This is a genomic window from Desulfoluna sp. CYM3A, from assembly GCF_056829965.1.
The window spans coordinates 6,068,836-6,126,506 of record NZ_CP186556.1 but is presented as its reverse complement, the minus strand read 5'-3'; the positions used below and the strand labels follow the sequence as shown (position 1 = coordinate 6,126,506).

47 protein-coding genes and 1 riboswitch (1 of these 48 running past the window's edge) are annotated in these 57,671 nt (G+C 60.5%); of the genes, 22 read left to right on the top strand and 25 right to left on the bottom strand.

The genetic code is table 11. The features are described from left to right. The first annotated feature begins 265 nt into the window (after positions 1 to 265). Together ACOYW1_RS30770 and ACOYW1_RS30765 are read left to right on the top strand one after the other, a co-directional pair. A complete protein-coding gene (locus tag ACOYW1_RS30770; protein WP_482420965.1) occupies positions 266 to 1,261 on the top strand; it encodes an ABC transporter substrate-binding protein in 996 nt (331 codons plus the stop codon). A 353-nt stretch (positions 1,262 to 1,614) separates the two neighbouring features. Beyond that, positions 1,615 to 1,695, top strand: a riboswitch (cyclic di-GMP riboswitch). Positions 1,696 to 1,904: 209 nt separating this feature from the next. After that, the gene (locus ACOYW1_RS30765) at positions 1,905 to 2,978 is read left to right on the top strand and encodes an HAD family hydrolase (RefSeq protein WP_482420964.1); all 1,074 of its coding nucleotides are present in this window, start codon (positions 1,905 to 1,907) and stop codon (positions 2,976 to 2,978) included. A gap of 265 nt (positions 2,979 to 3,243) precedes the next feature. Here the strand turns inward: ACOYW1_RS30765 and ACOYW1_RS30760 are convergent, their stop codons facing one another. From ACOYW1_RS30760 to ACOYW1_RS30715, 10 genes are all read right to left on the bottom strand, one after another. After that, the gene (locus tag ACOYW1_RS30760) at positions 3,244 to 5,463 is read right to left on the bottom strand and encodes a methyl-accepting chemotaxis protein (protein ID WP_482420963.1); all 2,220 of its coding nucleotides are present in this window, start codon (positions 5,461 to 5,463) and stop codon (positions 3,244 to 3,246) included. Positions 5,464 to 5,557: 94 nt separating this feature from the next. Then, positions 5,558 to 5,923 carry a response regulator transcription factor gene (locus tag ACOYW1_RS30755; protein WP_482414539.1) on the bottom strand — a complete coding sequence of 122 codons (366 nt, stop codon included), beginning with the start codon at positions 5,921 to 5,923 and terminating at the stop codon, positions 5,558 to 5,560. A 95-nt stretch (positions 5,924 to 6,018) separates the two neighbouring features. Then, entirely contained in the window at positions 6,019 to 6,174 is a 156-nt protein-coding gene (locus tag ACOYW1_RS30750) for a hypothetical protein (protein ID WP_180137367.1), read from the bottom strand. An 83-nt stretch (positions 6,175 to 6,257) separates the two neighbouring features. Beyond that, positions 6,258 to 7,544, bottom strand: coding sequence for a M16 family metallopeptidase (locus ACOYW1_RS30745; protein WP_482420962.1), 1,287 nt, complete (start codon positions 7,542 to 7,544; stop codon positions 6,258 to 6,260). Continuing rightward, positions 7,522 to 8,049, bottom strand: a complete 528-nt coding sequence (locus ACOYW1_RS30740) for a chemotaxis protein CheW (protein WP_482420961.1) — start codon at positions 8,047 to 8,049, stop codon at positions 7,522 to 7,524. The genes ACOYW1_RS30745 and ACOYW1_RS30740 overlap by 23 nt, the downstream gene beginning before the upstream one ends. 47 nt (positions 8,050 to 8,096) lie before the next feature. After that, a complete protein-coding gene (locus ACOYW1_RS30735; RefSeq protein ID WP_482420960.1) occupies positions 8,097 to 9,707 on the bottom strand; it encodes a chemotaxis protein CheW in 1,611 nt (536 codons plus the stop codon). Positions 9,708 to 9,747: 40 nt separating this feature from the next. Next, complete coding sequence (locus ACOYW1_RS30730; RefSeq protein ID WP_482420959.1) at positions 9,748 to 12,828, bottom strand: hybrid sensor histidine kinase/response regulator; 3,081 nt, start codon at positions 12,826 to 12,828, stop codon at positions 9,748 to 9,750. 73 nt (positions 12,829 to 12,901) lie between these two features. Beyond that, the gene (locus ACOYW1_RS30725) at positions 12,902 to 13,510 is read right to left on the bottom strand and encodes a chemotaxis protein CheW (RefSeq protein WP_482420958.1); all 609 of its coding nucleotides are present in this window, start codon (positions 13,508 to 13,510) and stop codon (positions 12,902 to 12,904) included. A gap of 47 nt (positions 13,511 to 13,557) precedes the next feature. Next, the gene (locus tag ACOYW1_RS30720; protein WP_482414533.1) at positions 13,558 to 14,898 is read right to left on the bottom strand and encodes a response regulator; all 1,341 of its coding nucleotides are present in this window, start codon (positions 14,896 to 14,898) and stop codon (positions 13,558 to 13,560) included. 669 nt (positions 14,899 to 15,567) lie between these two features. After that, positions 15,568 to 16,296 carry an amino acid ABC transporter ATP-binding protein gene (locus ACOYW1_RS30715; RefSeq protein ID WP_180137374.1) on the bottom strand — a complete coding sequence of 243 codons (729 nt, stop codon included), beginning with the start codon at positions 16,294 to 16,296 and terminating at the stop codon, positions 15,568 to 15,570. A 405-nt stretch (positions 16,297 to 16,701) separates the two neighbouring features. Here ACOYW1_RS30715 and ACOYW1_RS30710 point away from each other — a divergent pair, with 405 nt between their 5' ends. From ACOYW1_RS30710 to ACOYW1_RS30695, 4 genes are all read left to right on the top strand, one after another. After that, entirely contained in the window at positions 16,702 to 18,678 is a 1,977-nt protein-coding gene (locus ACOYW1_RS30710) for a c-type heme family protein (RefSeq protein ID WP_482420957.1), read from the top strand. Further along, positions 18,665 to 20,284 carry a sigma-54-dependent transcriptional regulator gene (locus ACOYW1_RS30705; protein WP_482420956.1) on the top strand — a complete coding sequence of 540 codons (1,620 nt, stop codon included), beginning with the start codon at positions 18,665 to 18,667 and terminating at the stop codon, positions 20,282 to 20,284. Before ACOYW1_RS30710 ends, ACOYW1_RS30705 begins: the two co-directional genes overlap by 14 nt. 316 nt (positions 20,285 to 20,600) lie before the next feature. After that, on the top strand, positions 20,601 to 22,265 hold the full coding sequence (locus ACOYW1_RS30700; RefSeq protein WP_482420955.1) for a YeiH family protein: 1,665 nt from the start codon (positions 20,601 to 20,603) through the stop codon (positions 22,263 to 22,265). 18 nt (positions 22,266 to 22,283) lie between these two features. Continuing rightward, a complete protein-coding gene (locus ACOYW1_RS30695; protein ID WP_180137378.1) occupies positions 22,284 to 22,523 on the top strand; it encodes a hypothetical protein in 240 nt (79 codons plus the stop codon). A gap of 239 nt (positions 22,524 to 22,762) precedes the next feature. On the opposite strand, the gene ACOYW1_RS30690 is transcribed toward ACOYW1_RS30695, so the two are convergent. From ACOYW1_RS30690 to ACOYW1_RS30660, 7 genes are all read right to left on the bottom strand, one after another. Next, the gene (locus ACOYW1_RS30690; RefSeq protein WP_482420954.1) at positions 22,763 to 23,140 is read right to left on the bottom strand and encodes a MarR family winged helix-turn-helix transcriptional regulator; all 378 of its coding nucleotides are present in this window, start codon (positions 23,138 to 23,140) and stop codon (positions 22,763 to 22,765) included. A gap of 619 nt (positions 23,141 to 23,759) precedes the next feature. Beyond that, a complete protein-coding gene (locus ACOYW1_RS30685) occupies positions 23,760 to 24,392 on the bottom strand; it encodes a corrinoid protein (RefSeq protein WP_482414528.1) in 633 nt (210 codons plus the stop codon). A 90-nt stretch (positions 24,393 to 24,482) separates the two neighbouring features. Next, entirely contained in the window at positions 24,483 to 25,910 is a 1,428-nt protein-coding gene (locus ACOYW1_RS30680) for a trimethylamine methyltransferase family protein (RefSeq protein ID WP_482420953.1), read from the bottom strand. Between the two features lie 160 nt (positions 25,911 to 26,070). Next, a complete protein-coding gene (locus ACOYW1_RS30675) occupies positions 26,071 to 27,645 on the bottom strand; it encodes a BCCT family transporter (protein WP_482414526.1) in 1,575 nt (524 codons plus the stop codon). A 1,411-nt stretch (positions 27,646 to 29,056) separates the two neighbouring features. Further along, the gene (locus ACOYW1_RS30670) at positions 29,057 to 30,448 is read right to left on the bottom strand and encodes a sigma-54-dependent transcriptional regulator (RefSeq protein ID WP_482414525.1); all 1,392 of its coding nucleotides are present in this window, start codon (positions 30,446 to 30,448) and stop codon (positions 29,057 to 29,059) included. Between the two features lie 68 nt (positions 30,449 to 30,516). Further along, complete coding sequence (locus tag ACOYW1_RS30665; RefSeq protein ID WP_482420952.1) at positions 30,517 to 33,075, bottom strand: ATP-binding protein; 2,559 nt, start codon at positions 33,073 to 33,075, stop codon at positions 30,517 to 30,519. Between the two features lie 292 nt (positions 33,076 to 33,367). Then, positions 33,368 to 34,168, bottom strand: a complete 801-nt coding sequence (locus ACOYW1_RS30660) for a dihydropteroate synthase (RefSeq protein ID WP_482414523.1) — start codon at positions 34,166 to 34,168, stop codon at positions 33,368 to 33,370. 1,022 nt (positions 34,169 to 35,190) lie between these two features. Here ACOYW1_RS30660 and ACOYW1_RS30655 point away from each other — a divergent pair. The 6 genes from ACOYW1_RS30655 (at position 35,191) to ACOYW1_RS30630 (ending at position 40,712) form a co-directional block, all read left to right on the top strand. Continuing rightward, a complete protein-coding gene (locus tag ACOYW1_RS30655; protein ID WP_482420951.1) occupies positions 35,191 to 35,862 on the top strand; it encodes a DUF2284 domain-containing protein in 672 nt (223 codons plus the stop codon). A 371-nt stretch (positions 35,863 to 36,233) separates the two neighbouring features. After that, the gene (locus tag ACOYW1_RS30650; protein ID WP_482420950.1) at positions 36,234 to 37,394 is read left to right on the top strand and encodes an ABC transporter substrate-binding protein; all 1,161 of its coding nucleotides are present in this window, start codon (positions 36,234 to 36,236) and stop codon (positions 37,392 to 37,394) included. After that, positions 37,370 to 38,674, top strand: coding sequence for an ABC transporter permease (locus ACOYW1_RS30645; protein ID WP_482420949.1), 1,305 nt, complete (start codon positions 37,370 to 37,372; stop codon positions 38,672 to 38,674). Before ACOYW1_RS30650 ends, ACOYW1_RS30645 begins: the two co-directional genes overlap by 25 nt. Continuing rightward, the gene (locus tag ACOYW1_RS30640) at positions 38,629 to 39,060 is read left to right on the top strand and encodes a hypothetical protein (RefSeq protein ID WP_482420948.1); all 432 of its coding nucleotides are present in this window, start codon (positions 38,629 to 38,631) and stop codon (positions 39,058 to 39,060) included. The genes ACOYW1_RS30645 and ACOYW1_RS30640 overlap by 46 nt, the downstream gene beginning before the upstream one ends. Continuing rightward, the gene (locus ACOYW1_RS30635; protein WP_482414519.1) at positions 39,057 to 39,701 is read left to right on the top strand and encodes an ATP-binding cassette domain-containing protein; all 645 of its coding nucleotides are present in this window, start codon (positions 39,057 to 39,059) and stop codon (positions 39,699 to 39,701) included. The genes ACOYW1_RS30640 and ACOYW1_RS30635 overlap by 4 nt, the downstream gene beginning before the upstream one ends. A gap of 414 nt (positions 39,702 to 40,115) precedes the next feature. Next, positions 40,116 to 40,712: a CDP-alcohol phosphatidyltransferase family protein gene (locus tag ACOYW1_RS30630; RefSeq protein ID WP_482420947.1), complete on the top strand. Its 597-nt coding sequence runs from the start codon at positions 40,116 to 40,118 to the stop codon at positions 40,710 to 40,712. On the opposite strand, the gene ACOYW1_RS30625 is transcribed toward ACOYW1_RS30630, so the two are convergent. The 4 genes from ACOYW1_RS30625 to ACOYW1_RS30610 form a co-directional block, all read right to left on the bottom strand. Then, positions 40,707 to 42,113: an ATP-binding protein gene (locus ACOYW1_RS30625; protein ID WP_482420946.1), complete on the bottom strand. Its 1,407-nt coding sequence runs from the start codon at positions 42,111 to 42,113 to the stop codon at positions 40,707 to 40,709. The two genes, ACOYW1_RS30630 and ACOYW1_RS30625, sit on opposite strands and share 6 nt — an antisense overlap. After that, entirely contained in the window at positions 42,113 to 43,126 is a 1,014-nt protein-coding gene (locus tag ACOYW1_RS30620; protein ID WP_482420945.1) for a PAS domain-containing protein, read from the bottom strand. Before ACOYW1_RS30620 ends, ACOYW1_RS30625 begins: the two co-directional genes overlap by 1 nt. Then, positions 43,123 to 43,671: a hypothetical protein gene (locus tag ACOYW1_RS30615; RefSeq protein WP_482420944.1), complete on the bottom strand. Its 549-nt coding sequence runs from the start codon at positions 43,669 to 43,671 to the stop codon at positions 43,123 to 43,125. Before ACOYW1_RS30615 ends, ACOYW1_RS30620 begins: the two co-directional genes overlap by 4 nt. 256 nt (positions 43,672 to 43,927) lie before the next feature. Next, entirely contained in the window at positions 43,928 to 44,839 is a 912-nt protein-coding gene (locus ACOYW1_RS30610; protein WP_482420943.1) for an EamA family transporter, read from the bottom strand. A 260-nt stretch (positions 44,840 to 45,099) separates the two neighbouring features. On the opposite strand from ACOYW1_RS30610, the gene ACOYW1_RS30605 reads away from it, so the two are divergent. Further along, positions 45,100 to 45,987 (top strand): hypothetical protein, encoded by an 888-nt coding sequence (locus ACOYW1_RS30605; RefSeq protein WP_482420942.1) that lies wholly within the window; start codon positions 45,100 to 45,102, stop codon positions 45,985 to 45,987. Positions 45,988 to 46,279: 292 nt separating this feature from the next. Here the strand turns inward: ACOYW1_RS30605 and ACOYW1_RS30600 are convergent, their stop codons facing one another. Continuing rightward, a complete protein-coding gene (locus ACOYW1_RS30600) occupies positions 46,280 to 46,525 on the bottom strand; it encodes a hypothetical protein (RefSeq protein WP_482420941.1) in 246 nt (81 codons plus the stop codon). Here ACOYW1_RS30600 and ACOYW1_RS30595 point away from each other — a divergent pair. Further along, the gene (locus ACOYW1_RS30595; RefSeq protein WP_482420940.1) at positions 46,513 to 46,950 is read left to right on the top strand and encodes an alpha/beta fold hydrolase; all 438 of its coding nucleotides are present in this window, start codon (positions 46,513 to 46,515) and stop codon (positions 46,948 to 46,950) included. The genes ACOYW1_RS30600 and ACOYW1_RS30595 overlap by 13 nt on opposite strands. 138 nt (positions 46,951 to 47,088) lie before the next feature. On the opposite strand, the gene tatA is transcribed toward ACOYW1_RS30595, so the two are convergent. Beyond that, entirely contained in the window at positions 47,089 to 47,268 is a 180-nt protein-coding gene (gene tatA, locus ACOYW1_RS30590) for a twin-arginine translocase TatA/TatE family subunit (RefSeq protein ID WP_092209519.1), read from the bottom strand. A gap of 129 nt (positions 47,269 to 47,397) precedes the next feature. Between tatA and ACOYW1_RS30585 the strand changes: the two genes are divergently transcribed. The 4 genes from ACOYW1_RS30585 (at position 47,398) to ACOYW1_RS30570 (ending at position 51,027) form a co-directional block, all read left to right on the top strand. Then, positions 47,398 to 47,877: a uroporphyrinogen decarboxylase/cobalamine-independent methonine synthase family protein gene (locus ACOYW1_RS30585; protein WP_482420939.1), complete on the top strand. Its 480-nt coding sequence runs from the start codon at positions 47,398 to 47,400 to the stop codon at positions 47,875 to 47,877. Continuing rightward, a complete protein-coding gene (locus ACOYW1_RS30580; protein ID WP_482420938.1) occupies positions 47,871 to 48,458 on the top strand; it encodes a uroporphyrinogen decarboxylase/cobalamine-independent methonine synthase family protein in 588 nt (195 codons plus the stop codon). The genes ACOYW1_RS30585 and ACOYW1_RS30580 overlap by 7 nt, the downstream gene beginning before the upstream one ends. Before the next feature lie 403 nt (positions 48,459 to 48,861). After that, positions 48,862 to 49,710, top strand: coding sequence for an AAA family ATPase (locus ACOYW1_RS30575; RefSeq protein WP_482420937.1), 849 nt, complete (start codon positions 48,862 to 48,864; stop codon positions 49,708 to 49,710). Between the two features lie 126 nt (positions 49,711 to 49,836). Beyond that, a complete protein-coding gene (locus ACOYW1_RS30570) occupies positions 49,837 to 51,027 on the top strand; it encodes a vWA domain-containing protein (protein WP_482414511.1) in 1,191 nt (396 codons plus the stop codon). 332 nt (positions 51,028 to 51,359) lie between these two features. Here ACOYW1_RS30570 and ACOYW1_RS30565 read toward each other — a convergent pair whose 3' ends face one another. Next, positions 51,360 to 52,049 (bottom strand): endonuclease III domain-containing protein, encoded by a 690-nt coding sequence (locus ACOYW1_RS30565; RefSeq protein WP_482420936.1) that lies wholly within the window; start codon positions 52,047 to 52,049, stop codon positions 51,360 to 51,362. 242 nt (positions 52,050 to 52,291) lie between these two features. Between ACOYW1_RS30565 and ACOYW1_RS30560 the strand changes: the two genes are divergently transcribed. The 3 genes from ACOYW1_RS30560 to ACOYW1_RS30550 are packed head-to-tail and all read left to right on the top strand — an operon-like array spanning position 52,292 to position 55,607. Continuing rightward, the gene (locus tag ACOYW1_RS30560; protein ID WP_482420935.1) at positions 52,292 to 53,350 is read left to right on the top strand and encodes a heterodisulfide reductase-related iron-sulfur binding cluster; all 1,059 of its coding nucleotides are present in this window, start codon (positions 52,292 to 52,294) and stop codon (positions 53,348 to 53,350) included. Then, positions 53,275 to 53,724, top strand: a complete 450-nt coding sequence (locus tag ACOYW1_RS30555) for a heterodisulfide reductase-related iron-sulfur binding cluster (RefSeq protein ID WP_482420934.1) — start codon at positions 53,275 to 53,277, stop codon at positions 53,722 to 53,724. The genes ACOYW1_RS30560 and ACOYW1_RS30555 overlap by 76 nt, the downstream gene beginning before the upstream one ends. Before the next feature lie 53 nt (positions 53,725 to 53,777). After that, positions 53,778 to 55,607: an AMP-dependent synthetase/ligase gene (locus tag ACOYW1_RS30550; protein ID WP_482420933.1), complete on the top strand. Its 1,830-nt coding sequence runs from the start codon at positions 53,778 to 53,780 to the stop codon at positions 55,605 to 55,607. Between the two features lie 80 nt (positions 55,608 to 55,687). Here the strand turns inward: ACOYW1_RS30550 and ACOYW1_RS30545 are convergent, their stop codons facing one another. Further along, positions 55,688 to 55,855, bottom strand: a complete 168-nt coding sequence (locus tag ACOYW1_RS30545; protein WP_482420932.1) for a hypothetical protein — start codon at positions 55,853 to 55,855, stop codon at positions 55,688 to 55,690. Between the two features lie 918 nt (positions 55,856 to 56,773). Here ACOYW1_RS30545 and serC point away from each other — a divergent pair. Beyond that, on the top strand, positions 56,774 to 57,671 hold the 5' portion of the coding sequence (serC, locus tag ACOYW1_RS30540) for a 3-phosphoserine/phosphohydroxythreonine transaminase (protein ID WP_482420931.1). Its footprint extends 188 nt past the window's final position; 898 of the gene's 1,086 nt are visible here — the first part of the coding sequence; its start codon is at positions 56,774 to 56,776; its stop codon lies off the right edge, out of view.

The following is a 57,671-nucleotide window of genomic DNA, read 5'->3' as shown; positions in this document are numbered from 1 at the left end:
CTGTTTTTCGTGGGAAACAGACGCCTTGAGGTTATGGTAAAATCAAGTTGTAACCATTCAGTTGCCTCCGGCGGGTCGCTTTTTTGAAAAAAACTCCGCAAAAAACGTTTCTAATACGAACATGTCGGAATTGTTTCGGCGAGCCTATGAATGATTACTTGAGACCTGTTTATCAAACTTTTTAAAAGTTTGGCCCCCGGCAGGGCCGCCGGAGGCATTTTTTTCTTTTTGAACTCACGTTAACCGTCGTTAAGGAACCATACGCATGAAATTCACAGCTCTTTTCCCAGGCCACACCGCACCGCGCCATCGAGGCCCTATCCCCCTCCTGTTTACCGCCCTGGTCCTTGGCCTGTCGGTCGCCTTTGCCGCCTGCACCCAGAAACCGGAGACGGCCTCAGAGCCCATCCGTTTTGCCTTCCAGAACCGCATCGGCAGCGCCCTGCCCGTCATTGCGGTGGAAAAAGGGTTTTTCGCCGATGAGGGCCTTGACGTGGCCCCCCTTCGCTTCAACAACGGCCCGGCCTGCGCAGAGGCCCTCTACTCCGGCTCCGCCGACTTCGGCACCATGGGAGACACCACGGCCATCATCAGCGCCTCCCGTTCCGAGAACCTCACCATCATCGCCAGCCACTGCACCGGGGAGCATCGCCACCGCCTCATCGTCCGCAAGGACTCACCCTACACCACCCTGGCCGATCTCTCGGGCAAACGCGTGGGCATCAAAAAAGGGACCTCCACCTATGGGGGATTCCTTGCGGCTTTGAATGCTGCCGGGATCCCGGCAGGAACCATCACCGTAACGGACCTGTCGCCCTCCACCCTGCCCGAGGCCCTGGCCGCAGGCTCCATCGATGCCTTTGCCGCCAGTGAGCCCACCCCCTCCATGGGAGAGCTCAAGGGGGGAAGGGAGCTTATGACCTTCGGGGGCCTTGGCAACCGCTACCCCATCATGCTCCTGGCCCAAAAGGAATTCCTTGCCAATCGCCGGGCCGACACCTTTGCGTTCATAAAGGCCCTCAAGACCGCCGAGGCCTTTGTGCAGGCCCACCCTGAGGAGACAGCCGAAATCATGGCCCGGGCCACGGGGCTTCCCCGGGAGGTGATGCAGTCGGCCATGGCCCGCCACACTTACGCCCTCTCCCTGGACGCCTCCATCGTAGGCAGCCTCTCGGATACCGCCGCCTTTTTAAAGGCCCAGGGCAAGGTCCAGACGGTCCCCGATTTATCCACCGCCTGTACAGACCGCTTCCTGAACTGAAAATAGGAAGCATGCAACCGACCTGCCGGGGGCAGGGCCCTGCCCCGCCCCCCCAAAGCGCCCGCCATCATCTGCACGACAAACCCTCTGCATATCAGTGCATTACACACCCCCACCCTCCGTTTACTGATTTCTATAAAAAGCCCATTTTACTTACTGCCTTATTTTTTTGTTTAAAAAGAAAAACAAGCGTTGACCAGGAGTTCACTCGTATGGTTTATATCTAACTAGGACACGGAACAGTGTGCCTGATAACATCTTATGTTTCCTGGTTTTAAAAATCCCAGGATACCTCTCGGTTCATACATACTTTTTTCCCGAGCGCCCCCGACGCCCAACTTGTCGGGGAAGACGCTGGAAAAAGCCAAACCTGTTGTGAAGCAGGGACGGAAAGCCACGGGTCTTCCCCAAACGAAGACAGCCGGGTTGCCCATGGATGACCCCCGATGGCCGCCTTCGCAGCCCAAGTGCCGTCACCCGTGCGACCGCTCCATGGAGCCCTTCCCACCCCCCTCCCGCCACACTGGCCCAAGCACCCGGTTTGCTTTTTCACCCCCGCAGGAAACACATGCAGTCAGGATGGCTGAACCGCCCCTGATCCGTTTTTTTGTCAACCGCAAGATGGCAAGGAGAAAAAGCAGACATGACATGGTTTCGCAAGGTCGCCCTTGTTGCAGTGAGCCTCATCGCCCTGACCTGCACGGCCCAAGCCGCAGAGCTTACCCACTGGCCCGGGGCTCAACGCCACAAGCTGATCCGTCTCATCGAACGCAACGCCTTTCAGGACAAATTTGCTGTCTTTGCCTGCGACAACACCCTCTGGTACCGAAACCTGGACGCATCCCTGCTGGCCTACCTGGAAAACAAGGGACTCATGACCCCGGAGTCCATGGATCCCGCCCTTGAAATCGTCCCCCTGCTTCCGGGAGACACCCTCACCTCTTATGCCCGACGGCTTTTTGAGATCGACCCCAAGGTGGGGTCTCCCTGGCTTGCCCGAATCTTTTCCGGGTTTACCTTGGAAGAGCTCAAGGGCCACGTGGACGATCTCTTCGCCCTGAACGGGGCGTCCATTCCCGCCAAGTACCGGCAAAGCGGCGTGCTTACCGAGATAGAGGTGGAGGCCCCGCGTATCTACCCCGGCATGCGGGAACTCATCAACGCCATGCAGGAGAACGACATCGAGGTTTTCCTGATCTCCTCCGCCTTGGAAGAGCTGGTGCGCATGGTGGCCTGCGACCCCCGGTACGGGCTCAACATCAAACCCGAAAACGTCATCGGTGTCAGCACCCTGCTCAAGGACCGCGCCACCGGCAACATCACCACGGCCCGCCTGCAGATCCAGAGAGGTCATTTTCTGGATGAGAGCTACCCCAAAGCGCGGCACATGGCCATGGAGCTTACCCCCACCCTGTGGAGCCCTTACACCATTACCTCCGGCAAGGTCTGGGCCATCGAGGACTATATCCACCCGGGGCGCCCCAATTCCAGCAGCCTGGGGCTTCCCCACTATTACCCCACGCCTTCTTCAAGGCCGAAGAGTTCGGCGGTATCAAGCTCTGGATCAACCGCAGGGAAGACCTCTGGGAAGCCACCCAGGCGGCCCGAACCCTCCGCGCCCGGCAGCAGCAGGAGGCCTGGCAGTACCCCTCCGCCAACAAGCGCTGGCTCATGGTCCGCCCCGACGACATCGGCATTTAACAACATGACCATTTAGGCTTTTTTTCGGGGAACCGAGCACCTTTTCCGGGCACCATACCCCATGCCGTCCCCACACGGCATGCCCCCCCGATGGTGCCTTTCATCCAGGTGCCGGCTCCCCGCTCCGCCCCACCTTGAGCAAGACCCGGGGCGGAGCCTCTCCCATGAAAAAACCCCCTGCAGCATTTTGCTTCAGGGGGTTTTTCACGTGATGGCACCACCCCGGGGGGGAAAAAACGGGTAGATGCCCACGATCAATCAACAGGGTCGAACAGCATTTCTTACGCCGCGTCCACCTTAAAAGCCGCGATGGAGCTGATCATGGCAAGTGCCGTCTCCTCCATCTCGTCCATGCGGGCGGCGGTGGCGAGACTGGCCTCCGAGGTGTCGGAGCTGATGGTCCCGATGGCTTCCATGGATTGCGTGATCTTCTCCGACTCCCTGGCCTGGTCCTCGGACGTACGAGAGATGCCGCCGATGAGTTCGGCGAGCTCGCCGGATACCTCGCGAATCTCCTCCAGCTTGGCGTGGGCATCGTCGGCTCGCTTTGATCCCTCCACAACCCTCTGGATACTGGCGTCCATACTGGCACCGGCCTCGGTGATCTCCCCCTGGATGTTCTTTACCAGGGTGTCGATCTGCTTGGTGGAGTTGGTGGAACGCTCCGCGAGGCGCTGGACCTCTTCGGCGACCACGGCAAAACCCCGGCCCGCGTCCCCTGCCATGGCTGCCTGGATGGAGGCGTTCAAAGCCAGGATCGAGGTCCTGTCGGCGATGTCCCCGATGATCTGCACGATGTTGCCGATCTCCTGGGAACTCTCCCCGAGGCGCTTAATGGCCCGGGCTGTCTCCTGGACGTTCTCCCGGATGGCTGACATGGAGGCGTTGGTCTTGCTCACCGCGTCGGCCCCCTCACGGGCGCTTGCCGTGGACTGCTCCGATACCGAGGCCGAATGCACGGCCCGTTCCGAAACCTGGCGAATGGCGTCTGCCATGCCCCGGATGTCGTCGATGGCCGAGGCGATCTGCTCGGCCTGGAAGGTACTGGTTTGGGCCAGCTTTTCCGTGGATTCATGAACCTCGCCGGAGGTGTCGTTCACGCGGCCCGCAGCAGCCTTGACCTCCCGGACCACCTGGCCGATCTGCTCGGCCATGAGGTTAAAGGAGTCGGCAATGGCGCCGGTCATGTCTTCGGTCACCTCCGCCCGTACGGTCAGGTCCCCTTCGGTGAGGCCGCTGATTTCGGTAAGGAGCTTCATGACGCTGCCCTGGATGGCGTCACGCTCTTCACGGCTCTGGATCAGGGAGAGGGTGTTGTCCAGCATGGCGTTGAGACTCTCGGCCATGATGCCGAGTTCGTCTCGGCTCATGACCTCGGCACGGGCGTCAAAGTTACCGATACCGATCTCACTGAAAAGGGACATGATGTTGTTGACCGGCCTGACAACAATGCGCCGCGCCACCAGCCAGACAACGGCCAGGCAGAGAATAAGAGCCACCACCGCGCCCACGGAGATCTTGGCGATAAGGGCGTTGATGGGGGCTACGATCTCCTCCTTTTCAACGGCCAGGCCCACCACCATGCCGGTGGTGGGAAGAAGGGAGAACACATAGTAGATCTCTTTGCCGTCCGAGGCCCGTGTCTCTTCAAGCATTCCACCCTTGTGCTCTTTAAAGAAACGAAAAAATGCGTCGGAGTAGCCGGGCTCCTTGTACACGGATGAGCCCACCTTGGCCTGTCCGAAGAGCTCCCCGGCCAGGATCGTCCCCTTTTCGCCCACGAGGAAGGGTCGGGCCGTGGCATAAGGTTTGAGCCGCTTCAGGTCGGCCTGGGCGTTGATCATGGACATGTCCACGGAGACCACCCCTTTGAACTCCCTGTCCCGGATGATGGGATGGACGATGGAGACCGTGGGGACCCCTCGGGTCAGGTAGACATCCGAGTAGTACATCAGGTCTGTCACGTTTCGGCCCCGCAGCATCTCAAGGGCGTTTTTCTTAGGCACCTGGTACCACCCCTTGGCGGTCTGGATACTCTTACTGGGCACGATCTCATCGCGTTTAAGCCCGTCTTTCCAGTGATAAAACGGGAGAAACCGACCGTCGATGGTATGCACGGTGTCGCCGCGGTACGCCTCATCCTGGCCGTCGGCGTCGGGTTCGTAGTTGATGGCAATACCAAAGCAGCCGGGGAAAGCCTCCATGCCGGCCTTGATCTGCTCAATGGTCCCTTCGCGGTCCCCGAACATCCCCGATGCCTGGGAGATGGCCGTTGTCCGCACCATCTGCGCCGTGGCCGAGATATCCGCCTCGGTGGACTGGCCCACGTTCTTGATCGAGGCAATCATCAGCTCTTGGCTGTTGGCAATCAGGTTTTCGCGGTAAGAGTTGATAATGGTCGTCAACAGGACCGCCATCACCAACACGATCATCGATACGATGCCAAAGGACAGCTTGGTGCCGACCTTGAGGCTCTGAAAAAACGATTTTATGCGTTCCAATGCGCCACTCCTTCCTCGTGGCGACGGCCCATGCACGACGGGCCGTCGAAAAAACCCCGCGTAACCAGGGGAGATTCAAACCGAACCCGATGGATCAGAGCAGCGCCTTGACCGCATTCAGGTACTCACCATTATCAAAGGGCTTGGTCATGTACCCGTCGGCACCCTGCTTCGTCCCCCAGAACCGGTCGCTGTCCTGGGTTTTGCTGGTGAGCATGATGATCTTGATATCCTGGGTGTCCGGGGCCGTTTTCAGCTGCCGGCACACCTGGAACCCGTTCTTCTTCGGCAGGATCACGTCCAGGACAATGAGGTCGGGGTGCTCACCGGTGGCCTTTTCAAGGGCCTCTTCGCCATCCACAGCCGTGATGACATCGTACCCCGCCTCGGTCAGGGGGGTGGTCATAAGGATCATGTTCGTCGGGCTGTCCTCGACAACCAGAATTTTATGTTTCGCCATTGTTTCACTCCAGAATTACTCAAAAACCCATGCAGCGCCGGTGCAGGCGCCCCGCTTACCGGGGCGCCCCGGACACATCGTCCGTACCTGCGGCCCTACCGCTTCACAAATTGATCGATGCCCTCTTCCTTCCACACCTTCAGCGTCTTCTCATCCTTGGGGTTGATCTTGACCCCGATGGCGTTGACGGGAACATCATGTTTCTTCTGCACGTCGATCCAGTTTTTCTTCACGGCGTTGTCGATGGTCATGATTGCACTCCTTCTTGGTCTATGGATTGATGGACGACGCCCCTTGGCCCTACGGCCATGACGTCGCCATGTGCCCGGCTTTTTCAGACAAACTCTGCCAGCAGATCCTCGATCCCTTGCCGGGTAAAGGTCTCGGGCCCTTCGGGGCCCACCACGGAGACAGCCACATGCTTCAGGGCCCTGGCAAGGCCGCTGCCTGCGGTCTCCTTGAGTTCCGCACACCCCACCGCGTCGATGGACGATAGGATCTCCTCTCCGGAGAGAAACCGCTCGAAATAAAAGGCCTGGGTGGCCAGGCGGCTCATGCGGGTCGAAGAATTCTCCGAGGCAATGAGGTGTTGGGCCCGCAGCTGCATCCGGGCCTTCCACAGCTCCTCTTCGGAGACGGGGTCATCCCCTGCGGCAAGCTGCCACAGCTCCACCAGCACAAGGCACAGGACCCGGATGAGATACTCCGGGGCCGTGCTCCCTTCGATGACCAGCATACCGCCGTCGGCATAGGCGTGGTATTCCGAGCCGATGCGGTACACCAGGCCCCGCTCCTCCCTCAACCGGGCATAGAGCCGGGAGCTCGATCCGCCGCCGATAATGCTGTTGAGCAGGTGCACCCCGTAGCGCCCCTCGTCCCCGTAGGGCAGGCAGTCAAGGCCGATGGCAAAGTAGGCCTGGGACACAGGCACGTCCTCCACCACCACCCCGGAAGCAAACGAAGGGCTGGGGCTATGGGTCTTCTCCCCGGTCCCCATCATCCGCCAGAAGGCGTCCCGCACCTGGGAGAGAAAATCCCCGTGGTGAAGGTTGCCTGCCGCCGCCACGATCATGCGGTCGGGAAGGTAGTACCGGTGGACAAAATAGATCAAATCCTCCCGGGTCATGCCCCGGACCACCTCCGGAGAACCGGCCACGGAGCGCCCCAGGGGATGTCGGCCCCAGACATGGGATTTCAGGGCGTCGTGGGCCCTGCTTGAGGGGATGTCGGACTCCCCGTCGATCTCCCGGAGGATCGAGTGTTTTTCCCGCTCCAGGGCCTCTTCAGGAAACACCGAGTTAAGAAGGATGTCCCCCATGAGATCCAGGGCGTAGGTGGTGTAATCGTCCAGCACCGTGGCCGAATAACAGGTGTAATCCCGGGTAGTGAAGGCCCCCATCTGCCCGCCGGACTCGTCCATCATCAGGGCAATGTCCCGGGCACTGCGGCTTCCCGTGCCCTGGAACATCATGTGCTCGGCCAGGTGGGCCAGGCCGTGACACCCTTCGGGCTCATCCCGGGGTCCGACATCGATCATGATCCCCACGGACACAGACCGCGTCTCGGGCATGGACTCGGTGACCACGCGGATACCGTTTTCAAGTGTCGTGGCTGAATACACCGCTCAACTCCCCTCCCAGGATGTGTTCAAGATGGGGCACCACAAGGAGCCCCTCCTCCCATCGGTACATCCCCTTGACCGCCGGAAGAAGGGATGCTTCCAGATACGCCCCCGCAGACAGGGGCTCGGTACGGGGAGCGCTGCCAAGGAGCCTTGCCCCGGGAGCGATGCGCACAAGGGCCCGCTTCCAGTTCTCAGGTTCCCCTGAAAGGCCCGCCTTTCGCACCACCAGCATGCGCGTGCCGCCGTACCCGGCCTCATCGGGGGCAAAGCCCAGGAGGGTCTCCAGGGAGAGAACCGGCAGGGCAAGGCCCCGCCAGTCCCCGAGCCCGCCGACATAGGCCGGGGCAAAGGGCACCTCGGAAAAGGCAAGGGATCCCAGAATATCTTCCACCTGGGAGATGCCGAACAGAAACCACACCGGCTCCCCCTGGGCAAAAGCCCCAACGGCCGGGGCGAGGATCAGGGAACCCGATGAGGCGGATTTGTACTCTCTTACGTCCATGTTTTTCTCTTTTTACGATGGTGCGCAGCATGACCGCGCAACGATTCTCACAGACCTTCGTCCTCAGGATAATCAGCTGCCACGGAATCGGCCGCCAGCTCTGAGACCACCTCAACCATCATGCGTTTGACCACACGGTGGACCACCTTTTCCAACAGGGCGGGGGAGATGGCCTCAGCCAGGGCATCGTCTGTAACAGGGGTTTCACGTGCTTCCACCGCAAGCTCGATGTCAGGAACAAGAAGTTCTTCGGCTTCCGGGGCATCGAACGATTCCACCGAAAGCTCGATATCAGGAACAAGGAGTTCTTCGGCTTCAGGGGCATCACACGCTTCCACCGCAAGCCCGATATCAGGAACAAGGAGTTCTTCGGCCTCAGGGGCTTCGAACGATTCCACCGAAAGCTCGATGTCAGGAACAAGGAGTTCTTCCGCTTCCGGGGCATCACACGCTTCCACCGCAAGCTCGATATCAGGAACAAGGAGTTCTTCGGCCTCAGGGGCATCGAACGATTCCACCGAAAGCTCGATATCAGGAACAAGAAGTTCTTCGGCCTCAGGGGCATCGAACGCTTCCACCGAAAGCTCGATATCAGGAACAGGGAGTTCTTCTGCTTCCGGGGCATCACACGCTTCCACCGTAAGCTCGATATCAGGAACAGGGAGTTCTTCGGCCTCAAGGGCATCAAATGCTTCCACCGCAAGCCCGATATCAGGAACAAGGAGTTCTTCGGCCTCAGGGGCATCACACGCTTCCACCGAAAGCTCGATATCTGGAACAAGGAGTTCTTCGGCCTCAGGGGCATCGAACGATTCCACCGAAAGCTCGATATCAGGAACAAGGAGTTCTTCGGCCTCAGGGGCTTCACACGCTTCCACCGCAAGCTCGATATCTGGAACAAGGAGTTCTTCGGCCTCAGGGGCATCGAACGCTTCCACCGCAAGCTCGATATCAGGAACAGGGAGTTCTTCGGCCTCAGGGGCTTCGAACGATTCCACCGAAAGCTCGATATCAGGAACAGGGAGTTCTTCGGCCTCAAAGGCATCAAATGCTTCCACCGCAAGCTCGATATCAGGAACAAGAAGTTCTTCCGCTTCAGGGGCATCACACGCGTCCACCGAAAGCTCGATATCAGGAACAGGGAGTTCTTCGGCCTCAAAGGCATCAAATGCTTCCACCGCCGGTTCGATGCCAAAAGCCGAAAGATCGTCTGCCGCCGGGATCCGGCTTCGCGAAACAGCTGCCCTGCCCACGGCTTCCGGGCGAATCAGGGGAACCCAGCCACCCGGGCCGTGCAGGGCCTCCGGGAAGAGGTCCTTTGCCGGGCCGTTAAACACCGGAGGCATCTCCGCCATATCCTTATCAGCCCCTTCCAGCACCTTGCCCACCCCGTCCACGGACAGGGCCACGGCCCCGTCTTCCAGGCGAAGGATCACGGTTTTGGCACCGGATGTGTCGCCATGGGGAAAGTCGGCCGCTCCCAGGAGCTGGGACGCGCTGTACAGGGGCACAGCCTCCCCTTGAAAGGCAACCGATCCCATCTCTACGGTAGCCTGCCTGCCGCCATGCTCCGGGCGGCCCTGTTCCACGGAGACAACAGAGCCCATGTCCACGCCCAGGGTCAGGGGCCCCACAGTAAACGATAAATAGGTATGCATCTGGTCCCCTTTCCGGGTCATGAGGGTGGGCCGTGCCCATTCACCGCATGGCCAGCCGTTCAATCAGGTTGAGAAACTGCCGGTTGTCGAAGGGCTTCACAACGTACCCGTCGGCCCCTAAGGCCCTTGCCTTTTCCCGGTACTTGGCCGTGGACCGAGAGGTGAGCATGACCACCGGAACCGTGCGGCAGGACGGGTGGGACCGCCTTGCGCTCAAAAATTCGTACCCGTTCATCCTGGGCATCTCCACGTCCAGGACAATCACATCGGGGGTAAGGAAAGAGAGTGTCTCCAGGGCCTCCACCCCGTCCCTGGCAAAGGTGGTTTTCCAGCCCCGGCTTTCCAGGAGCCGTGCCACCACCTGGCGGACGCTGACGGAATCATCCACAATGAGGACCTCCAGGGGCGTGTCGGCCTCGGGGTCCGTCACCGGTGCAGCAGGTCGGGCGTCACCCAACTCACCGTCCAGCAGCTCCCGGACGTTGAGGATGGGCACCAGGCTCCCGTCCCCCATCACCGTGGCCCCGGAGATCCCCTTGACGTATTGCAGGTGGCTGCCGAGGCTCTTGATAACAATCTCCTGCTGCCCCACGAGGCTGTCCACGGCCAGGGCCGCCGTCCTCTCGGGGGACTCGATCTTGAGCACAAGGGGCCGGTCTCCCACGCCCTCGCGACTCGCCGTGTCGTCGGCCATGCCCAGGACTCGGGAGAGACGATAGAGCGGAAAGACCTCATCATCCACCCGAACCGACTCCATGGGCTCGCGCACCATGTTTTCCGGGTAGCCCCTCAGCATGTCGCTGATCTCGTTCAAAGGAACGGCAAAGGTACGACCCGCCGCCGTACACAGCACAGCTCGGGTGACGGCAAGGGTCAGAGGAATACGCACCAGAAGCACCGTGCCCTGTCCCGGACCGGGGGAAGAGATGCGCACCGAGCCTTTGAGCTCTTCGATATTGGTTTTCACCACATCCATGCCCACCCCGCGGCCGGAGATCTCCGTCACCTCGCCCCGGGTGCTGAACCCGGGGGCAAAGACCAGGGAGACCAGCTCCTCGTCGCTCAAAGATGCGGCATCCACACCGGCCATGGATTCTGCTCTGCGGCGGATGGCCGCAAGGTTCAACCCGGCCCCGTCATCCCGAATCCGGATCAGCACCTGGTTCCCCTCCCGGGAGGCGGATACTGCGATGATACCGGTGTCGGGTTTGCCAGCCTTACGGCGTGATTCCGGGTCTTCAATACCGTGATCCACGGCGTTGCGAAGGATATGGAGCAGGGGGTCGGCCAGTTTTTCCCAGATCACACGGTCCAGCTCGATGCCCTCTCCGCGGATGGTCAGGCGCACCTGTTTTGCCAGCCTGTCGGCCACCTCCCGCACCGCCCGCCGCATCCGGGTCGTGATCACGGACATGGGGGCCATGCGGATGTGCATCAGCTTGCCCTGGAGCTCGCTCAGCAGGACGCGCTGCCGGGTGACGTACCCTTCAAAGTCGCTGTGAAGGGTTTCCTTCGTCACGCTGTAAATCTCCCCGATGTCCACCGCGGATTCGGCCAGATCCCGGAGCATGAGGTTGAATTCGGAGTAGCGGTCCAGCTCCAGGCTGTCGAAGTCGCCAAAGGGATCCCCGTCACCGGCCTCGGCCAGGGCCGCACCCGGTTTTGCGATGGCCTTGACCTCGTAGCCCACCTGCAGGCTGCGGGAGGTCTCCCGCAGGCGCGCCCGGGACAGGTCCAGTTCGGAGACCGTCCCCATGAAAGCGTCGAGCTTCCGGTCAAAGGCGCTCAAGGCGATGATCTGTTCGGAGGCGAGGTTGACCAGGTCGTCGAGCTTTTCCATGCCCACGCGAAAGGTCCCCGACAATGCGGGGCCCGGTGCGCCTGCAGCCTCCCGGTCCATGGCTGCCTCATCCTCAACGGACAGGGCGTCAAAGATCCCCACGCTCTCTCCAGGCTCACCGTGGGGCCCATCCCCCGCCCCAGGGGCAGGTGCCCCGGGGGAGGCGCCGCGGATGCGGGAAAAATCCGTTTCAAGAGCGGACATTTCGTGGTCGGTCACCCGGGACGGGTCGGTCAAGAAAAGGGCCATGATGTCCGTTGCCCTCAACAGCACGGCCACGGCCTCGGGCGTGATCTCTTCGGCCTCGTCGTAGAGCCAGTCCAAAAGGTCTTCCACCCGGTGCGCCCAGGCAGGCAGCCCGGTCATGCCCACAAGGCTTGAGGCCCCTTTGATGGTGTGCACGGCCCGGCGAACCTGGCGAATCTTCTCTTTTTCCTCCGCCCCCATGATCATGGGCTCCGCCACCTGCGCCTCTAAGGCCTCCAGGTTCCGGTTGATGGACTCCACGTGCTCTTCCACCTCGTCGTTGAACACGGCGAGGATCTCCGGGGCCACCCCGCTGGGGGCGTCGCCGCTCTCCGGCAGAACCCCCGGCGAACCGTCCGGTTCCTGTTCGGGAAAGGGATCGGGACACACCGGAGGGGCATCAAAGAGAAAGGGATCCACCGACGCCACGTCGTCATCCTCGGGCATGGGCATTCCGTCAAGGCCCTCGGTACCCGAGGGGACATCGCCCAGGAGCAACTCGGCCTCAGCATCCCCTTCAACGCACAGGGTGGGCTCCTGATCAGGCTCCGGCACCCCAACCCCGGGGACAGAGACGTCCCCGGGACCGGGGTCTTCGCCGAGTTCTTCCAGAAACAAGGCCACGGCCTCTTTGCTCCCCGTTTCGGGCAACCCCCCGAGGCGCCTGAACACCGCCACCGATCGGGCCACCATGGAGATCTCATGGGCACGGTCCGTAATCCGTCCCAGGGCAAAGGCGTCAAAGTGGTCCACGGCTTCTGCCATGGCGTCGAGGAAAGGGGCATCCACCGGCAAGGCCCCTTCCATGGCCTCCTCCAGTGCCTCTTCCACGGGCGCGGCCGCATGGCTCAGGCCCACAAGTCCCACAAGGGACGCCGCCCCGTGGATGATATGGACCAACCGGTGGAGTTCCTGAACCTCCTCCACACGGCGGGGCTCGGCGGACAGCGCCTCGATTCCGCTGCGAAGCAACGGAATGTAAGTTGTCACTTCATCAATAAATCCATTGACAATGCTGCTGTTTTGAGATCCCACGATACAATTCGTCCCCCATATTGACTGTCGTAACGGCTCGAAAGCTCCGTGTTGAGCCTCCGCCCGTGTCCGCTCACGCCTTTCGAAAGCTGTTCATCCGGTCCGAGGTCAGCAGTGCCTTCACATCAAGAAGGTAGAGCAGCGAGTCACCGGTGGCGGCAACCCCTGCGAGATAGGGCGTGATATCCCCCCTGGTGAACGGGTTGGAAGAGACCTTCCATGCCCCTTCGGCCAGGGAGACCATCCCCTCCAGCCGATCCACTCGAACCCCCACCTTGAGGTGATGGGCATGCAGCACAACCATGCTGCCCCCTCCCGGAGAGACCGAAGGGCCCCTGCCGAAAAAAGCCTTCAAATCGACCATGGAGACCACGTCTCCGCGAATGTTGCTGATGCCCGACACCCAGCCGGGAAGGTTCGGCAGAGGGGTCACCTTGGGGAGTCTCCCCACTTCCAGGGCACAGCCCAGAGGAACCGCAAAATGCACCCCATCCATCCGGAAGCGGATGTAAGGCTCGGAGTCGGCCTGGCCGGCCTCCGGCTCCCGGAAAGGTCCTGTCTTTTCGGAAGAAAAGGAACCCTCCGGTTCCTCCGCCCCCATCTCAGCCAGCAGCTCATCCAGGGGGGGCGATGTGTCGCTTCCCGCATCCGGTCCGAGCCCGTCGGTCTCTCGTTTGTCCATTTGTAACATCCCGTTTTTCAGAACAGGGCCGGAGCACGGTCCACGCCCTACATGTGCTTGACTATGGTCTGCAACAACTCGTCGGGGTTAAAAGGCTTGGTCAGGTACGCAGCGCTTCCTGCGATTTTTCCCTTCATGCGGCTCATGAACCCGTCCCGGCTGGTCAGCATCACAACGGGGATGGCCTTGAGGTCTCGCTTGTTCTTAATGATGGAGAGAATCTCGTATCCGTTCATCTTGGGCAGGATGATGTCCAGCAGGATCAGGTCGGGTCGCTCTTCGCTGAGTTTGCTCAGGGCCTCCAGGCCGTCCACGGCCTCGATGATGCGATACCCCTTCATGTTCAGGGTGGCGCCGATGACCTTGCGCGTGGTGGCGCTGTCCTCAACCACCAGAATCGTCTTGCCGTCCCCCACGGTCTCGGCCTGGGGAGAGGCCTTCTCCCCCGTTTCATCCGAGACCTGCTGGGCGGCCATCCAGGTGAGGTAGAGCTTCAGCTGGTCTGAAAAAAAAGGCTGTTCCCCTGCCAGGGCCACGGTGTCGTTGAAGAGCTCTAAGGTGCGGTCCGTGTCCTTGATATTGAAATGACACATGGCCATGTAATACGACGCATAAAGGTTCCGGTTCGCTTCCCTTGCCAGGACCCTGGCAAAGCGCTTCACCGAGGTGTCCACGACATCGGAATCGCAGCTGCTGTTGCCCGGGGAGAGGCTGGTACGGGTAATGAGAAGCTGCATCCCGCAGTCCGTGCAGAGTACCGCCTTCATGTTCAGGGGAGCCCAGCAAAAGGGACAGCGCTTCACCCGGTCATCGGTAACGGCGCCACGGGCCCTTTCGAACCGCTCTTTTTCCTCTGCGATCTCCTTGTCTTCCGGAGCCAGGAACAGGGCCCGTTCAATGGCCCCCTGGATGGTCTTGAGGGTGCCGATGGTCCGGGAATACCACAGCCAGGCCCCGGCCAGGTGTTTGTTGCGGTTCAACAGCGCCACAAGGAGCTGCTGTCCCCGCTTCAGCCGAAACCCCTCAATGTGGGCCACGGCCTCTTCAAGGGACCGGGCTTCATCGGCCCTCTGGTCTTTGGCCTCATCGTTGATCCGCTTGCCCTCAAGAAGCAGCTGCATCATGGAGGTGTGGATACGCCGGGGCCGGTCACAAAATTTGATTATTTCAATTTCAGGGGTTTCCCAGGAGATCAGCTCCAGGGCGGCGGCGTGGCCCGTCAGCTCCCACACGGCGGCGTCCACTACGGCCCCGTCCCTGAAGTAAAGGTACCCCACCCGACCCCCGGACCTCAGCTTCAGGGACCATGTTTCCTGATTCATCTCAATCATGGTCACCATGCTGTCCAGGGAAAAACCCCTTACATAGTCATGCGAAGTACCAGCCAAAATCACCACCTTGCTCAGCACCTGGACAGATGCATCCTGTTGTTGTTCTTCAACGCCTCAAAGCATGCAGCAGCCCCCCCGCAACAAAACCGCGCAATGCTACGGGGAAGATGAAAGCAGAAAACGGGCCAGATTCTTTCCCTTGTCATCTTTTCTAAACACCAGAAAAACTCCTTTATACGCAACCAGATAAATTTACATGTTTTTTCTCATTGACTACATAAAAAGCCCAGCCTGTCTCCCTCGCTGACTTAAAACGACATGCCTTTGATGACTCATGAAAACCATGGTATTGCATGCCGAAATTACACTAAAGTGAACAACTGTCCGAAAAACAAAACGCAGTCATACGCAATGAAAAGGGCATCCGGGCTTTGTCTATTTTCTACAGCAAACAGCCCCAAAAACCGCGCCTGTGTTCCCTGTTTTTTACACCAACAGATTCAACAATTAGGTAAGACAGATCCCGGGTGGGGAACTCGTCCATGGCGTTCACTATGCCGAACAAATCGCGCCCCGACCCCGGCCAAGACAGGAAAAACAGGGTCATGGATCTGCCAGGGTTCAACCGGGGGTAAGGGGAAATAACAGTGGGTTCGAAAAGACAAAAAACCCCATGCCGACGGGACGACATGGGGTCAAAAGGAAGGCAAATGAATGTTATGGGGCTCAGTGGGTCAGGATCTTGCTGAGGAAGAGCTTGGTGCGTTCGTTTTCAGGATGGGTGAAAAAGGCATCCGGGGTGTTGGTCTCCACCACCACGCCTTTGTCCATGAAGACCACCTCACTGCCCACCTCCCGGGCAAAGCCCATCTCATGGGTCACCACCACCATGGTCATTCCCTCCCTGGCCAGATTCATCATGACCTCCAGCACTTCGTTGATCATCTCCGGGTCCAGGGCGCTGGTGGGTTCATCGAAGAGCATGATCCGCGGCTTCATGGCCAGGCCCCTGGCAATGGCCACCCGCTGCTGCTGGCCGCCGGAGAGCTGGGAGGGGTAAGCGTCGGCCTTGTCGTGGATCCCCACCTTGGCCAGGAGCTCCATGGCGATCTCCCGGGCCTCCTTGTCCCCCATCTTCCGGACCTTTTTCGGTGCCAGGGTGATGTTGTCCAGCACCGACATATGGGGATAGAGGTTGAACTGCTGAAACACGAACCCCACCTCGGTGCGAAGCCGGGTCAGGTCTGCCTTGGGGTCGTGAACCGCGATGCCGTCCACCACGATGGAGCCGGAGTCGATGGGTTCCAGGCGGTTGATGCATCGGATGAGGGTGCTTTTACCCGAACCGCTGGGCCCGCACACCACGGTGACATCCCCGGACCCCACGTGAAAATCGACATCCTTGAGAACATGCAGGTCCCCGTACCACTTATTTACATTATCAAACTGAATCATCCGGCCATGCTCCCGATGGATTGCGCGCGCCGCCCCGTATCCGGGACGGGCGGTTGATTCTGGTGTGGCGCCCCTTTAAAAACCCCCAGCGGCCCTTCAGGCCGCGTTACGGAACCTTTACGCCGTGCGCAGGGAATTTCCAGTGGTCGCGTCATGTTTCAAGGCAACGATTGTTCACGACAATGAAACAAAAGTCAATCGTGAAGGCAAGGCACATCCCGCGACTGCCTTTGTCCCTCACCCCATCACCGGTCCCCGTGGACGGCCACAGGAAGATTCTGTCAATCCTCCTTTTATGCTATAGAAAAACAGATTCTCCCGGGGACTTCCCTTTCCGCGCCCGTTGCCGGGCCCGGCCGGTCGGAACCCCGCCCGACGTCCACCTTATGAAGTGACAGGTACCATATGAAACGTCGAGCGTCCCTTAAAAATCGGTTTTTTGCAGGGGCCTCCGCCATCCTGCTCCTTTTTTGCAGCGTGGTCTCCCTGGTGGAGTACGCCTGGCTCTCGGACCAGGTGGAGGAACAGGCCGCCCACAACGCCGCACGCCACCTGGCAACGGCCTCGGCCATCCGCACCTACGCCAAGGATGTCCTGCGCCCGGTCATGGAAAGCGAGCTCTCTGCCAACCGCTTTGTCATCGAATCCATGTCCACCTCCTACATCTCCCGGGAGATCATGAAGAATCTCAACGAAAGGTTCCCGGAGTTCACCTACAAACGGGCCGCGGACAACCCCCGCAACCCCCTGAACCGGGCAGACCCCTTTGAAGAGGAGCGCATTGCCTGGTTCGACACCCACCGCGAGGAGACCGGCTGGGAGGGCATGATCACCCGGTCGGACGGCACCCACTACGTCAAGATGGAACCCATCACCGTAGAAGACTCCTGCCTGAGGTGCCACGGGGTTCCCGAAGACGCTCCGAAAGAGCTCAGGGAGCGTTACGGAGACGCGGCCAGCTACGGATACGCCGTGGGGGACGTGGTGGCAGCCGACACCCTGTACATCCCCATGACCCACTATCGCATCCAGATCAAGGAGAAGGCGTGGGGTGTCTTTATCGTGGGGTTTGCCGCCCTCTTCTGCCTCATGGGCCTGTTTCGCCTCCTCTTTAACCGCACGGTGCACAACCGCCTCTCCCACCTGCTGGAGACCTTCACCCGGCTGTCGGGCACCTCCGGCGACACCCCCAGCGACCCCATCCCGGCCGGTGACGAGGTGGACCGCCTGGCCCTGGCCTTTGAAGAGGCCGCCGAGAACCTGGAGGCAGCCCACAACGACCTCACCCGATCCGAGAGCAAATACAGGCGCCTTTTTGAGCACAGCCCCAACGCCATCCTTCTCTTCGGGGCCGACGACCGCCTCACCGACATCAACCGGGCAGGCCTTTCCCTGTTCAAGCTCGACTCCATGGCCGAGGCCTTTCTCATGGAAGCCTTCCACACCCTCTTCTGGGACGGCAGAGACGCTGCTACCGTGGACGCCCAGGTCAAGGAAGGGCTCGTCCTCTACGAAAAAGAGCTCTCCATGGTGGATCGCTTCGGGGTGCGCATCGACGCCCTGATCACTGCCACCGGCCTCTTTGACGAGAACTCGGGCACCTACCTCGGCATGGAGATGGTCTTAAGGGACATCACCCGGCAAAAGCAGATCAACGCCCACCTGGCCCAGACCGAAAAGCTCGCCTCCATCGGCCAGCTCGCCGCAGGGTTTGCCCATGAGATCAACAACCCCCTGGGGGTCATCAGCTGCTATGCGGATCTTATAGACAAACAGGTGAAGGGCAACGCCCAGCTCAAGGAGGACGTGGGGGTGATCACCAAGCACGCCTCCCTGTGCACCCACGTGGTGGAGTCCCTCCTCAACTTCGCCCGGGTCAACAAACCGGAGTTCCTCATGCACGACCTCCACGGCATCCTGGACGATATCCTCTCCATCCTGCGCCACCGTATGGAAAAGGTCGGGGTAACCGCCCAGACCCGCTACCTGGCCACCGGGGTGGAGCTCCCCCTGGACCCGGAAAAAATCCGGCAGCTCTTCATGAACCTTGTCATCAACGCCATCCAGGCCATGGACAAAGGGGGCGAGCTGACTGTGGCAACGCGCCTTGTCGACGCCAGCCACCTGGAGGTCACCGTGGCCGACACCGGCGTGGGCATAAGCCCTTCGGACCGCACGCGCATCTTCGAGCCTTTCTTCACCACCAAGGCCAAGGGCGTGGGCACGGGCCTGGGCCTGTCCGTGAGCTACGGCATCGTTCGGCAGCACGGCGGGACAATCGACGTGGAAAGCACCCCCGGGGAAGGGACCTGCTTTGCGGTCACCCTGCCCTTACGAAAAGACCCGGAGACAAAAGGGAAAAGCAACAGTGAACCCACATGAAACCATCCTGATCGTGGACGATGAAACCGACCTGACCCGGGGCCTTGCACGCACCCTTCAGATGGCCCTGCCCGTGACGGTGCGCACCGTCGCAAGCGGTGAAGAGGCCCTGGCCATCCTGAAACTGGAATCCGTTGACCTTATCCTCACCGATATCAGCATGCCGGAGATGAGCGGCATGGAACTCCTGGAACAGATCCTTGCAGACGATGCCACCCAGACCGTTATCCTCATGACGGCTTACGGCACCATCGACGTGGCGGTCTCAGCCATGAAAAAAGGGGCCTGGGACTTCCTTCAGAAGCCCTTTGCCTCGGACACCCTCGTGCGCATCGTCACCAAGGGCCTGGAGCGCCACCGGCTCCTCAGGGAAAACCGGGAACTCACGGCCCGCCTCGCCGAAACCTCGGGCAGCCCCCTCGTGGGTAACAGCGTCCCCATCCGCCAGACCCTGGACACCCTGGCCATGCTGGGACAAAGCGACGTCACCGTCCTGATCCGGGGAGAGACCGGCACGGGCAAGGACCTGGCCGCCCGCATCATCCACGAGGCCAGCGACCGCAAGGCAAAGCCATTTGTCACCGTCAACTGCCCGGCCCTGCCCGAGGGGCTTCTGGAGAGCGAGCTCTTCGGCCACAAAAAAGGGGCCTTCACCAACGCAGACACCGACAAAGTCGGCCTCTTCGACCAGGCCCGGGGAGGCACGCTCTTCCTGGACGAAATCGGCGACCTCACCCCCGGCCTCCAGACCAAGCTCCTCAGGGTCCTCCAGAACCGGGAAATCCGCCCCCTGGGCGACCCTGAAAGCCACACCGTGGACGTGCGCATCCTGGCCGCCACCAACCAGGCCCTGGAATCCAAAATCGACGACGCCTCGTTTCGGGCCGACCTCTTCTACCGCCTCAACGTGGCAACCGTCACCATGCCTCCGCTGCGGGAGATACGCGACGACATCCCCCTTCTCGTGGAGCACTTCCTCTCCAAGGCCTCCCGGGACCTGAAACTCCCCAGGAAACAGCTCTCCCCCGTGCTCATGGCCTCGGTGTGCAGCCGCCCCTGGCCGGGCAACACCCGGGAGCTCGAAAACACCCTCACAGGCTGGGTGGCCCTCACCCAGGGCGACACCATCGACCTCTGCGAAGTACCGGACACACCGCCCCATGGAGACACCCCCATGGATTCCTTTGCCGTGCCCTACCTGGACCAGAAGGAGAAAATCATCGAATCCTTCACCCGGGACTACCTCCACCGCCTCTTTACCGAAACCGGCGGCAACGTGGCCCTTTCCGCCCGCAAAAGCGGCATCAAGCGCCAGTCCCTCCAGAAGATCATCCAGCGCTATGCCATCGACGTGGAGTCTTACAGGAAGGTAGGGGAAAGGATAAAGACAGAAAAAACGACGCCCCTTGGGATCGATACAGGCAAAACACCTCGAAATCAGGGCACAAGTGTGCGTTCTCTATGGCCCCATCGCCTGACCATCCAGGCCATCTTTTCCCTGCCCCCCCAGCACGGCAGGTGCCCCCCCAAGGCGGCACCCTATCATCTCACCCGCCGGGGATGCTGCCGCTCCTTGCCCTCCAACGCTCTTCATCAAATGTGCTGATGAATTTCATTCATTGGCCTTGCTTCCCCACACCCAACAACATTCATAAGTGTTTTTTATCGGTTTCATTCCGATAACTTATGCATTCCGCTGCATCTTCTGGCATTCCCCTTGCTCCTTTACCGGGCATGAATTGTTTGCCGGGCGCTGCTCTCCATGCAGGGGGCAGGAGGCCTGCTTCACCCGGGCACACCTTTTACGAGGGACGCTGTTCCACCACCATTTGGGAGGAGAAGAGAAATATGACAACGGAAACCAAGGACAACATCGTCTACGACAGTGGCAAAGGGCGCCTGTCGGACTTATGAAGAAGAACATGACTGGCGACGGCTGGGCCTCGATCCTGCTCTTTGCGGGCATGATCATTTACTTCCCTAAGGGAGACGCCGCGGTCAAGGCCAAGATCACCGAGGCCAACGCCACCTTGACACAGGAGAGTGAACGGGCGCCGTTCAAGACCATTGAGTGGTACTCGGCCGTGGACGCCAAGAAAAAGCTAAAGGCCACCTCCAGCCCCGTGGGCAAGGCCATCAAGAAATTCACCAGCAAGCCCCATAAATGGAGCGGCAACCCCATCTCCGCCTTTTACCTGAGCGCCGAAGACGCCAAGGCCCTGTCGGCCAAGGGGATGGTGAAGTACGACGCGGGCAAGGCCAAAGTGTCTGAAGCCCTTGAAGCGGCCACCGCAGCCCAGGCCGCGGCCGCTGCCGCAAACTTCGGCGACACCGCCCTCAATGCCGATGCCGGCAAGAAGATCGATGACTGGCGCAGCGCCCACGCCAAGCTGGGAAGCCTCAAGAAGAAGGCCAACGTCAAACCCTACAACCTGCTGCCCGGCCTCATCGGCTTCATGATCTTCCTGGCCCTCTTCTTCGGCGTGGGCATCGCCTTCATGGGAGACTCCTTTGCCAGGTTCGCCAAGGCCTTCTGCTTTGTCTTCGCCGTGGCGGTGCTGGCTTACGTGGCCGCGGCCAACGCCACCATGAAGCACTACGGCATCGGCTACGCAGCCTGGGCCATTCTCTTCGGCATGATCATCAGCAACACCGTGGGCACCCCCGAGTGGGTGAAACCCGGGGTCCAGACCGAGTACTACATCAAAACCGGCCTGGTACTCCTTGGGGCGGAGGTACTTTTCAACAAGATCCTCTCCATCGGTATCCCCGGTATCTTCGTGGCCTGGGTGGTGACCCCCGTCGTGTTGATCTCCACCTACTGGTTCGGCCAGAAGATCCTGAAGATCGAATCCAAGACCATGAACATGACCATCTCCGCGGACATGAGCGTCTGCGGGGTCTCGGCAGCCATCGCCACGGCCTCGGCCTGCCGGGCCAAAAAAGAGGAGCTGACCCTGGCCGTTGGCCTCTCCCTGATCTTTACCTCCATCATGATGATCATCATGCCCGCCGTTATCAAGGCCACCGGCATGGACTACATCCTGGGCGGCGCCTGGATGGGCGGTACCATCGACGCCACGGGCGCCGTGGCCGCGGCCGGCGCCTTCCTCTCGGAGCGGGCCCTTTACGTGGCCGCCACCATCAAGATGATCCAGAACGTGCTCATCGGCGTCATCGCCTTTGGTGTGGCCATTTACTTCGTGGCTGAAGAGGAGGCTGCCAGCGGCCGCAAGGTGGGGCTCATCGAAATCTGGAACCGATTCCCCAAATTCGTCATCGGGTTCATCATCGCCTCCATCGCGTTCTCGACCCTCTACACCTCCATCGGCAAGGACCTGGCCTACGTCATCATCGATCACGGCGCCATCCGGGGCTTCTCCAAAATCGGTCGGGGCTGGTTCTTCTGCCTGGCCTTTGCCAGCATCGGCCTGGCCACCAACTTCCGGGAGCTGAAGTCCTACTTCAAAGGAGGCAAGCCCTTGATCCTCTATGTCTGCGGCCAGAGCCTCAACCTGTGCCTGACCCTGATCATGGCCTACATCATGTTCTTCCTGGTCTTCCCGGAGATCACCGCCAAGATCTAACGGAATAAGGAGAAAACCATGGACCCTAACAGCCCATTGTCCAAACGGATCGGAGGTCTTCTGGCAAGCATCGCCGGATGCCTTCTCATGATCTACGTCATCGGCCCCTGGCTGGACAGCCTCTCCGCCATCAAGCCCCTGGCCGATTTCATTGAAGAGCGCGACATCAACGCCAACGCCTACTATTACACCGAGGTGGCTGAGTTCTCCGATGCCGAGCTCAACATGAAAAACACCATGACCTACATGCCCAAATAGGTCTTTTCCGCCCGCGACAGTAAGGCAGGGAAGGCCCAAATAAAAAACGCCCGCGTAGCACGCGGGCGTTTTTTTGTTTTTCCTATTTTTCCTATAGGGGGGCACCTTAATTGAGGCCGGGGTTACTCCTTGGCTTCCAGGGTGTTGATGGGACCGGAAAAGAGGATGGGGGCCACCTCCAGATTTTCCGCGTTCATCATGGATGCGATGCGCTGAAGGGAAGAGCAGCAAGGCCTACTTTAGGATTCGAGCTTATTGAACCGCGCCACAAACTGCTCGTGGAGCAGGGACGGCTTGTTCTGGATAATCTCAAGGGCTTTGTCGGTGGCTGCCACCAGCACCCGCCGTTTGTCGGTCTCCCCTTTTTTCCGTTTCAGGACGCCGTTCTTCTCAAGGCGTTCCACGATATTGGTCACCGTGGCCTGGCTGAGGCTCACCTTTTTGGCCAGGCTCCCGATGGAGATCTCCCCCTCCCTGGCGATCACCTGGATCACCACGAGCTGGGGCCCGGTCAGGCCGTATTTCTTAACAAGCTGCTTTGAGTGCAGGTCCGTGGCCCGTATGATCTGCCGCAGGGAGATCAACAGGTCGTAGCAGATATCATGGTCATCAACCATCGGTTACGCCTCTCCATAATAAAAGTGATCATTCCACACAAAATCCCTTCTATCAGCTCTCATGGGGCTTGTACAGAACCCACCTCTTTTTCCCTGCGTTTTTGGTTTCACACATGGCCATATCCGCCTGTTTAAAAAGAACAACCTTAAAATCGATGCCTCCGGCGGTGAGGCGTGCCACCTCGAAAGCAGGTTGCCAATGTGCTTTCCCCTTCGTTCCTCAGGGACAATCACATTCGCTATTGATTCAGATGAAACGGAGTCTGTTTTTAAACCCTGTTTATTAGACCCGTCGTTATAAGATCAGTCAAAAATTTAGCCCCCGGCAGGGCCGCCGAACGGGTTCGATAGCTTACAAAATTGGGAAGGAGATTTGGAACTCGGAATGAGGGGGGATTTCTGGTAGGGTGCCATGGGAGTCGAGGGGCAAAGGGTGCCTGAAGATACGCCGTTAGGAGGATCCGGTCGAATGGGAAGATTCGCCCGGGAAACGTATCGCGCCCCCTGTTTCACCACATCAACAGGCGGTCGGCAACATCCTTTGCCCCTCGGTCTCCTGTGGAGGGACTGGCACACACGACGGCAAGGCATCGCGGTGCCATAAAATCGAATCCAAGCCTCAGGCCAGCATGGCCTTGGCAAGCTTGCTTGCGGACCCGGCATCAGCGGCGTAGGCATCGGCCCCGATCTCATCGGCGAAGGCCTGGTCCACCGGCGCACCGCCCACCATGATCTTCACCCCGTCGCGCAGGCCGGAGGCGGTGATCTGCTCCACCGTGGACTTCATCATGGGCATGGTGGTGGTCAGCAGGGCCGAGAGGCCAACAATGTCCGGCTGCTTCTCCCGGATCTCGTCCAGAAAGGTATCGATCTCCACGTCCACGCCCAGGTCGGTGACGTCAAAACCGGCACTCTCCATCATCATGACCACCAGGTTTTTCCCGATGTCGTGCAGGTCGCCTTTCACCGTGCCGATGACCACCTTTCCGACCGAGGCGTTTTCGTCCTCGGAGAGCAGGGGTTTTAAAATCTCCACGGCAGTCCCCATGGCCATGGCCGACATGAGCACCTCGGGGATGAACATCTCTCCGGTCTCCATGCGGCCCCCCACCACGTCCATGCCGGCAATCAGGCCGTCGGACAAAATCACCCCGGCCTCCAGGCCTTGATCCAGCGCAGCCTGCACATGGCCCACAAGGGCTTCATCGTCTCCGGCAATGAGGGTTTCGGTAATGGTTTTCAGGTCAGCCATAATCAGTCTCCTTACGTTTTCCGTAGCACCAGTCTAAAAAAATCGGCCCGCCTCCCTGGGGCCAGGCCGGGCTCATCAGTCACAGCAGAATCAACCCAGCCGTTTATCCACAAAGGCGGAGAGTTCGCGTTCGAGTTCAGGCTCCAGGGTGGACTCGGGGCAGGCGGCAAGCCGCTCTTTGTAAAGACGGTTGGCCCGCACAAGGGCGTCTTCTCCCCCCTGCTTGTCCCACTTTTCGTGGTTGTTCCAGTCCGAAACCGTGGGCCGCCAGGCCGTCCGGCAGTTCTTCATGGTGGTGGGGTGCATAAGAAAAGAGCCCTGGGGCCCGATGGTGTCGATGAGTTCTGCCGAAAGGTCGGTGTGGATCCCGCCCACCCCTTCCATGAACCGGAGCACCCGGCTGATCATCTCCTCGTCCATAATGAACTTTTCAAAGGAGTTGGTCATGATGGAGTCCAGAACGCCCAGGCACTCGTTGATGACATGGGCCCCGCCAAGCATGCACTGCATGAGGTTCTGCATGGTCTCAAAGCCCGCCTGGGCGTCCGGCACCTTGGCGTCATTGAGCCCTGCCATGGTGCGGGTGGGCAGGTGATACAGCTCCAGAGCCATCTGCAGGTTCACGATATTGATGAGGTGGGACTCCGGGGAGCCGGTGACGTACTGGGCGGTCATCATGTTCGGCACGGCCGTGGCCGGTGCGTAGATGACCCCGGCCCCGGGGGTGACCATCTGGCTCAGGACCAGGCCCGAGAGGATCTCTGCGTTCTGGAGCACGGCGGCCCCCAGGAGGCTCATGGGCGCGGAGATCCCGGCCAGTGCGCAGGAGAGGACCGTCACGGGCTGATTGTACCGGGCATAGGTCATGATGGTTTCAATGGGCTCGGTGTCGAAGGCCAGGGGGCTCAAGGGGTTGACGCTGGCGTAGATGCTGGGGTGATCGGCAAGGAACCCCTTGCCCACGGCCACCTCGTACATTGCAAACATCTCTTCGATTTCCCGGGCGGGCTGCACGTTGCGCTTCAAGGGCTTGGTGGTGTGCTTGAGGGTCTCGAAAAAGATGCGCAAGGGGCGCTCTTCAGGGGGCACGTCGTTGGGCTCCACGGGGATGGCCCCGGAAATGGTGCATACAGGGCTCTGGTGAGCCAGCTTGAAAAAGTCGATGAGGTCCGCCATGGTGGAGGCCCTTCGCCCGCGCTCCATGTCGTGGGTAAAGACGCAGCCGTTGCTCGGCTCCACATGGGTGCGGGTCTGTCCCTCGCCAAGGGTCACCACGGTCTCTTTGTCCCGGCCCCACAGGGAAATGGACGAAGGAGCGCTCTCCAGGGATTTTTCCAGCAGGGAGCGGGGAATCTTCACCCGGTGCCCGTCCACCTCGGCCCCGTTCTGCTTGAAAAGGGCCAGGGCTTCGTCCGACTTGAACTCGACCCCGGTGGTCTCAAGTACCTGGACGGTTGCTTCGTGAATGCGGGCCAGCTCATCTGTGCCCACCACATTGATACGGTTTGCCAATGCCATGTCCTTGTAGTCTCCTGTCACGCCGCGGGATTACGGGATATCAAGGCGAAGGGGCGCGCCTCCCCTCCGCCTTCTTGCTGTCAAAGGGTTTCATCCGGCCAGCTGCAAGGCCCTGCACAGGGAGTGCAGGGCTCTTGCATGCCGTCCGAAAGGGACCGCGCTATGCGGCCTGTTTTTCCACCGCCTCTTCCATGGATTCCGGAGGAGGCTGAAGGGCCGAGACACACCGCGTCTCATACCGGTGAAGGTCCTTGATGAAAAAGTAACCGGCCCCCAGCATGATGAAGAGCAGAGGGAAGGATGTGAGAACCGCCACCGCCTGCAGGGGCTTGAGGCCGCCGATGAACATCAGGCTGATGGCCGCCACGCCGTTGATCACGGACCAGAACATACGGTTCCAGCGGGCAGGCTCCTTGTCCATGGGCAGCTCCTTGGTGCTCACCGTGGCCAGAACGTAGGAGGCAGAGTCCAGGGTGGTGGCGCAGAAGATGAACATCAGCATAATGAACAGAGGCAGCATGAGCTGGCCCAGGGGAAGGGCCGCGATGAGAGAGGCAATGGTCTTGGCCGGACCGCTGGCCGCCATCATGGCGGTCATGGACTCGGCGCCGTTGAGCTCGATGTACAGGGAGTAGCCGCCGAACACGCCGAAGAAGACGGCGCAGCCCAGGGGGCCCCAGACAAGAACCGCAACGGCCATTTCACGCAGGGTGCGGCCCTTGGAGATCTTGGCAAGGAAGACGCTCACAAAGGGAGACGCCCCGAGCCACCAGGCCCAGAAGAAAATGGTCCAGCCCTGGGGCCAGCCGCTCTGCCCGGCGGTGTCGGTCCACATGGACATGCGGATAACGTTGTCGAAAATCATGCCGAGGCTGTTGACAAAGGTGTTGAGGATCCAGCTGGTGGGGCCCACCAGGAGCACGGCCGTCATGAGGACAAAGGCCAGAACCAGGTTGAAGTTACTGAGCCGTTTGATGCCCTTCTCCAGGCCGAAGTAACAGCTGCAGCAGAACATGACGGTCCAGATGCCCACGACAAGGATGTCCAGGGTCAGGCTGGTCTCCACACCGGCGAATTTTGCGATGGTGGCCGACAGCATGGGGGTACCCAGGCCCAGAACCGTCACCACGTTGCCCAGGATGGCGAACATGATGAGAAGGTCCACAAACAGTTTGAACCCGGGGCTCTTCACGTGCCCTTCAAAGGCGGCGCCGATGCTGAGGCGCTTGGTTTTGCGCTGGTAATACGAGTAGGCAATGGGCACCCCGAAGACCGCTGTAAGGGCCCAGGGCACAAAGCCCCAGTGGAAGATACCGTAGCAGGCCGCCCACTCCTTGGCCTCCTTGGATCCCACCTCCAGGCCGAAGGGAGGACCCTGCATGTAATAAATGGGCTCGATAAAAGACCAGTAGATGAGGCCGGTGCCGATGCCGCAGCAGAAGAGCATGGCCACCCAGCTGATGTTACCGAACTCGGGTTTGGCATCCTGGCCGCCCAGCCTCACATGGCGGTAGGGGCCGAAGATCAGCCAGAGGAAAAAAATCACCGCGGCCACGGCAAAGAGCATAAAGGTCCAGCCCAGGTTACCTGTGAAATATTTCCGGATGTTGGTCAGCACCACCAGCGCCTTGTCTTGAAACATGACGATGGGAATACAGGTGACCAGGGTCACCACCAGCGCTGAAAAAAACAGGACCGGTTCGATTTGTACGGGTTTGTCCGTCGAGTTACTCAATGTGTCACTCCTCCTTGATTGGTTGGACTTCTCTGGGACTCCGTGAAAAACCCCGCGGCTGAGCCCTGTGGCTACGGCATGATTCCGGGCTCGCCGCCTCGCCTGGGCGTCGCTCCCTTTGCCTGACCGCTGTGTTCTTCCCGAATGCCCTCCCTACTCCCCCGCAACGCCTTTCCCGGATATTTCATGAGAAAACGGCCGAGACAAAAAATTGAATGTCATTCAAGGTTTTCTGCTCGATTTTCTCACCCTTCGGGCGAGCCGAGTGCGCGCGTGCCGGACATCGCGCCTCCCCCTTCAGCTCTGTGCGGGCATACGTTCGGTGACGAGAAGATACCGTCAAAACGCGGCATCCTCGCCCCATATGGCCTTGGGTCAGTGGATGGATCCCCCCTGCGGACTGAAAACCGCCCCAGGCCTCCCCCCAAAAACAAAAATGCCTGTGCGGTACACCACCACACAGGCATTCAATTCGCTTCAGGGTTGTCAGCGCAGAAACCGTCATACGGTCACTGCACTCCGGGCTCGGTTCAAGAAGAGAGGACCGATACACCTGGGCCACACCGTCGGCCGGCTCAATGCAGAGCATGCAATGGGCCGGATGGGACTGTGGGCTGTGTGGTTGGTTGTGCATCATGGTCTCTTCCATATCGTTCCCGTTGGTAACGCGCCCCGTCCCGCCCCGACTTGGTGCGGCGGGCAAAGGGGACAGGGGCAGGCCATAAAACAGGAAAAACACCACCCCCGGACCCTTCTCCGGGCACCGTGCCCTGGCCGGGCCAGACAAGGTGCACCCTCCTTCATGCGGCGGAAGCCCTTTCAAAGCTTCTGTGGGGGACGGCGGGTTTCGGTTCCGTCCCCACCACCGCCGCGGGTACTCACCTCCCGGCCATGCACGGCGACTCTTTTTTGGGTACGCGATTCATTGCGTCTGCATCAGGAAATTGCATGGAGCGTGCCACCGAAGGCTTCAAGGGTAGTCATTGAAAGGGCAATAAAGTTAGAAAAGCTTGCCAGCATTGGCTTTCACTCATCTAGAAAATTTCAGTGGACGCCCCCCGTCATCCCTCACGGTCTCCGGACCTGCCATGTGCCCTGCCAGAGGCGCCTGACAATTCTTCAAATCTTTCGAAAGAATGCAAAACCAGGTTCAGCCGATAAACGCATGCCCGGAAAATGCACACATCCCGGCATCCGGACACAGGTGGGGTTACCGGCGTGAAGGCATGACAGCATAGGTTCCGGTTGGCATCTGAAGGAAAGGCAATGAAGACATGGAAGGCATGAAGTAGGAAGAAGGCGGGTGCCAATTCAAGGCAATAAAAAACTCCCCCTTTGCCGAGCAAAAAAGGGGGAGTGGTTTCTTCTGGCCGCCCCTTGTGCGGGAAAGGGCGCCTGCAGTCCGAGCTGCCTAATCGTCGGGCAGGATTTTCTTGCGCTGGTAACGAAAGGTGTGGTGATTGAGGTTTAGCAGACGAGCGGCCTTGGACTCGTTGCCCTTGGCCATCTTCAGGGCCTCTTTGAAATAAAAGGTCTCCATGGCGGTCCTCACCTCCTGGATATCGATGCCCGTGGGGGGCAGGGGCGCAAAGCCGGTGGGACCGGATTCCATGATCTCTCCCCGCCGGACATCCTCAAGGCCCAGGTCCTCCACGGTGAGTTTCTCTCCCCTTGCGGTGAGCACCCCCCGCTCCATCATGTTCTTAAGCTCCCGGACGTTGCCGCTCCAGCTGTAGATAAGAAGCCTGTCTTCGGCCTCCTCGGTCATGCCGGTGATGGTTTTTCCGAACTTCTCGGCAAAGGTGTGCATGAAATTCCGGGCGAGGATCAGGGTGTCTTCCCGCCGCTCGTTCAGGGAGGGGACGTTGATCTTGATGACCCCCAGGCGGAAGAAGAGGTCCTTGCGGAAGGTCTCCTCGGTGATCATCTTGTCCAGGTCCCGGTTGGTGGCCGAGACGATGCGGGTCTTCACCTTGCGTTTCACCGTACTCCCCACCTTGTAAAACTCGCCCTCTTCGAGGAACCGAAGGAGCTTGGCCTGGGTGTCGAGGCCCATGTCCCCCACCTCATCCAGAAAAAGGGTCCCCCCTTCGGCGGCCTCGATGAGCCCGGTCTTGCCCGTGGTGCTGGCCCCGCTGAAGGCGCCCTTTTCATACCCGAAGAGCTCGCTTTCGATGAGTTCCTTGTGAATGGCCGCGCAGTTCACCGTCACAAAAGGCCCCTTGAAGTTGGGGCTCCGGTAGTGGATGGTGCTGGCAATGAGCTCCTTGCCCGTGCCGGTTTCCCCCAGGATCAACACCGGTGTGTCCGGGCTCTTGGCCACCATGGTGATGAACTCCATGATGTCGTGGATGGCGTTGCTCTCTCCGATGAAGCAGGGCATGTTCTCGGTGAGCTGCCGCTCCTGCAGGGCCCTCACCTCTTTTCGCAGGCGAATGGTCTCCAGGGCGTTTTCAATGGTGTTCTCAAGTCCCTCCATGTGGATGGGCTTGATGATGTAGTCGTAGGCCCCTTTTTTCATGCAGGTGATCACGGAGTTGATGTCCTCGTAGGCCGTGATCATGATCACCAGCACATCCGGATGGATCTCCTTGATCCGGCCCAGGGCCTCGACCCCGTCCATGCCGGGGAGCCCGATATCCAGGAGAATCAGGTCCGGGGCCTCGGCCGTCACCCCCTCAATGGCCGACTCCGCGTCGGCAAACCCCGTGAGGGTATACCGGTCGGAGAGGGCCAGGGTGATTCCCTCCCGAATTGTCTCCTCATCATCTACGATAAATACTTTGTAATCGATCGTCATCATACTCTGCATTGTCCCCATCCCGGGCATTTAATGATCCGGGCTATATTGTGATATCGGTGCACCCACCGCTACAGTCCATGCCGTACATTCCCGGATCCGCCGCGGTGGCCCTCCAGGGGAAGGGCCACCACAAACCGGGCCCCGCCGCCTTCGCCCTCTTCCACCCGGATGCTGCCGCCGTGATCTGTGACGATGCGGTGGCAGAGGCTCAGGCCGATGCCGGTGCTGTTGTTCTTGGTGGTAAAAAACGGTTCGAACACCCGGTCCCGAACCTCACGGGGCACCCCGGGCCCGGAGTCCTCCACCTGGAGGATGATCTCACCGCCCTCCAGGTAAGTGGAGACGCGGATACGCTTCTCCCAGGGCCACGCCTTCAGGGCGCTGGCCGCATTGGTGATGAGGTTGAGCACCACCTCCTCAATAAGCTGGGGCTCGGCATAACACCTGGGCAGGGCCTCGTCCAGCCGCTGCTCCACATGGATGTTGCTCTTGGTGAGCATCATCATGGACAGGGCCAGGGCCTCCCGCACCGGCTTGTTGATCCGGGTCAGCACGATCTTGGGTTCACACGGCTTGGAAAAGTTCATGACCCGCCGGATCACCGACTCAATCTTTCCCGAAGCCGAGCGCACCTGACGGAACACCGGCTCCAGCTCTGCAATGGATCGACCGGCGGCCACCCTCTTTTCCAAGGTGCTCATGTAGATATTAATGCCCGACAGGGGGTTCCGGATCTCATGGGCGATGCCCGCGGCCACGTGGCCCAGGGAGGCCATCTTGTCCTGAACCACCAAAAGGTGTTCGAGCTTCTTGGCCCGGGTGATGTCCATGGTGTTGATGAGCATGGCCGACTCCCCCTGGAACTCGATGGGGTTGGCCCGGCAAGTCACCCAGGTCTGCCGCCCTTCCCCCATGTCTCCGGCGGTGGGGGTAAGCCGAAACTCCGCCTCGTGGAGGCCCGGCTCCCCGTTCATGACAGCCTCGGAAAAACGGTTCACGGCCTCCAGGTCGTCGGGGTGGATCGCCTCGTCCCTGCGGGTCCCGAAGGGAGCCAGCGCCCCCATGATCCGCTCCTGCTCGGGGTTGTTGTACACCACCTCCCCGGCCTGGACGATGGTGATGCCCGTCAGGGCGCTCTCCACCAGGTCGCGGAACCTTTTTTCGCTCTGTTTCAGGGCCTCCTCGGATCGCCGCCTCTGCACCATGCGCCACATCCCCGCCATGAGCAGGGTCACCTGGCGCTGGTCCGCGTCGTCATACGGAACAGGCTTGTTGCCCACCCCGGCCACGACCACCACCTCTCCGCGCTTCAACACCGGAATGTTCATGTACCGAAAAATGGGGCCGACACCGGTGGGCACACCCTTCATGGCCGGATTGCTGGCCGGGTAATCGTTGGTGGTCACCGGCACCCGCCTGGCCAGGGCCTCGCCCCAGAACCCTCGAAACTCTTCGGGAAAGCCTTCCGGGGTGCAGGTGGCGGTCCACCCCTTGCCTGCGGCGGAATACGGAGAGTCATGAACAAACAGCCAGCCGGTGCTGTCGGCAAAGGCCAGGTACCCGAACCGACTCCGGGTCAGCTTCACCGCCTCTTTCACGGCAAAGGCCATGATCTCATCCATGGAGGCGTCGGTCATCTGGTTGAGGCGAAGCAGGGCCTCCAGCCTTTTTTCATTGACGCGCAGCTCTTCGGTCCGCTGGGCCACCTGCATCTTCAGGGTGCGGTTGATGGCAATAACGGCGGCCATCACCACCGCCACCACGATGAGCATGGAGCTGATCACCGTCCAGAAGGTGGGGTTTCGGTAAAAAGGGATCTGTTCCAGCCGGACCCATTTGTTGTAGATGTCGGCCCGCTCCTCCTCGGTGATGAGGGCCAGCCCTTTTTCCATGATGCTCCGGAAAAGGGGCCAGTCGTTGCGGGTGGCCGTGCCCAGCTCCACCTTGAAGTCGATGGTGCCGGCCAGCCTCAAGTTGGTAATCTGCTGGTCCTCAATGACGAACAGGGCGTTGGGCACCTCCATGATCATGGCATCGAGCTCCCCGAAGGAGACCATGCGCATCCCTTCACGGCCGCTGGCGACGGGAACCAGGTTGAGGTCCGGGTAGGTGCCCTTGATATAGTGGTACACGGCGTACCCGGCGGGCACGCCGATGGTCATGTTCTGCATCCGGCCCAGGGTCAGCACGCCCGGCACGCTCTTTTTGACGATGATGGTGTTGGAGAGGGTAAAAAGGGTCGGGGACCAGTCCAGAAACTCCCCCCGTTCGCGGGTATGATGGGCGGCGCTGATGATATCCACCTCCCGGTGGCGCGCCAGGGTCAGGACATTCTCCCAGGAGTCGATGCGGATCACCTTGAAGCGAAATCCCAGGCGCTCCTCCACAAGGTGCATGTAATCGGCAACGAGCCCACGATAGCGCCCGTTTTCATCAAAAAATTCAAGGGGTTCCCAGTTAGGGGAAGGGGCCAGGCGGATCTTGCCGTCATGGGCTGTGAGCCATTCACGCTCCTCAGGGGTCAACGGATCCACAGCCACAGGGGTTGCTGCCGACACCGCGGCCGAAAAAGCGAAAAGCAGCAAAAGAGCTGCCAAAAGGAACTTCACGTCAGGCCGTCGCACCATGCCCCCCTCTTTTTTGTGTTCATTCGAACCATCCCGACCCACGCCCTGCGATGAGCCGAGTCCATAGAAAGGGATGTTTCCACTGATCTTTCCCTGTTGTCAGGGGTATCACAAACCCGCCGGAAAAACCAACCCCCCACCGCGCCGCCACCCGTTCCCACGGGGTGGCACCACGATAAAGCCGCTGCAGCGCGGCGTCCGTCCCGCCATACCACGGGAAAAAAACGCGGCGGAACCAAGGCCGCGCGCAGCTGGCTTATCAAAGGGGCGCTTCGCATGCGCCCCGAAATCATTACGCCTTGATCCTGCCTGCACGCACGCCTTTGAGGTAGTTCATGCAGAATTTGTCCCCGCCTTTCAGGGCGACGCCCGTGGTCAAGGTGGCCATCAGTTCACTGTCCAGGGGGTCCATGATGGCTGAATCAAGGCCCCGGGCCATCATCATGGCCAGAAAGCTGCGGTTGACCATCCGCCTCTGGGGAAGGCCGAAGGAGATGTTGGAGAGCCCGCCGGTGGTATGAACCCCGGGGAGTTCCGTCATGATGCGTTCCACCGCCTCCATGGCCATGGTCCCGTTGCCTGTTGCCACGCTCAGGGGTTGGATCAACGGGTCGATGAAGATGTCGTCCCGCTCCACCCCGATGGAAGCAAGGGACTCCACCAGGCGCCTTGCCCGGTCAAAGACCTCATCCACGGAAGTGGGCATGCCGGAATCGTCCATGCAGAGGGCCACCACCCGGCACGCTTTTCCTTTGAAAAAAGCCATCATGGGCTCGAACCGGTCCGTCTCCAGGCTGATGGAGTTGATCATGGGCTTTTGCGTTGCAAGGCCGTAAGCCATCTCCAGGATCGCGGGGTCCGGGCTGTCCAGGCACAGGGGAAGGGAGGTCGCCTCCTGAACCACCCCGAGGAGCCAGCGCATGTCCTCTTCTTCACACCCGATGCGGGCCCCGGCATTGACATCAATGTACGTGGCCCCGGCGGCCGCCTGCTTTTTTACATCCTCTGCGATGTAGTCGGCATCCCGTTCGGCCACAGCCGCCTTCACGCTTTTCAGGGTGGTGTTGATCCGCTCTCCGATGACAGTAAACATAGGCTCGTCGCTCCCATTGTGCCGAGGCACCCCGCAGAGGGGCACAGGGCTCTCTTTCTTCGGTTACCGGTTGAATTCCAAGGGCGTCGGCATCGGTGTCAAACAGGCGATACCGGTCCCCGATATCGAGGCATGTCAACCGGCCGTGGAAACCTGACGGAGACTGGGGGGCTGCATGGGGGCGCTTCAGGCAGTGGTTGGACGTTCAGGGGACGTGCCTGAAAGCGCCTGCGGCAAATAATAATGGCGGTGGCTCATGCGCCGTATCCGGACAGGGTAGAAGCCGTCTCTTCCGGGGGGAATGGGGCTGCATCCGTTATCTGCCGGGGCCGCCGCCTTGGCTCATTCACCGTCGCCCATGCGTGCCCTCACCCTCCGGTGGAACCGGCCGGTGATTCACCCCTCGTGTTGCACAAGCCGTACCAAGGGAGGCCCCAAACACAAAGTCCCCGTGCAGCAACCCATGGGTGCCCGCCGGCCTGCCACCGGGCGGGTCCGAGGCCTGGAAAAATTGCGAAGAATTGGCAAAATCCCCACATTCCCTGAAGCTGGAAGCTGTGTCTCCCGCTCTATTTAACTATATATAGTCTTAAACCCGCACTCCGTCTTCCTACACCTAAATAATATACGCCTGTGTCTTTAGCGAATGCTCCGCAAGCCGACCATTTTCTTCTTTCAATAACATACAATTTCAGATATATAGAAATATACCACACCATTAGACACTATCCCGCATTACTTACCTTGAGCACCGCATACTGCACCTGCGAAATACCTTTTTTTGCTTTTTCACCGAGCACCCCGACAAGATGGACGATGTCGGCGCAAAACAACGGAGGGAGACACCATGGGTGTTCCCATCCGTCACCACAACGCCCCATGGTGCCATGCACCAAAGGAGAGCCAGTCATGTTGCCCAGGTGCCCTGGAAGGGACCAGACCCTGATGTCTGTCCCCGAGCTGTTTCCCTGTCCCCACTGCGGACAGGAGCTCGAAATCTGGAGAGATGAATCAAAAGGACGGTGCGCCGCCTGCACCAACCGCATCAGCAGGCAGCGGAAGCCCTGGCCTACGCTGTCAACATCTCGAGCCGCGACCGTCGCATCCCCGTGGGGGAAGAGGTCTCCATGGCCGTCTGCGAAGCAGCGGACCCGTCGGGGGAGCCCATCTATTACGAGCGGTTTGAAACCGTGGTGCCCCTCTCCGCCATCGAGCACCACAGCAGGTACAAAACGGCCTGCGAAGCCTGCCGCCAATACGGCACCAACCTCGCCTGCCCCCCGTTCAGCCCGACGTTTATCCACTACACGCAAGGCAAAAAAAGCGCCCGGGTCATCTGCCTTCGCCTGCCCCTGGAATACTTCTCCGGGGAACTCCTGCAGGACCGTTACCGCCTCTGTTTCAAGCAGGTCCGCGGCTTTCTGGTGGATGAGCTCTACGCCTCACGGGAAGAGGGCTACACCATTGCCGGTGCCGGCCCCTGCATGGCATGCGATCGCTGCGTCGCTGAAGAGGGGGTCACCATATGCGCCAAGCCCGACCAACGAATCTTCAGCCTTGAATCCCTGGGGGTGAATCTCATGGACCTGGCCCGGCGATGCTTCGGCATCGATCTGGAGTGGAGCAACGAAAGCCACACCGCCCACTTCGTCTGCGCCATGGGTGCGGTTTTCTTCCATGGAGACGCCGCATAACCCTGCCATTTCATCCAATCAGGGCCAACGCATTCAGGTTTTGCCTCCGGCGGCCCTGCCGGGGGCCAACCATTTGAAACGTTTAACAAACAGGTTCCATTTTTTTGGACGCGTCGCAACCGGCCACAGCCCCTCCCGTTTTTTCGTTTTTACCGGAACTTTTTTTCAAAAAGCGACCCGCCGGAGGCAATGGAACTTTGAATGCGTTGGCCCTGAATATCCCCCCCCCTTTCACCTTCCCCGGACATCCTCAAAATGGTAGCATTGTCTTTCGCATTGATGTATATCGCAGTACGTCATTGGCAAATCCAATAATTCCCATAGAGCAGACACCTGCCGATAAACCGCCCTTTTCGAAAGGACAGCCCATCATGCTCACACGCCTCCTTTTCTGCCTGGCCCTTCTCCTGCCCCTCTCACCGGCCCACGCAGGCCCCTGGCAACAGACCCTTTCCGACGCCCGGGGGCAGACCGTTTACTTCAACGCCTGGGGCGGCAGCCAGGAGATCAACACCTATATCCGATGGGCCGGTGCCGAGGTGAAAAAGCGCTACGGCATTCGCCTTGTCCATGTGAAGGTCACGGATATTTCCGACGTGGTGGGCCGCATCCTGGCTGAAAAAATCGCAGGCAAAACCCGGGACGGTTCCGTTGACATGATCTGGATCAACGGCGAGAACTTCAAGGCCATGAAGGAGGCCGGGCTCCTCCACGGCCCCTTTGTCAAGGAGCTGCCCAACGACGCCCTGCTGGACCGGGAAAGACTCCAGGTGGACAGGGATTTCACCGTTCCGGTGGATGGACTGGAGACACCCTGGGGCGTGGGGCAGCTCAACCTCATCTTCGATCCGCAGCGCACCCCGGAGCCCCCCACAAACGCAGCGGCCCTCCTGGCCTACGCCAAGGCCCACCCGGGACGCGTGGCCTACCCCATGCCCCCGGAGTTTCACGGTTCCTCTTTTCTCAAACAGGTGCTCCTGGACCTGATCGACGACCCGGCCCCCTTGTACAGCCCCGCCTCCGAAGCCGACGTGGACCGAATCACATCGCCCCTGTGGCGATGGCTCGACGCCCTGCACCCCGTTGCCTGGCGCAGGGCAGGGGCCTTTCCCACGGGCAGCTCCCACATGGTGCAGCTCCTGGACGACGGAGAGATCGACCTGGCCATCAGCTTCAACCCCCAGGACGCCCGTACCAAAGCCGGGCAGGGCCTCCTCCCCGCCGGAGCCCGGTCCCTGGTCTTTGACATCGGCGCCCTCACCAACAGCCACTTTCTGGCCATCCCTTACAACAGCGACGCCAGGGCAGCATCCAAGGTGGTCATCAACTTTCTCCTGTCCCCCGAAGCCCAGGCCAGAAAAGCGGACACCGACATCTGGGGAGACCCCACGGTCCTTGCCATGGACAGATTGACCGCCGAAGAGCGAGCCCTCTTCAAAACCGCCCCCACGCTCTGCAAAAGCGTTGCCGAGCCCCACCCCTCCTGGATGACGGCCCTTGAGAAGGAGTGGAAAAGACGGTACGGGCAGTGATGCCCAAAGGGACGTCGATGATGCTGCGTATTTTCCCAACCCTTGTTGCCCTCTTCTGCCTGGCCCCCCTGGCCTGCGGTGTGGCCGGCGTGGTGCTTCCCGCCCTGGGTGCGGCACCAGCCACAGGACAGCTGCGCCCGGGCACAGGGGCTTTTCGCCTGCTCCTGGCCGAACCGGGCCTGGGGACAAGCATGGGCCTCACCGTGCTGACAGGCGTCGGCGCCCCGATCCTCTCTCTGGCCCTTTCCCTTCTTGTGGTCACCTTCACCCGGGGCACCGGCTGGTGGGCGTGGATCCGGCGGGTGCTGCCCCCTGTGCTGGCCCTGCCCCATGTGGCCTTTGCCGTGGGCTTTGCCTTCCTCATATCCCCCAGCGGCTGGCTGGTGCGCCTGGTCTCTCCGGTGCTCACCGGCTGGCACCGTCCCCCGGACTGGCAGATCATCCAGGACCCCCTGGGCCTTACCCTCACCCTGGCCCTGGCCTTCAAGGAGACCCCATTTCTCATCCTCATGTGCATGGCGGCCCTCTCCCAGATCGACACGGACCGTCAGCTCCGGCTCGGACGCAGCTTCGGCTACCCGCCCCACCGGGTCTGGCAAAAGCTCCTCATCCCCCAGCTATACCCCCTGATCCGCCTGCCCTTTTTTGCTGCCATGGCCTACAGCCTCTCGGTGGTGGACATGGCCCTGCTCCTGGGTCCCAACAGGCCCCCCACCCTGGCGGTCCAGGTATTTCACTGGTTTCAGGAGCCGGAGCTCGCCCTCATGCCCCGGGCAGCGGCAGGGGCCCTGCTCCTCTTCAGCCTGACCCTGGGGCTCATGGGATGCTGGATGGCCATGGAGCGCCTCATAGCTCCCCTGCTCAAAAAAAACCAGGTCAACGGGCGACGCGGGCGCCCAAGCCATTTTTTGTCGAGGGTCGCCCGCCTCAGCGTCCCGGCAGGGGCCCTGGTCACCCTGTCGGTCTTTGCCGGGCTTTGCCTCTGGAGCATCGCTCGAAGGTGGCGGTTCCCCGATGCCCTGCCCTCCCGCATGACCTTTTCGAACTGGACGGCGGAGCTGCCCTTTGCTTCGGAGCCCATGGGCGTGTCCTTTGCCATAGCCGCCATGGTGAGCGCGTCGGCCGTTTTTCTCGTGGTGTGGAGCATCAGGCACCTTCTGAGAGGCGACTGCCCCTGGGCCTCATCGCCCTGCCCATCCTGCTCCCTCAGCTCCCCATGGTCTTCGGGATCCAGGTGGCAGCCCTCAAGGCGGGCCTCTCCGGGTCCCTCGCCCTGGTGATGTGGGGGCACCTCCTCTTTGTCTTTCCCTACACCTGGCTCTGCCTCAACGGCACTTACCTTGCCTTTGACCAGCGCTACGTCACCGCAGGTCTCTCCATGGGCCGGTCGCCCCTGGCCTGCTTTTTCAGGATCAAGCTGCCCATGCTCCTTCGCCCCGTTCTCTTCTCCTGGGCCGTGGGCTTTTCCGTCTCCATCGCCCAGTTCCTCCCCACCCTGATGCTCGGGGGCGGCCGGGTCTCCACCATCACCACCGAAGCCGTGGCCATCGGCAGCGGAGTGGACAGGCGCCTTGCCGCGGTCTACGCCCTGATCCAGCTCGCCCTGCCCACCCTGGCCTATGCTGCGGCCCTTATCGTTCCACGACTCAAGCGAGGCACCCCATGACCCACACACTGGCCGTCTCCGGCCTCACCATCCATCACGGCACCGAGGCCCTCTGCCACACCTTGAGCTTCACCGTGGCCCCCCGGGAGGTGGTCACCCTCATGGGCCCGTCGGGCTGCGGAAAATCCACCATCCTCAGCTGGATCTCAGGGGCCCTGGCCCCGGCCTTCAAGGCCACGGGAGAGCTTTCCCTGGGCGGGCGGTCCCTCTCGGGTCTGCCCGTTGAAAAACGGGGCATCGCCATCCTCTTTCAGGACGACCTCCTCTTTCCCCACATGACCGTCCTGGAAAACCTCCTGTTCGCCCTGCCAGGGGGAAAACCAGGCCAAAGGAGGGCCAAGGCCCTGCAGGTCCTCACCGACCTGGGCCTTGCCGAGCTGGCCCACAGGCACCCGACGGCCCTCTCCGGCGGACAAAAAGCACGAATAAGCCTCATGCGTGCCCTCATAAGCCGCCCCGACGCCCTGCTGCTGGACGAACCCTTTTCCAAGCTGGACAAGCCCTTGAGAAAAAGCTTCCGGGCCTTTGTCTTCGACCAGATCACCGCCATGGGAATCCCGGCCCTGCTCGTCACCCACGACGAAGACGACATCCCCGAAGGCGGCCGGCTCATTCGATTGGAAACGCAGGAAAAACGTTAAAAAGCGCCTTCGGCGGCCAGGTGGGGGCACCTGGAAACCCTAAGGCGAATGCATGGAGGCCGCTATTATGCGAAAGCTCACAGGGCATTCGCGTGGTGTGTGACATGTGGCAACCGTTTTTGCAGGAGAGGCCCATTTTATTCTTCTGGAAACGTAACTATTCAGCTTGCCTTCGGCGGGTCGCTTTTTTGAAAAAAAGCGCCGTAAAAACCGATACACGGGGGCGAACATATCAAAATAATTTCGGCGGAGCCTTGGAATGATGGCGTGAGACCTGTTTGTCAAACTTTTTAAAAGTTTGGCCCCCGGCAGGGCCGCCGGAGGCTGGCTTTTTGCTCCGGCGTTAACCATAGTAGGCAGTTGTTGAACAGATTTTGGCCATTGAAGGGTCGTGAAAACAAATAAGGAGAACATATGCTGGACAAATGGAGTGCGGGGTGGGTGAAACGCCCCCTGGAGGGATTGGCCGCCCCGTTAAAGGCCCGGGGGGTGCATGCGGATAAGGTGACGATGGCAGGATTCGGCGTGGGGATGCTGGCGGTGCCGGCCCTGGCCATGGGGTGGTACGGTGTGGCCCTTGTGTTTATTGTTGCCAACCGCATCGCAGACGGCATCGACGGTATCCTGGCCCGGGACGCAGGCCCTTCGGATGCGGGAGGGTTCCTGGACATTGTCCTGGATTTTATCTTCTACTCCGCCGTGGTGGTGGGGTTTGCCCTGGCCGATCCCGGCCGCAACGCCCTGGCAGCGTCCGTGCTCATTTTCAGCTTTGTGGGGACCGGCTCCAGCTTTCTGGCCTATGCAGCCATGGCCCACAAGCAGGGACGTGACCCCAGCGGAAAAGCCCTCCACTACCTGGAAGGGCTCACCGAAGGGACCGAGACCATCGCCTTTTACGTGGCCGCCTGCCTGTTTCCGGCGGCCTTTCCCGTTCTTGCCCTTGCCTTTGCGGCGGCCTGCGGCATCACCACGGTGACCCGTGTTTCAAGGGCCTACCAAGACCTCTCATGACCCGGAAGCTCCGGCGCAGCAGGCGATGTCCAGCACCTCCCTCACCTTGCTGGTGAGCCCTTCGATGGTAAAAGGCTTCTGGATAAAATGGATCCCATCTTCCAGAACGCCGTGGTGGGCGATGACGTCGTCTGAGTACCCGGACATGTAAAGAACGCGTATCCCGCTGTAGAGCTGGGATACCCGGGTGTAGAGTTCCCGGCCGTTCATGCCCGGCATCACCACATCGGTGAGGAGCAGATCGACTGCCCCTTCGTGGTTCTTCAGCACGGCCAGGGCCTCCTCACCGCCTGCGGCGTCAAAGACGCGATAGCCCAGGCGGGTCAGAACACTCACCGTCATGTTCCGCACCACCTCGTTGTCCTCGGCAACCAGCACCGTCTCATGGCCCGAGGCCACGGCTTTCTCCTCCGTCACCTCGGGTATCTCGGCCACGGGCTCCTCCTCCCGGAGGAAATAGAGGGAGAACACCGCGCCTTCCCCCTGGCGGGTATCCATGCGCACCGCCCCCCCGTGCTGGGTAATGATTCCGTACACCGTGGAGAGCCCAAGCCCGGTCCCCCCCTTGCCCTTTGTGGAGAAAAAGGGTTCAAAGGCGTGCTCGGCCGTGGTTGGGTCCATGCCGTGCCCCGTGTCCCGCACCTCCACCAGCACATACTCCCCCGGGGAGAGATCCAGGTGAAGCCGAGGGGCATCGGCCTCCTGAACGGCCATGCGCACGGTAATGGAGAGTTCCCCGCCGTCGGGCATGGCATCCTGGGCATTGACGGCCAGGTTCATGAGAATCTGCTCCACCTGGCCCATGTCGGCGCGCACCGGACACGGGGTCTCCGCAAGGGAAACGGTGAGGGCGATATCCTCCCGGAGGGTCTGCCGCAACAGGGGCTGCATCCCGGCAACAATGGATCTGAGGTCCAGGGGGTCCAGCCGGAGCACCTGCTTTCGGCTGAAGGCCAGAAGTTGCCGCACCAGGTTGCGGGAGCGCTCGGCAGCGTTTTTGATCTCCAGGGAATAGCCGTAACACTCCTCCCCTTCTGGAAGCTCGTCCAACAGGAGTTCCGCATACCCCAGGATGGGGGAGAGCATGTTGTTAAAGTCATGGGCGACGCCTGCTGCCAGCCGACCCACGGATTCGATCTTCTGCACCTGCTGAAGCTGGGACTGCAGCTTTCTCTGCTCGGTCTGGTCGATGAAATAGGCCATGTAGGTGCCTTCCCCCAGGGCCACGGCCTCGATGATGCCGTGGATAATCGCTCCGTTTTTATGGTGCAGCGGGGTCTCGGACCGGACATGTTCCTCCCGTTTCAGGCGCTCGAAGTTGGGCGCGCGCTTGCCGGTGGCATCGGCACCGACGATGTCGCTTACCTTCAGGGTCGCCAGCTCGCTTCGGGAGTAGCCCACTATCCTGCAGCCTCGTTGGCCTCCACAAAGCCCCCCTCTTCGCCAAAGATAAAAATCCCCACCGGGGAGTTGTCGATATACGCCCGATACCGCCTCTCGCTGGCCCTCAAGGCCTCTTCGGCACGGCGCCGCTCCGTGATGTCCCGGCCGATGGACTGAAATTCCCGAAGCTCCCCGTCATCGGAAAAAATGGCGCGATCCGTCCACTCCTGCCACCCCCTTCGGCCGGTGGGGTTGATCACCTCATGTTCGTAGGTGTCCATGGGATTTTCAGGGGTCAGCTCATGGAAATGATCCCGCACGGCGTCCCGCACCGCCGGAGGAAGAAAGGCAAAAAAGTTCTGCCCCAAAAGCTCTTCCCGGGCCATGCCGAACATGCGGCAGTAACTCTCGTTGACGTCCGTCAACCGGCCGTCGGGCAGAAACCGGCACACCATGGCCGGCATGTCCTCCACCAGGATCCGGTAGCGCCGGTTGCTCCAGCGGAGGCCCTCGATGGCATGTTTCTGCTGGGTGATGTCCGTGACAAACCCCTCCAGGGCCACCACCACCCCGCCGATGCGCACCACACTGCCCCTCTCCCAGACCCACTTTTCGGTGCCGTTCCTGGTCAGGAGTCGGTACTCCATCTCAAAGGAGTCGCTGCCCGAAATACCTTCGTCCACGGTCTCCTTGACCATGGCCCGGTCCTCAGGGTGGACAAGGGTGTTGTAGGCCACCGCCCGGTTCCCCACCATCTCCTCCGGGTGGTAGCCGGTCAGTTCATATCCCCCCCGGCTCACGAGCACCATGGTCCACTCCCCATCGTACTTGCACCGGTAAGCCATGCCCGGCAGGTTCTTCAGCAGGGTGTCCATGACGCGCCGCGACTCCCCCAGGCCAGCCTCGGTCTCGGCCCGGTCCAGGTCCCGGTTCAACCCCTCAATGACGCGGGAAATCTCTCCTTCCACCTCCTGCACCAGGCATGCCTCCTCATCTCCGGCGGCCTCCTGGGAAGGCAGGGTCACGCTCATGATTTCCCAGGAGCTCGCCCGCCCCTGGCCAGACGGGTCACAATGCTCCCCTGCTGGCTGCACGCGCTGCCAAAAGAGCAGTTCGCACAGATTCCGAAGGCCTCTGCCTGGCAACATCCCCCTTCCGGAGTCAGAAGGTCCCTGCCGCACCGGGGAAGCCAGCCCGCCTCCAGTTTTCGGCCCAGGGCCTCCCCCTTATCCCCCATGCCGGACTGAGCCCAGGTGCGTTGCCTCCTGTCCGTGCCGAACAGGACAATCCAGACCGATTCGTACCCTCCCGCATCCACAAGGGACCGGCACACGTTTCCGATCAACACCTCGGGGCTCTTAATCCCCGACGTCACGGCAAGGGACCGCCGGACAGCCCGATGCACACCGTGGACATGCTCCAGACGTGCACAGGCCTGACGCAATGAATCAACGACACGGCGGTCTCCCCCATGGGCCGCAATGGCGTCCTCTATGGCAGTAATCTCCTGTGACACATGGGTGCTGGAACAGACAAAGGCATCGTGGATCCCCGCAGACTTGTGTTTGTTTTGCATGGGTAGCAATCCTCAAAGAGCGTGCCCGCACACGGATTGGAGGGGCGATGGACTTCAGCTGGCCACATCAGGCGGCGATACGAATCAAACAAAGGTGGGTAATGGAGGCCCGGCGATCTCTCCGCAAAAGGAAGGGGACATCTTTAAAGAAACAAAGGCGGATCACAGCCGGAAACCAATGAGCCATTATACTTAAAATCCATGGGGAGGTCAAAAGCACACCCGGGAAAAAGCCCTGTTGCTTTCGGCCTGTGCCTTACCCCTTGACGGTGAGCACCCCCACGGCAAAAAGGACCAGGGCGGCCCCGGCCATCTGGACGGGGGTCAGGGCCTCTCCGATGAACACCCAGGAGATGAGCCCTGCAAAGATCGGCTCGGTGGTGGCCGTGATGGAGGCATTGACGGAACTGATCCCCCTCATGCCCGCCACATACAGAAGAAAGGGGGCCACGGTTCCGATCACCACCACGTAGAGGCCCCAGAAGAGAAACGCAGGATCCGCGCACATGCCCACAAAGGAGAGGGGCGCAGACGCAAGGTTCCAGGTCACCGCCGCCACCAAAAAGGCGTGAAAGGTCACGGCCCTGGGATCGTAGCGCCCCACCAGCCCTTCCCCCAACAGGGTGTACACGGCAAAACTCACGGCCGAGGCCAGCCCGCTGCCCAGCCCCAGCAGGTCCAGCTCGGACAGGTCGAAATCATAGGCACCCGAAACGAAGTAGCACCCGAGGACGGTGACGGCAATGGCCGCGGCCGAGAGCAGGGTGGGCTTCTTGGCCCCAAAGGTCAGGGACCAGAAAAAGATAAAGACCGGTGCCATGTACTGCATCAGAATCGCAACGGCCACATGGATACGGCTGATGGCAAACAGGTAGGTAAACTGCACCATGGCCATGCCCAGGAACCCCAGGGCCAGGATGCGCGGCAGGTCTCGCTTCTCCACGCGAAAAAGGTCCGGCCGGGTCATGGCGATCCACAGGCCAATGAGCACCGCAGCCAGGGTGGCCCGCATCTGGACCAGGCCCGCAGGGGTCACCCCCATGAGAAACAGGTGTTTGGCCGCCGTCCCGGAGGAGGCCCACCCCAGGGCCGCCGTCAGGATCATCAGGGTCCCTCGGGCCTTCTGCGCAGGGGTCGTGGTGGGGGTGTCCGTCTCAGGTATCGCCATCGTTTCCTCTTATCTCCATACCGCAGGGTTCAAATCGCAACAAAAACGCCTGGTTTCTCAGAATAACGCATCCAGGCAACGACATTCGCCCATTTACCGAAGGTGCGTGCCGCCGCATGAGTTTTTGCACAAGCATCGATTATGGTGTATCATATTTTCATAAGTTTGTTCATCTGTGACGCCGCCCTCCCCACAGGGCGAGCCATCCCGGCCTAACGCCAACCGCGTCACCGTTCCTACATAACAGATCTGGAGTGATCATGAATCGTGTCGCTATTTCCCTTGTCGTCATCACCGCATTGTCAGCAGCGCTTTACTTTGGGGCCAAACAGGCTCAGCGTTGGAAAAGCTCGTCGGTTCAGCAGGCCGTCGAACAGGAACAGGAGCGATGGATGGTTGATGTGGAGAAGCTCAAAGGGGAGGTCAAGGACCTGCGCGAAGAGCTTCACAGCGATACCACCATGGAGACCCATGAACAGAAGGTAAGCGAGGTTCTGGGGACCCCCGAGGGTATCGCCCCGTCCGCTTCCGGCGAGGCCGCCGGCTGTTCGGATTCGGAGAAACGGCTGATCTCCTTTTTTGATTACCTGGGGAAAAAATACCCCTCGGATCAAGCGCCCCAGGCCCGTTTTCAAAGTGCCCTCACCCGCCTGGCGAGCAACCCGCCGGAAATCGTGGAAAAAGACCTGGACACCCTGGCCCTTTTCCGAAACATCGCCCACCTCTACCGCACCCTGGGGGCCAAAGACATCATGGCCTTCAAAGGGTTTCTGGACAAAGAGCCCGATGCGGTGGAAGCGTTTCTCCCCGACCTCTACAAGGTCATGACGGACAGCACCTGCCACCAGGTGGTCCCCGCCGCCTGCACCCCGGAAGTGGAAACCCTCTACGCCACCTACTTTCTCCACACCCTGTCCGGCCGGAGCTACCTCCTCCGGCGGAGTTCCAGGTACCGGATCCTGGCCACATACTACGCCGTGCGTGTGCTTCACCGGGCCGACCAGTCCGGCACCAATATCTACGGCGTGGATGTCCCCCAGGCCTTGGAAGGGCTCCAGAGCGACATCGCTCTTTACAAAGGCCTTGCCAGGCAAAAAGAGTACCTGGCCACCCTTGAGGAGATCAGCGCCAGCTACCGCAACCGGTAGAGCAACCCATACCCGGGAAAACGGTCACTCCCACAGATGCCGATTCCCCCCCTTATGCAACATTCCAGCGGACCTGAGAAATCATGAGAGAGCTCCTGCGATATGAAACCAGGGGAATCCTGGTATCCAAATCCCTTGTGACCGTCTCCGACGGCGTCACCCTTACCCTGTTTGATTTTAAAACCGACTCGTGGGAGAACAAGCCGGTCCTCCTCTTTGTGGCGGGCTGGCTCTCGGCCCTGTCCGGATGGCATGAGGTACTTGAGGAGATCACGCCCCACTACCGTGTCATCTACATGGAGTCCCGCGAAAAAAGAAGCGCGCGTCTCCCCGCAGGCCCCCTTCCCCGCTTTGACATCGACCGGCTCGCCGACGACATCGGCGAGGTGGCGGCAGAGCTCGTCCCTTCCGGCACGCCCCTGTATGTGGCGGGAAGTTCCCTGGGCTCCACGGCCCTGGTTCGGGCCATGTCCGGCGGGAGGGTCTCCCCCAAAGGGGCCTTTCTCATCTCCCCGGTCACCGCCTTTGCCTTCCCCATCAGGGCGGGCTCCCATCATCCGATTCCTCCCCCCCTGCTTTTTCACCGTCATCCGCTACCTCATCGTCTGGTACCTGGTCAACTTCCGGGTGGACAAAAAAAAGGAGCCCGAACAGGCCCAAAAATACACCCGCACCGTCATGGACGCCGAGCCCATTCGCCTGAAGGCCAACGCCGGTGCCCTGAACGGCTACACCATATGGGACGACCTGCCCGGGGTCGCCACACCGGTGGTGGTCATCGGGGCGGCCTCCGACAAACTGCATGGGGTCGAGGAGATCACAAAGATGGCGGGCAGCATGCCCGAAGCAAGGGTGGAGGTGATGGAGAGCAACAAAGAGACCCACAGCGGACGCGCAGGGCGGTTCATCGCCGAGGGTATGGGAACAGGCCCGGAAGAAGAGGCAAGGGCCACGGCACCATAAAAAAAGGGGGACCTTGTCAAGTCCCCCCTTTCGCGGCATATCATAATGTGTATCAGGCTGCCGGAACCAACCGCGTATCTTGTCCGTAACGCTCAGCGGACAACCGGTTGCCCCTCGGCACACCGAGCCCCATCACATTCAGGCGTCGTCCTTCTTGTCCCCTTCGATCTTCTCGTTTTCAGTCTCGGAAACGGATTTCTTGAAGTTTCGGATGCCCTTCCCGATTCCTGAGCCGATCTCGGGAAGTCGCCCGGCGCCAAAAATGATGAGAATGATGATGAGGATGATGGTAAGTTCCATCGGACCAAGTCCAAACATCTGTTCCCCCTTCATGCAAAGGTCTGTGTGGGTTTTAGTATACATCACAGTTGTTCACGCGACCACCGAACATACCACCGGCTTCGGCAGGGTGTCAATCTTTATAACTGAAAAGGGATTCAATACATTATGAGCACATTTACCCCTCAGGGCAGGCCCCTTCTCATCGGGAGCCTCCCCCTGTCCGACCACCTCCGGGCCACGGAGCTCGTCCTCGCCCACACCCCCGAGATCCCCCTGTGGGTCCAGCTCCCCTCAAACCCCAAAGAGGGGATGGTGGACCAGTTTCTCCCCGGGCTCCCCGGCCTCGTGGAAACCGAGGAGACCTCCTGGATCGACCCCACTTCCGAGGCCTTTGCCGAAGAGATGCTCGCCTTCTACGAAGCCTACCTCACCGTCAGCGAGGGGGGCGGCGACATCGAAGCCTCTCCCTTCGGCATCTCCAAAGAACGCGCCAAAGGATTCTTCACCCTGACGGAGATGGCGCCAACGCTGTCGGCCCTTGCCCTCAAAGGCCAGATCACCGGACCGGTCACCTTCGGCACCGCTGTCAAGGACCAGGAAGACCGGGCCATTTTTTCGATGACCAGCTCCGGGACATCATGGTAAAGCACCTCACCATGAACGCCGCCTGGCAGGCACGCATGCTCGGTAAATCCGGAGCCCTGCCCATCGTCTTCTTCGACGAACCGGCCCTGGCGGGCTTCGGCACCTCCGCCTACCTCACCATCACCGAAGAGCACGTCATCTCCGCCTTGAACGAAATGGCCGAGGCCGTCCACAGGGAAGGGGGGCTGGCCGGGGTCCATGTCTGCGCCAACACCCAGTGGACCCTCCTCTTCGACGCGGCCATCGACATCATCAGCTTCGACGCCTACAGCTACTTCGACAAGTTCATCCTCTTTGAGGCCCCCCTGAAAGCCTACCTGGACAGGGGCGGTATCATCGCCTGGGGCATCGTCCCCACCGGTGAAAAGGCAGACATCGAAAAGGAGACCGTGGAGAGCCTGTATGAAAAATGGGACGCCCAGATGCGCACCCTGGAAGCCAAAGGCTTTGACCGAAAGGCCCTGATAAACGCCACCCTCATCACCCCGAGCTGCGGCACCGGCTCCCTCTCCCTGGAGCTGGCCGAAAAAGTCCTTGCGTTGACCAAAGGCCTCTCGGACAAGGTGCGCGCCCAGGCATAAGGCGCCACAAGCCCTCAGGCTCCAGACCGTACGCGGCCCCTGCCCGGCAGGGGCCCCTGTTCCTCCCTTGGCCCGCCCTTCTTTTGACGGCCGTATAAAATCCTTCCCAAAAAGACAAACTCTCCCTTATAATGAGCGTTTGATGTCTCAATGGAGCAACGAATCCCCCATGCCAGGGGCCACCGAACGGCCCCATGCGGCTCGACGCATCCGCAGACCAACGACCGACGCTTCCACATAGAAGGGGCGACGTCACGATACAGGCAGATATCGGGACCAGGGTTCCACGGCAGTGAAAAGGCATGCCCCGGAGGCAGAACAGCGCTCCGTCTACGCCATGACCCACGACCCGACAAAACATTGATTGGAGGCACCGTTTCCTCCCCAAGCAAAGGAATCCCCCATGTCCTCACCTGAAAATGCCGCCGTATTCACCGGTGCAAAAAAGTACGTCCTGGATGACGAGCTGGCCAAGATCGTCAACATCTCCATGGCCCTTGAGATGCCCCTGCTCCTCAAAGGGGAGCCCGGCACCGGCAAAACCATGCTGGCCCACGCCATCAGCGAAAGCCTGCGCATGCCGCTGATCACCCTCAACGTCAAGTCCAGCATGAAGCTGGTGGAGGCCCTCTACCAGTACGACACCCTGACGCGCCTGAACGACAGCCGCTTCGGCGACTCCACCCGCAACGTCTCGGACATCGAAGAGTACATCGCCATGGGCAAGATCGGCCAGGCCTTCACCGCCGACAAGCGCGTGGTGCTCCTCATCGACGAGATCGACAAGGCCGACACCGATTTCCAGGACGATATGCTGGATGTCCTGGACCAGATGCAGTTTGATATCATGGAGATCGACAAGACCATCTCGGCCAGGACGCGCCCGGTGATCCTCATCACCTCCAACTCCAAGAAGGACCTCTCCGACCCCTTCCTCGGGCGCTGCAACTTCCACCACATCGCCTTCCCCGACCCCAAGGTGATGCGCCGCATCCTCCGCGTCCACTTCCCGGATATCAGCGACGACCTGGTGGAAAACGCCACCACCACCTTCTACAAACTCCAGGGAGCTCGACGGCATCGAACCGACCGCCGGGAGCTCATCAACTGGATCCGTGCCCTCCAGGCCGACCCGGACTTCAAGGTCAAGCAGCTGGCCAAAGGGGACATCCCCTTCCTCGGCGTGCTCTTCAAAAAGAGCCCGGACTACAGCCGGGCCGCCAATCAGGTGACGCGCAGGCGGATGTTTTAACATGGCATGAGCACCCCCTGATGACTTCGCAACAGCGATTTTCCCTAAGGAACGAAGGGAACATCGCTGCTGCAACCGGAACGTTTTTGCGGAGCTTTTTTTAAAAAGCGACCCGCCGGAGGCACCATGTTCATCGACTTTTTTTACAAACTCAAGGAGATCGGGGTTCCGGTGAGCCCCACCTCCTTTTTGCGACTTCAGAAGGCTCTCTCGTCGGGGCTGGTGAACTCCGTGGACGATTTTTATACGGCCGCGCGCACCATCCTCATCAAGAGCGAGCGCTACTTTGATATCTACGATCAGGTCTTTGCCTGGTATTTCAAGGGAGTGGAAATCCCGGAGGACGAAGGGCTGGAGCTGGACGAGGTGGCCCGGGCCATGCTGGACGAGTGGCTCCAGAACCCCAAGGAGATGGCCGAGGCCCTGGGGATGGACGAAAACGAGCTCTCCAAATACACCCCGGAAGAGCTCATCGACTATTTCAAAAAACGCCTGGAAGACCAGAAAGAGCGCCACGACGGGGGCAACAAGTGGATCGGCACCGGGGGCTACTCACCCGTGGGCCACTCCGGGTACCACCCCGGCGGCATGCGGGTGGGAGGCGAATCGCGGAGCAAAAGCGCGGTAAAGGTGGCAGGGGAGCGCCGCTACAAGGACTACTCCGGGTACGGCCCCCTGACCCAGGCCCACATCGGCGAAGCCCTGAAACGCCTGAGGAACCTGATCCCGGCCGGACCCAAAGACCAGATCAACGTGGACGAGAGCATCTACCAGACCATGAAAAACGGGGGGGAGATCGAGCTTGTCTTCGACCAGAGCCTGCGGGACCGTCTCAAGATCATCCTCATGATCGACAACGGCGGCTGGTCCATGGAACCCTACGTCAACGTGGTCCAGACCCTCTTTGACTACGCCCGGGCCCAGTTCAAGGACTTGAAGACCTATTTCTTCCACAACACCATCTACGACAGCGTCTGGCTCGACGCCAGCCGCTACCGGAAACCCAAATCCATCGACGAGTTTGCCACCATCGACCCGGACACCCGGCTCATCATCCTGGGGGACGCCTCCATGGCCCCCTACGAGCTCCTCTCACGGGACGGATCCATCTATGTGCAGGACCGAAGCGGCAAGCCCAGCATCGAGCGGCTGAGGTTCCTCTCCGAAACCTTTCCCCACTGCGTCTGGCTCAACCCGGTCCAGGCCCACATGTGGGGCTATACCCGCACCATCCAGGCCATCGGACAGATCTTTCCCATGTACGAACTCTCCCTGGACGGCCTCGAAGGCGCCGTCACCCACCTCATGGAAAAATAAAAAAAGCATGCCTCCGGCGGGCAGGGGCTGAGCCCCAGGATCGCAAATGCTTCGGGGCTCGTTCCTCGCCCTACGCATTTGCTGACGGGCTACGCCCGTTTGTAAATGTGACGGGTTAGAGGATCGGTAATGATTCAGTTCAAAAAAGCCTCCGGCGGCCCTGCCGGGGGCCAAACTTTTGAAAAGTTTGACAAACAGGTCTTAATAAAGTCATTCCAGGCTTCGCAGAAAGACATTCGTTATTTCTGCACCCGCCCTTTGTTTTGATCGCCCCGAAGGGCGATCAAAACAAAGGGCGGGTGTATTTGGAAAGTTTTTTGCGGAGCTTTTTTTCAAAAAAGCGACCCGCCGGAGGCAAGCTGAATAGTTACTATTATTTTAGGGATAGCCCTTATCGGTGTTTGGTCACGCCTATTTTCGGGCAGAGGTCGGCAACGGGGCAGGTGGAGCGGAAGTCGGGCGACCAAGCACCTGGCCGAAGGCCACGAGGATTTCGTTGTAGAGATTAATATTGGGATTTTTTTACGCAGGGCCATTTCGGTCTGGTCGGCGTTCTTGGTCTTGACGTAGCCGATGCGGTTGCTGATGCGGTGGACGTGGGTGTCCACGCAGATGGCCTCCATCTTGTAGCCTTCCACCAGAACAAGGTTGGCGGTTTTTCGCCCCACCCCGGGCAGGGTGAGGAGCTCGTCGAGGTCGTCGGGGACCACGCCGTTGTATTTGTTCAGGATCATGGTGGAGATCTCCATGATCCGCTTGGACTTGGTGGGATAAAACCCAACGGGGTAGATGAGTTTTGCCACCTCCTCCTCGCCCAGGGCCAGGAGGGTCTCCGGGGTGTTGGCCACGGCAAAGAGGCGCCGGGCGGCAGGGGCCGTCACCTCGTCTTTGGTGCGACGGAAACAGCTGGACCTGCACCTGCACCTCAGCCACTCGCCCACCATAAAGGTAATCACCGGTGCGTTCCACGCCTTGTAGGCATCTTTCAAACGATCTACAAACTCATTGATATCCAAAGCCATGGGCCTTTCCTGCCTTTTGTTCGGGTCCTTGCCTGTCATTTTTTTTCATGGGCCAACCTTCCCGCCGCCACCCCACAAAGGCAACACTCGGGGTCGGGTTCCCACCATACACACAAACCGCCCTGCCTGCCAGTCGCACCGGTAAAAATCCTTTTTTTGACCTGAGTCAAGGCCTTTGCGTGCCGGACCGGTATGATGAGCCTTCGCCCGACAAAACGGACCCAAAGCCCAAGGGAGGGATCATGGCAGACATCATGCCCAGTTTCATCACCGAGGTCACGCGCCGCTCCGGCACCGTGCCCACCCGCTGTTACAACTGCAGCGCCTGCAGCGGCGGGTGCCAGTTTGCCCACATCATGGACAGAAAACCCCATGAGATCATCCGTCTCGTGCAGCTCGGCCTGAAAGAAGAGGCCCTGACCGCGTCCGGGCCCTGGATCTGCGTGGGGTGCAACACCTGCAGCATGGAGTGCCCCAACGGCATCGACATCCCCGCGGTCATGGACACCCTCCGGGAGATGGCCATTGCCCGAGACAAGGTCCCCGACGAAGAGATCTACCATTTTCACCGGGAGATGCTGGGCTCGGTCAAGCGCCACGGCCGCACCCACAAACTGGAGATCATGATGCTCTACAAACTGGCCACCCGGGATTTTTTCAGCGACATGGACCTTGGTGTCCCAACGCAGCCAAAGTCCACATCCTGCCCTCGCGGGTCAAGGCCCTGGGGGATATCCGAAACCTTTTCAAAAAAGCGGGGTAATGCCATGAAATGCGAAACGCGCCCCATGGAAGTCACCTGGTTTCCCGGCTGCTCCATGAAGACGTCGGCCATGGAAAACCATGAGTCCTTTAAGATATTCTGCGAGGCCATCGGCATCCGCCTGGTGGAACTTCCCGACTGGAACTGCTGCGGCAGCTCCTCAGCCCACAGCATCGACCGGGACCTGGCCTTTGACCTGGTGACACGAAACCTGGCCATGGCCCCGGCAGGCAGGCCCATTCTCACGGCCTGCCCCAGCTGCACGCTTCGCTTCAAGGAGGCCCACCACCACCTCACCGAGAGCGCCGATGCCCGCACCCGGTTCCACAGGCAGTGGGGATCCCTTCACGAACTCAACAGGTCATGCACTTCTTCGAGCTCATTGACGGCCTGGACATCTCGGCCTTTGTCCAGGGTGAAAAGCCCCTTTCAGGCCTCACCTACGCACCGTATTACGGCTGCATGCTGGCCCGTCCCCCGCAGCTCAGGCGCCAGAAAAATTTCCACGGGCTCATGGAGAAAATCCTCGGGACCTTAGGGGCCAGGGCCGTGACCTGGCAGGGCCAGAACAGGTGCTGCGGCACCTTTCTCTCCGTGGCCCGCCCCGATGCGGTCACCGAGGTGGTCAACGGCATTGTCCAAAGCGGCCAGAATGCCGGGGCCGAGTGCCTCATCACGGCCTGCGCCATGTGCCAGCTCAACCTGGAGATCCGCTGCGACCTGGGCCAGAGGCTCCCGGTACTCCACTTCCCCAGTCCTGACCCTGTGGGAGGGGACACGGACCAGTGGATCAAGACTGGCCCTACCCGCTCGACCGCCGGCCGCCAAGGGCTCGATCAACGCCGGGCTCCGAAGCGCTGCGCCCTCCTTAGTTTTTTTATGCGCCCCTTGATTCCACCGGCCATGCCATAGTATGGATGTTCCACGCTTAAAACATTGGTCATCACAAGGCACGGAGGGTTCAGATGATGGCGAGCCAGCACCACGAGGCGTCCCGGTTCTTTCTGGAACGTGAGAAGCACCTTGCGCGGATGGTCCGGAGGCGGGTTCCCCGGTATGGAGACAAGGTGGCTCTGAAAGACCGAGCCGACGGCCCCTGGACCCAGATCACCTGGAAGGAGATGGAGCAGACGGCCGACGCCCTGGCCAGAGCCCTTCTGGCATGCGGCATCGGCCCCGGAGACCGGGTGGGTATCTTCTCCCAGAACCGCTCTGCCTGGACCCTGGCCGACCTGGCCATCCTCTCCATTCGCGGGGTCACCGTCCCGGTATACGCCTCCAACTCCACCGACGAAGCCGCCTACATCGTCAACGACGCCGGGATCCACTGCCTCTTTGTCAACGATCAGGAGCAGTACGACAAAGCCCTTGCCATGGCAGCCCGGGGAGCCCCCCTGAAACGGGTGGTGGCCTTCTCTCCCGGGGTTTGCCTGAGCCCGGACATCGAAAGCCACAGCTTTGAAGATTTCCTAAACCTGGGGAAAGAAAAGCCGGGGCTCCAGCGAGCCCTTGAGCGCCATCTCTCCGAAGCAAGGGGAACCGATCTCTACACCATCATCTACACCTCCGGCACCACCGGCAGCCCCAAAGGCTCCATGCACACCCACGAAAGCATGCTCACCGGCCTCTACAGCACCGGCCACCCCTCTCCCATGACCGAAAAGGACGTCTCTTTAAGCTTTCTGCCCTTGAGCCACATCTTTGAACGGAGCTGGACCTGGTTTGCCCTCTGCCGGGGTGCCAGGAACGTCTACTGCCACGATCCCAACGACGTCCAAGAGTTCCTCACAGAAGCCAGGCCCCACTTCATGGTCAGCGCCCCCCGCGTCTGGGAAAAAATCCACAGCACGGCCATGGAGAAGCTGCACCGGGCCTCCCCTGTCCGGCAGGCCCTCTTTCGGTGGGCCCTGGGCATCGGCGGCAAACGAAACCACCTCAAAAACAGCGGAAGGTCCGTGGGCATGGCCTTGAGGATCAAGTATGTGCTGGCTGGATTTCTGGGGTTGGGAAGGCTCCGGTCCGTCACCGGAGGACGGGCACGGTTTGTTCATGTGGGCGGGGCGCCCCTGAACCCCGAAATCGCCGATTTTTTCATCAGCGCGGGCATTCCCATGGGGCTGGGCTACGGCCTCACCGAGGTCTTTCCCTTGTGTGTCCGCTCCCTGGAAGACATGGCCCTTGAAACCAGCGGAGCCCCCATCCCCCTGATGGAACTGCGCACGGGCGCCCACGAAGAGATCCAGGCAAAGGGTCCCTGCGTGATGCAGGGATACTGGAACAGGCCCGAAGAGACGGCGCGGGCCTTCACCGAAGACGGGTGGTTCAAAACCGGGGACGTGGGGCGTATCACCCCCGAGGGCCATGTCTGCGTCACCGACCGCCTCAAGGAGATCATCATCACCTCCGGCGGCAAGAGCATCGCCCCCCAGGCCATTGAGTCCGCCCTGAAAGAAGATGTCTATGTGGAACAGGCCGTGGCCGTAGGCGACGGCAAGCCCTACGTTTCGGCCCTTGTGATCCCGGCGTTTCCCATTCTGGAGTCCCTGGCCGAGGTGATGGAGATTTCATGGGACGACCGGGAATCGCTGGTGACCCATCCGGAAATCGTCAGCTTTTACAAATACCGCATCGACCAGTACACCCAGCGGCTTGGCCGCGTGAAAAAAATCAAACGATTCACCCTGCTCCCCACCGAACTCACCCAGCGGGCCGGAGAGCTCACCCCCACCATGAAGGTAAAACGCCGCGTCATCAACGAGCGGTACGCCCAGGTCATCGAGTCGATGTATGCCTGACGGCACCGAACACGGCCGGATCTCCGGGACACCCCGCGCACCATAAGAAGACCGGGTGTCGTGTGGCCTCCTGTGCTCCGTCAGGGGGTGCCACCGGTCAGCACAAGGTACACAAACACCATCAGCACGGTCGCGCCAAACACCCCGGCCACCACCCACACGGTGCTCAACGGGCTTCCGGTCCCCTGGTGGGCGTCGCGCTTCTTTTTCTTTCTGTACTCAGACAACTTCACAACTTTTTTCATCATCAGACGATCCTTCTCCGATAACATGAATTAGCCACACCCCCGCCGCACCAGCCCGCCCGATCCGTCCCACGACGCCTGACGCCATGCATGGCCCGTTTTCTCACACGGTGTGTGCCGACCACCGACGGCCCCTTTACCATAGTGATTTACAAGGAATGACGTTTTTTTTCCAGTCCCAGGTCTGCGATCCCGCCCCCGTGCCGTGGCACGTTCCCCGGTTGCACCCATCCGCCACCGGCGGAATGCACGCCCCTGCCTGGCAGCGGCAACTGTATCCTTTGGAACCACCCCCGCTGTATCCATGGATACTTTTTGACACACCCCTCTCCGGGAACCCAATATACCAAGACGGCCCTTACGCAGAAAAATAACAAAACATCTTCGCCCGTTACTTCCTTATTTCAAAGTTTGGCACCGATCATGCATTTTTCTCACAGCGAAACGGAGCACAGGCAGAAGGCTCACCCCCCCTCGAGTCTCCTGCCGAACAACCGCCGGGGCTCTGCCCTCGTCACACCGCAATGGGTGGGGCCCCGGTTTCTTTTCGAACTTGCAAAAACCATAAAAGCACGATCTCCTACCTGCGGACGGGCTCTTCCGTCTGCCCCTGACTCAAACAACAGACCAACAGCGACACACACACACATACTCCTCAACCAACCCGCTCCGGTGCGCCCCCCGCACCGGAGCCCCCCTTCCCCGGACCGTCCTTCCGTTCCCATTTCGCAATAAAAGTGATACAACGTCCCTGCTTCACAGGTTACACGGCCGTCACGGCCATCGGCAAGATGCGCCGGAGCCCGTCATCGTCGACCACGCCTCGCAAGCCCTCTGCCTGTGACACGGAACCCGAACCGCAACCAACCTCCCTGGTGTTCGACGCTTTGCGAGGCCATCAGCCAAAGAAGGCGACCAATCATGAACGATCGGATTCACAATTTCAGTGCAGGGCCCTCGGCCCTTCCCACCGCCGTGATGCAGGAGATGCAGGAAGGCCTGCTGAGCTACCGGGGCAGCGGCATGTCCGTGATGGAGATGAGCCATCGGGGCGATCTTTTTATGGGGATCATCGAAGAAGCGCGCACGCGCATCAAGCGCCTGTACGGTCTGTCCGATGACTACGAGGTGCTGTTTGTCCACGGAGGCGCCAGCCTGCAGTTTGCCATGATTCCCATGAACTTCATCGGTGAAGGCCAGACCGCCGAGTACATCGAAACCGGTACCTGGTCCACCAAGGCCATTGCCGAGGCCCGCATCCAGAACAAAGGGGTCCGTGTGGCCGCCAGCTCCGGGGACCGCGAGTTCTGCTACATCCCCAAGGTTTCGGACATCTCTGCCGACGCCCCCTTTGTCCACATGACCACCAACAACACCGTCCGCGGCACCCAGTGGCACGACCTGCCCGACACCGGCGGAGTCCCCCTCATCGCGGACATGTCCTCGGACATCCTGAGCCGCCCCCTGGACATCTCCCCCTTCGGCATGATCTACGGCGGCGCCCAGAAAAACATGGGCCCTTCGGGAACAGCGGTGGTGATCCTTCGCAGGGACATGGTGGAAAAGATTCCCCAGACCCTGCCCACCATGCTCTCCTACCGCACCTACGTGGATAAGGAGTCCATGTTCAACACCCCGGCCACCTTCCCCATCTACGCCATCTCCCTGGTGACCAAGTGGCTGGAAGAGACCATGGGCGGCCTGGCCGCTGTGGAGGCCGTCAACAAACGCAAGGCAGGTGCCCTCTACACCCTCATAGACGAAGACGACTTCTACTGCGGCACGGCCGATAAGGCGAGCCGCTCCCTGATGAACGTCA

Bases quoted from the DNA above. Each gene is read 5' to 3' on its own strand.
- ACOYW1_RS30770 (WP_482420965.1), top strand. From the start codon at position 266: ATGAAATTCACAGCTCTTTTCCCAGGCCACACCGCACCGCGCCATCGA.
- ACOYW1_RS30765 (WP_482420964.1), top strand. From the start codon at position 1,905: ATGACATGGTTTCGCAAGGTCGCCCTTGTTGCAGTGAGCCTCATCGCC.
- ACOYW1_RS30755 (WP_482414539.1), bottom strand. From the start codon at position 5,923: ATGGCGAAACATAAAATTCTGGTTGTCGAGGACAGCCCGACGAACATG.
- ACOYW1_RS30750 (WP_180137367.1), bottom strand. From the start codon at position 6,174: ATGACCATCGACAACGCCGTGAAGAAAAACTGGATCGACGTGCAGAAG.
- ACOYW1_RS30740 (WP_482420961.1), bottom strand. From the start codon at position 8,049: ATGGACGTAAGAGAGTACAAATCCGCCTCATCGGGTTCCCTGATCCTC.
- ACOYW1_RS30735 (WP_482420960.1), bottom strand. From the start codon at position 9,707: ATGCATACCTATTTATCGTTTACTGTGGGGCCCCTGACCCTGGGCGTG.
- ACOYW1_RS30725 (WP_482420958.1), bottom strand. From the start codon at position 13,510: ATGGACAAACGAGAGACCGACGGGCTCGGACCGGATGCGGGAAGCGAC.
- ACOYW1_RS30715 (WP_180137374.1), bottom strand. From the start codon at position 16,296: ATGATTCAGTTTGATAATGTAAATAAGTGGTACGGGGACCTGCATGTT.
- ACOYW1_RS30710 (WP_482420957.1), top strand. From the start codon at position 16,702: ATGAAACGTCGAGCGTCCCTTAAAAATCGGTTTTTTGCAGGGGCCTCC.
- ACOYW1_RS30700 (WP_482420955.1), top strand. From the start codon at position 20,601: ATGACTGGCGACGGCTGGGCCTCGATCCTGCTCTTTGCGGGCATGATC.
- ACOYW1_RS30695 (WP_180137378.1), top strand. From the start codon at position 22,284: ATGGACCCTAACAGCCCATTGTCCAAACGGATCGGAGGTCTTCTGGCA.
- ACOYW1_RS30690 (WP_482420954.1), bottom strand. From the start codon at position 23,140: ATGGTTGATGACCATGATATCTGCTACGACCTGTTGATCTCCCTGCGG.
- ACOYW1_RS30685 (WP_482414528.1), bottom strand. From the start codon at position 24,392: ATGGCTGACCTGAAAACCATTACCGAAACCCTCATTGCCGGAGACGAT.
- ACOYW1_RS30680 (WP_482420953.1), bottom strand. From the start codon at position 25,910: ATGGCATTGGCAAACCGTATCAATGTGGTGGGCACAGATGAGCTGGCC.
- ACOYW1_RS30670 (WP_482414525.1), bottom strand. From the start codon at position 30,448: ATGATGACGATCGATTACAAAGTATTTATCGTAGATGATGAGGAGACA.
- ACOYW1_RS30665 (WP_482420952.1), bottom strand. From the start codon at position 33,075: ATGGTGCGACGGCCTGACGTGAAGTTCCTTTTGGCAGCTCTTTTGCTG.
- ACOYW1_RS30660 (WP_482414523.1), bottom strand. From the start codon at position 34,168: ATGTTTACTGTCATCGGAGAGCGGATCAACACCACCCTGAAAAGCGTG.
- ACOYW1_RS30650 (WP_482420950.1), top strand. From the start codon at position 36,234: ATGCTCACACGCCTCCTTTTCTGCCTGGCCCTTCTCCTGCCCCTCTCA.
- ACOYW1_RS30635 (WP_482414519.1), top strand. From the start codon at position 39,057: ATGACCCACACACTGGCCGTCTCCGGCCTCACCATCCATCACGGCACC.
- ACOYW1_RS30630 (WP_482420947.1), top strand. From the start codon at position 40,116: ATGCTGGACAAATGGAGTGCGGGGTGGGTGAAACGCCCCCTGGAGGGA.
- ACOYW1_RS30620 (WP_482420945.1), bottom strand. From the start codon at position 43,126: ATGAGCGTGACCCTGCCTTCCCAGGAGGCCGCCGGAGATGAGGAGGCA.
- ACOYW1_RS30615 (WP_482420944.1), bottom strand. From the start codon at position 43,671: ATGCAAAACAAACACAAGTCTGCGGGGATCCACGATGCCTTTGTCTGT.
- ACOYW1_RS30610 (WP_482420943.1), bottom strand. From the start codon at position 44,839: ATGGCGATACCTGAGACGGACACCCCCACCACGACCCCTGCGCAGAAG.
- ACOYW1_RS30605 (WP_482420942.1), top strand. From the start codon at position 45,100: ATGAATCGTGTCGCTATTTCCCTTGTCGTCATCACCGCATTGTCAGCA.
- ACOYW1_RS30600 (WP_482420941.1), bottom strand. From the start codon at position 46,525: ATGGGGAAGGCAAAGGCGGTGACCGGGGAGATGAGAAAGGCCCCTTTG.
- tatA (WP_092209519.1), bottom strand. From the start codon at position 47,268: ATGTTTGGACTTGGTCCGATGGAACTTACCATCATCCTCATCATCATT.
- ACOYW1_RS30585 (WP_482420939.1), top strand. From the start codon at position 47,398: ATGAGCACATTTACCCCTCAGGGCAGGCCCCTTCTCATCGGGAGCCTC.
- ACOYW1_RS30580 (WP_482420938.1), top strand. From the start codon at position 47,871: ATGGTAAAGCACCTCACCATGAACGCCGCCTGGCAGGCACGCATGCTC.
- ACOYW1_RS30575 (WP_482420937.1), top strand. From the start codon at position 48,862: ATGTCCTCACCTGAAAATGCCGCCGTATTCACCGGTGCAAAAAAGTAC.
- ACOYW1_RS30570 (WP_482414511.1), top strand. From the start codon at position 49,837: ATGTTCATCGACTTTTTTTACAAACTCAAGGAGATCGGGGTTCCGGTG.
- ACOYW1_RS30565 (WP_482420936.1), bottom strand. From the start codon at position 52,049: ATGGCTTTGGATATCAATGAGTTTGTAGATCGTTTGAAAGATGCCTAC.
- ACOYW1_RS30560 (WP_482420935.1), top strand. From the start codon at position 52,292: ATGGCAGACATCATGCCCAGTTTCATCACCGAGGTCACGCGCCGCTCC.
- ACOYW1_RS30555 (WP_482420934.1), top strand. From the start codon at position 53,275: ATGCTGGCCCGTCCCCCGCAGCTCAGGCGCCAGAAAAATTTCCACGGG.
- ACOYW1_RS30550 (WP_482420933.1), top strand. From the start codon at position 53,778: ATGATGGCGAGCCAGCACCACGAGGCGTCCCGGTTCTTTCTGGAACGT.
- ACOYW1_RS30545 (WP_482420932.1), bottom strand. From the start codon at position 55,855: ATGATGAAAAAAGTTGTGAAGTTGTCTGAGTACAGAAAGAAAAAGAAG.